The organism is Pseudomonas sp. W15Feb9B (genome assembly GCF_000828175.1).
GTDB lineage: Bacteria > Pseudomonadota > Gammaproteobacteria > Pseudomonadales > Pseudomonadaceae > Aquipseudomonas > Aquipseudomonas parakoreensis.
The window spans coordinates 1-57,671 of the sequence record NZ_JTKF01000046.1 but is presented as its reverse complement, the minus strand read 5'-3'; the positions used below and the strand labels follow the sequence as shown (position 1 = coordinate 57,671).

Sequence of the window (57,671 nt, the reverse complement as noted above, 5' to 3'; positions counted from 1 at the left end):
GCTAACGGACTGGGCGCCAGCATTGCACAGCTAAAGTGCGGATTGAAACAAAAGTGTCATGAAAACAGCTTTATCCACACCCCGCGCAATCACCCCAAATCCCTGTGGGAGCTGGCTCGCCAGCGATGACGGCAGCACTGGCGACATTGATGTTGCCTGACACGCCACTATCGCTGGCAAGCCAGCTCCCACAGGGTTTGTGTACGAGCTCAAAATCCGCTGGAAAAAAAACCTGTGGGCGTCTTGCAAGCCAGCTCCCACAGGTTTTGTATTGCTGTCGGACTACCGGGTTACTGCCCCGGCACGTCCTTGCGCAGCTTCACCGGGTCCTGTTGTTTTTTCTTTTTGGCGATCGCGGTGCGCATCTTGATGTTGATCGCTTCCACCGCCAGCGAGAACGCCATGGCGAAGTACACGTAGCCTTTTGGTACATGCACATCGAACGCCTCGGCGATCAGTACGGTACCGACCACCAGCAGGAACGACAGCGCCAGCATCTTCAGCGACGGGTGCTTGTCGATGAACTCGCTGATCTTGCCCGAGGCCGCCATCATCACCAGCACCGCGACGACGATTGCCGCGACCATCACCGGCACATGGGAGACCATGCCGACGGCGGTGATCACCGAATCCAGCGAGAACACGATGTCGATGATCGCGATCTGGATGATGGTGTAGAGGAAGTTGCCGCCCTTGCCCGAAGGCTCGTCGCCGCTTTCGTCTTCGCCTTCCAGCGCGTGGTACATCTCTTGCGAGCTCTTCCACAGCAGGAACAGGCCACCGAAGAACAGGATCAGGTCGCGCCCGGAAATGCCCTGGCCGAACACCACGAACAGGTCGGCGGTGAGGCGCATGACCCAGGTGATCGACAGCAGCAACAGGATCCGCGTGATCATCGCCAGACCCAGGCCGAAGATCCGCGTGCGCTGCTGCATGTGCTTGGGCATGCGGCTGACCAGGATCGAAATCATGATGATGTTATCGATGCCCAGAACGATTTCCAGGGCGGTCAGAGTAAAGAAGGCAACCCAGATTTCGGGGTTGGTCAGCCAATCCATGTGTATTCCTTTGAGCGAGTGTTAAACCATGACGCCAGCAAGCAGCTGGCGTCATGGTGAGTGAATGCCGTTACATCGTGCTGAACAGCGGGAATGTCCCCAGCAGCAAGGCGGCCACCAGTATGCACAGGCAGACCAGCACTGCCCACTTCAGGGTGAAACGCTGGTGGTCACCGAACTCGATACCGGCCAGCGCCACCAGCAGGTACGTCGACGGCACCAGCGGGCTGAGCAAGTGGACGGGCTGACCGACGATCGAGGCACGGGCCATTTCCACCGCGGTGATGCCGTAATGGCTGGCCGCTTCGGAGAGCACCGGCAACACGCCGTAGTAGAACGCGTCGTTCGACATGAAGAAGGTGAACGGCATGCTCACCAGCGCCGTGATCACCGCCAGGTACGGCCCGAGGAAGTCCGGAATCACTGCCAGCAGACTTTTCGACATGGCGTCGACCATGCCGGTTCCGGACAGGATACCGGTGAAGATACCCGCAGCGAAAATCAGACTGACCACCGACAGCACGCTGCCGGCGTGGGCCGCCACGCGGTCCTTCTGCATTTGCAGGCACGGGTAGTTGACGATCATCGCGATGCTGAACGCCACCATGAACAGCACCGGCAGCGGCAGCAGGCCGGCGATCAGGGTGCACATCAGCGCCAGGGTCAGCAGGCCGTTGAACCAGATCAGCTTCGGACGACGGGCATCGGGGAACTGCGAGACGCTGATTTCGCTGTGGTCGATCTCGTCGCCGATCAGGTGCAGCTCACCCAGACGCGCACGCTCACGTTTGCCGTAGAAGTAGGCAATGATCAGGATCGCCACCACACCGGCAGCCATCGCCGGGATCATCGGCACGAAGATGTCCGACGGGTCGACGTGCAGCGCACTGGCCGCGCGAGCGGTCGGGCCACCCCACGGGGTCATGTTCATCACGCCACCGGCGAGGATGATCAGACCGGCCATGATCCGCGGGCTCATGCCGATGCGGCTGTACAGCGGCAGCATGGCGGCCACGCAGATCATGTAAGTGGTCGCGCCGTCACCATCGAGGGAAACGACGAGCGCCAGCACGGCGGTACCGACCGAAACTTTCAGCGGGTCGCCCTTGACCAGTTTGAGGATCTTGCGCACGGCCGGGTCGAACAGGCCGGAGTCGATCATCAGGGCGAAATACAGAATGGCGAACATCAGCATCACGCCGGTCGGCGCAAGCTTGGTAATACCTTCGAGCATCATCGGGCCGATCTTCGGCGCGAAACCACCGAACAGGGCGAACAGGATCGGGATGATGATCAGGGCGATCAGCGCAGACAGGCGCTTGGTCATGATCAGGAACATGAACGTGATGACCATGGCGAAGCCAAGGAAAGTCAGCATGGGATTACTCCAGGCGTAGCGCGGCTAATTGAGTGAGCGGATCGGAGGGGATCAGCGCAGAACGGGAAGCACGAGACGTACGGGCGGAGTTTCAGCGAGAAGGCGGGCTACAGAGGACATCAGAATCACCATTGTTGTTGTTAATTGGGCCTGACGTGCGAGCGATCACACGCGTTGGCCAACCGGTCTGTTGCCGGTAGTGGCGGCGATCCTAATCGGGCAACCTTTCAGCTACCTTTCGTTGACCGGAAAACAGACAGGTCCAGCGGCCGCATCGCGCCCATCCAGATTGCGTGCTCGGTGTGATCGAGCAAATCGTCGCCGGTGTCGGGGTGAAGGAACACCACCAGGCCCTTGCGATTGAGCGCCAGCCACGGCAATACCTCGCCGATCATCTGCGGGCCGAAGGCCAGCTGGCAGCTCCAGTCAGGGTGCGGGCCGACCGGGCGTTCATGGACGCGGCCCATCTTCAATGGAAACAACTGCGCGGCTTGCTCACACAACGCGCGTGCCTGATCGATGGTATCGGCATCGAAATAGACGTGGGCGTGGTAGCCCTTGATCGCTGGCATCTGAAACCCTCGGAAATCGGTTCGAACCCTGGGCGGTGCCCATATGTCACACGCCATACAAGGGATTATAAAAAGGATCAGCCATGAAAAATGCCGAAACCCCGACGGTGAAAGTGGTGCTCTATGGTGCCATGGCCAGCCTGGGCGGTGCGTTGATGGCTGAGTTGCTGCGACGCCAGCACGAAGTCATCACGATTCTCGACGATTTGAACGTACTCGCGCCACGTCCCGGCCTGCGCACCAAAAGCGGCGATTTGTTCGATGCCGAGCGGGTCAAGCAAAGCGTAGCGGGCAGCTCGGCAGTGATCTGTCTGCTTGATGCACCGGGCTTGCCGTTCAGCAGCGACCATGTGGAACGGTCGGTGGTGCTTGGGCCGGTGGAACAAGTGCTGGCGGTCGATGCGCTGGTCGACGGCCTGCAGGCAGCCAATGTTTCACGGCTGTTTCTGGTGGGGAATTTTGCCGTGCTCGACGAGCCGGAACTGGACGACGGCCTGCAACGCCACGCCGCCGAAGAAATCCGCGAAGCCCTGCAAAGCAGTCCATTGCAGTGGACACTGGTGAACGCGCCTCACGGCGTGGCGGGGCTGACTATCGAGCATTTCAGCCAGGTCGGCGGCAATCTTGAGCCGGGGCTGGCGGAGCCGCTGGAACGGCTGAATCGGGTCGCGGTGGGGATTGCCGATGAGCTGCGGCTGAACCTGCATGTGGGGCAGCATGTGAATTTTGTCGCGACGTCGGATACGTAAAAGATCGCAGCCTGCGGCAGCTCCTACAGAGAGTTGTTTTTGATGTTCAAACCGCAATCGACGGCAGCGCCACCCCGGCAAGGGATTCGGCGCTACTGGCCTGTTCGGCCATCAACCAGTCGACAAATTGCTGAATCAACGCGCCCCGGCGTTTGCGTTGCGGCAGCACCACGTAATAACCCAGGCGCGACAACGTGGTCTCGGTGATCGGCCGACACAGCAAGCCCTGGGTCAGCAAGTTATCCACAAGGTGGCGCCAGCCGATGGCCACGCCTTGGCCGCCAATCGCCGCTTGAATCAACAGCGTGTAGTTGTCGAAGCGCAATTGCCCCGGCGCTGGCGGGGTAGTGATGCCCAGTTCGCGAAACAGCCCGCTCCAGTCAAACCAGTTGCTGCTGTTTTCCCCGCGCAAGTGCAGCAGCGGGAACTCCAGCAACGTCTGGGCAGGCAAGGGCAGGGCACGCTCCTTGAGCAGTTGCGGGCTGCACACCGGGAACACTTCTTCGCTGAACAGCCAATGGCTTTCGCCCTGTTTAAAGCGCCCGTCACCAAACAGGATCGCGACATCGATGTCAGTGCGCAGCATGTTGTGGTTGCGCTCGCTGGTGACCAGGCTGACATCGACGTTCGGGTTGGCTTCGTGGAAGCGGTGCAGACGTGGCATCAGCCAGTAGGCGGCGAAAGCGAAATCGGTGGCGACCTGCAATACCTCGTGTTGTTGCTGCGTACTGATCGCACTCAATCCTGCGTCGATATTCTGCAAACCGAGCTGAACCTGCTCGAACAGGATCGCGCCGCCCTCGGTCAGTTCGATGCCGCGATAGATCCGGTCAAACAGTCGTGCTCCCAGCTGTTCTTCCAGACGCTTGATCTGCTGGCTGATCGCTGGCTGCGTGGTGCCCAGCTCAACCGCCGCCGCAGTAAAACTGCGGTGACGGGCCGCCGCTTCGAAAGCGCGCAACAGGTCGAGAGACAGATTGCCGAGGGCTTCATACATAAGCTGTGCTTATCCTAGTCATTGTCCGGCGCGGGCTTTACCCGACAGAGCATGGACTCCATGCTCGATCGCAGCAATGTCGCATAACTATTCACTATGGAATGCCGCGATCACATGAAGCGCAAGAACATTCTTTTCATCATGGCCGATCAAATGGCCGCGCCAATGTTGCCGATCTACGGCCCGTCGCCGATCAAACTGCCGAATCTTTCGCGCCTCGCCGCCCAAGGCGTGGTGTTCGATGCCGCTTACTGCAACAGCCCGCTGTGCGCGCCGTCGCGTTTCACCCTGGTCAGCGGCCAGTTGCCGAGCAAGATCGGCGCCTATGACAACGCCGCTGATTTCCCTGCCGATATTCCGACCTACGCCCACTACCTGCGCCGCCTCGGCTACCGCACCGCGCTGTCAGGCAAGATGCATTTCTGCGGCCCGGACCAATTGCACGGCTACGAAGAGCGTCTGACCAGCGACATCTACCCGGCCGACTACGGCTGGGCGGTGAACTGGGACGAACCGGACGTGCGCCCGAGCTGGTATCACAACATGTCGTCGGTGTTGCAGGCCGGGCCGTGCGTGCGCACCAATCAGCTCGACTTCGACGAAGAGGTGGTGTTCAAGGCCCAGCAATACCTGTTCGACCACATTCGCGAGGACGGCGACCAACCGTTCTGCCTGACCGTGTCGATGACGCACCCACATGACCCGTACACCATCCCCAAGGCGTTCTGGGATTTGTACGACGATGCGGATATCCCGCTTCCGACGACACCGGATCCACATTCCCTCGATCCACACTCGCAACGCCTGCTCAAGGTCTATGACCTGTGGGACAAGCCACTGCCTGTGGATAAAATCCGCGACGCACGGCGAGCATACTTCGGTGCTTGCAGCTATATCGATGCCAACGTCGGCAAACTCCTGCAAACCCTCGAAGATTGTGGGCTGATGGAAGACACCGTCGTCGTCTTCTCCGGCGACCATGGCGACATGCTGGGAGAGAAGGGCCTCTGGTACAAAATGCATTGGTTCGAGATGGCCGCTCGCGTGCCCCTGTTGATAAGTGCACCCGGTCAGTTCAAATCGGGCCGTGTCAGCTCTGCCGTCTCCACTGCCGACCTGTTACCGACCTTCGTCGAACTGGCCGGCGGCAGCCTGGAACCGAATCTGCCGCTGGACGGCCGCTCCCTGCTGACGCACCTGCAAGGGCAGGGCGGGCATGACGAAGTGTTCGGCGAATACATGGCCGAAGGCACGGTCAGCCCGCTGATGATGATCCGCCGTGGCGCGTACAAATTTATCTACAGTGAAAGCGACCCGTGCCTACTCTTCGATGTGCACAACGACCCGCGTGAACTCGAAGAACTCAGCCAGTCGCCGCAACATCGCCAACTGTTCGACGATTTTCTCGCCGAAGCGCGGGCAAAATGGGACATGCCGGCCATTCACCGCGAGGTCCTCGCCAGCCAGCGCCGTCGTCGTTTTGTCGCCGATGCCCTGACCATCGGCAAGCTGAAGAGCTGGGATCACCAGCCGCTGGTGGACGCCAGTCAGCAGTACATGCGCAACCACATCGACCTCGACGATCTGGAACGCAAGGCCCGTTATCCACAACCCTGCCAAAACCAATAATGTAAGGGGAAGTCCATGCGCAAGTTATCCACAGCACTGACGATAGGCCTGCTGGCTCTGGGCAGCGCCTCGGCATTTGCCGAGCAAAGCTGCGACACCGTGAAAATGGCCGATCCGGGTTGGAGTGACATCGCCGCGACTAACGCCATCACCGGGTTTCTGCTGGACGGCATGGGCTACAAGGCCAAGGTCGACACCCTCGCGGTGCCGATCACCTTCGGCGGTTTGAAGGACGGCCAGGTGGATGTCTTTCTCGGTAACTGGATGCCGGCGCAGCAGGGCTTCTACGACAAGTTCGTCGCCACCGGCGACGTCACGCAACTGGCGAAGAACCTCGACGGCACCGAGTTCACCCTGGCCGTCCCGGATTATGTGTGGGATGCCGGTGTGCATAACTTTGCCGACCTGAACCAATACGCCGACAAGTTCGACAAGAAAATCTACGGCATCGGCTCCGGTGCACCCGCGAACATTTCGCTGCAGGAAATCATCAAGAAGAACGACTTCGACCTTGGTCAGTGGAAGCTGATCGAATCCAGCGAACAAGCGATGCTCGCCGAAGTCTCGCGGGCCGTGAAGAAGCAGAAATTCGTCACCTTCCTCGGCTGGACCCCCCACCCGATGAACGTGCAGCTGAAGATGCATTACCTCAAGGGCGGCGAGAAGTATTTCGGCGACACCGGCAGCGTCTACACCCTGACGCGCAAAGGCTACGCTGAGGCTTGCCCGAACGTGGGCAAGTTGCTGACCAACCTGTCGTTCACCCAGGACATGGAGAACAGCATCATGGCTGAGGTGGTGAACAAGAAAGTCAGCAATGCCGAAGCGGTAAAGGCATGGATCAAGGCCAATCCGGCGGTGCTGGATAAATGGCTGGATGGGGTGAAGACGCTGGATGGCAAGGATGCGTTGCCTGCGGTCAAAGCCAAACTCTGACGCACTTTTGTGGCGAGGGAGCTTGCTCCCGCTGGAGTGCGCAGCGCTCCCAACCGGGCTGACCAGGTTTTCGCAGACAAACCGAGTGGTCTGGTTTGCGACTGCTGCGCAGTCGAGCGGGAGCAAGCTCCCTCGCCACAGTGATTGACGCGTCCTGATAACCTTGCATTTAACCCACACACCAAGAGGCCCCATGGCCCTGCCCAGTCGCCACTCACTCTTCCCCTTCCTGACCTGGCTGCCCCGGCAAACCCGCGCCAGCGTCGGCCGGGATCTGGTCGTTGGCCTCAGCGGTGCCATTCTCGCGCTACCGCAGTCAATTGCCTACGCGCTGATCGCCGGCCTGCCCCCGGAATACGGCCTCTATGCGGCGATCATCCCGGTGCTGATCGCCTGTTTGTGGGGTTCGTCGTGGCATCTGATCTGCGGCCCGACGGCGGCGATTTCGATTGTGCTGTATGCCAGCGTCAGTCCCTTGGCCGTGCCCGCGTCACAGGACTACATCACGCTGATCCTGTTGCTGACCTTTCTTGCGGGAATTTTTCAGTGGCTGCTGGGGTTGCTGCGCTTCGGCGCTTTGGTGAATTTTGTCTCGCATTCAGTGGTGCTCGGTTTCACCCTCGGTGCGGCAGTCGTGATTGCCATCGGCCAGTTACCCAATCTGCTGGGGCTGGACCTGCCGGCCAAAGCCACGGCGCTGGCCAGTCTGATGGATTTGTTGAACCACCTCAGGGCTGTGGATAAACCCTCTTTGCTACTCGGCCTGGCCACCGTGGTGGTTGGCGTGGTGCTGAAACAACTGCTGCCGCGCTGGCCGACGTTGTTGATTACGTTGGTGTTGGCCAGCCTGCTGGTGTGGCTGTGGCCATCAATGTTCGGTCATGTACATCGGGTCAGCGCCTTTGTCGGGCGCTTGCCACCGTTCAGTGGCTTGCCACTGGATCTGGACCTGATCCTGCGCTTGCTACCGAGCGCCGTGGCGGTGGGCATGCTCGGGCTGGTCACCAGCCTGTCGATTGCCCGTTCGATTGCCGCGCGTTCGCAGCAGTTGCTCGATGCCAATCAGGAAGTCCGCGCGCAGGGTTTGTCGAACATTGTCGGGGCGTTCTTTTCCGGATCGTTGTCGGCCGGCTCGTTCACCCGCTCGGGCCTGAGTTACGAAGCGGGTGCCTGCTCGCCGCTGGCCGGGGTGTTTTCGGCGATCTGGGTCGCGCTGTTCGCGATTTTCGGCGCCGGGCTGATTTCGCACATTCCCATTCCGGCCATGGCCGGGAGCATTCTGCTGATTGCCTGGGGTTTGGTGGATCATCGCGGGATCCGCTCATTGCTGCGCGTCAGCCGCGCCGAGTTCGTGGTCATGGCGCTGACCTGCCTCGCCACGCTGCTGCTGGAATTGCAGACGGCAATCTACGCCGGGGTGCTGGCGTCGCTGTTCTTCTACCTCAAACGCACTTCACAACCGCGGGTGCAGCATTGGCGCGAGGGCGAAGAGGACGTGCTGCGGGTCGGTGGCTCGATCTTTTTCGGCGCCAGCCATTACCTGCAAGTGCGCCTGCAACGGCTGCATGGCGCGCGGGTGGTGATCGAAGCGCAGCAGATCAACTTCATCGATTATTCGGGAGTGGAGATGCTGCATCAGGAGGCGCGGCGCCTGCTGCGTCAGGATCGCAGCCTGACCCTGCGCCGGGCGCGGCCGCAGGTGGTGGAGGAGTTACGAAAGCTGGAAGGGCCGGAGAAATGCCCGATCCGGTTTGAGGACTGACCTGCTGGCCATACCAGACCTCTGTGGCGAGGGAGCTTGCTCCCGCTGGCTGCGCAGCAGCCCAAAGCCGGTTGCGGGCGCTTCGCACCCGAGCGGGAGCAAGCTCCCTCGCCACAAAGGTTCTGTTATTGCGCCAACTGGCGGCGCAGCTCGGCCAATACCGGCGCCGTATCCGGACGCACTCCGCGCCACAGGAAAAACGCCTCGGCAGCCTGTTCAGCCAGCATCCCCAGACCATCCATCGACACCGCCGCGCCATGCTCGCTGGCCCAACGGCAGAACGCGGTCGGTTCCTTGCCGTACATCATGTCGTAGCACAGGGTCTGGCCTGGCTCGATCAAACTTGCTGCAATCGGCGGCACGTCGCCGGAGAGGCTGGCGGAAGTGGCGTTGATGATCACGTCCACCGGCTCCTGCAACCAGTCGAAACCACTGGCCGATACCGGCCCCAGATCACAGAACAACTCCGCCAGCAGCTCGGCTTTGTCCACCGTACGATTGGCGATAATCACCGACGCCGGTTTTTCCGCCAGCAACGGCTCCAGAACGCCGCGCACCGCGCCACCAGCGCCGAGCAGCAGAATGCGCTTGCCGGTCAGGCTGAACCCGGCATTCACCGTCAGGTCACGCACCAGACCGGCGCCGTCGGTGTTGTCGCCCAACAGCGAACCGTCGGCCAGTTTGCTCAAGGTGTTCACCGCACCAGCGCGTTGTGCACGGGCGGTCAGGCTGTTCGCCAGACGATAGGCCTCTTCCTTGAACGGCACGGTGACGTTGGCGCCACGACCTTCCTGGAAGAACGCCGTGGCGCAGGCACTGAAGTCGTCCAGCGGCGCCATCAGGGTGTTGTAGTCCAGGCGCTGCCCGGTCTGTTCGGCGAACAGTTTGTGAATCATCGGCGACTTGCTGTGGCCGATCGGGTTACCGAAAACGACGTAACGATCCATCAACAGTCCTCAGGCCTGGGCCAGCCAGTCGCGGTCTTGCAGGAAGTAGTCGGTCAGGCGCGCTTCCTCGCTGCCGGGCTCGGCCTTGAAGTCATAGGCCCAGCGCACTTGCGGCGGCAGCGACATGAGAATCGACTCGGTGCGCCCGCCCGATTGCAGGCCGAACAGCGTGCCACGGTCGTACACCAGGTTGAACTCGACGTAACGGCCACGGCGGAATTCCTGGAATTCACGCTGTTTGGCGCTGAACGCCTCGTGCTTGCGGCGCTGCACGATCGGCAGGTAAGCGTCGATGTAGGCGTCACCGATGGCGCGCATGAAGGCGAAACTGGTGTCGAAGTCCCACTCGTTCAGGTCATCGAAAAACAGGCCGCCGATGCCCCGCGGTTCGTGGCGATGCTTGATGTGGAAGTAGGTGTCGCACCACGCCTTGTAACGCGGATAGACGTCCGCCCCGAACGGCGCGCAGGCTTGCTCGGCGACGCGGTGCCAGTGGATGCAGTCTTCTTCGTTGCCGTAATACGGGGTCAGATCGAAGCCGCCGCCGAACCACCAGACGGGTTCTTCACCTTCCTTCTCGGCGATGAAAAAGCGCACGTTAGCGTGGGACGTTGGCACATGTGGATTGTGCGGGTGAATCACCAGCGACACGCCGAGGGCTTCGAAACCGCGACCGGCCAGTTCCGGACGATGGGCGCTGGCCGACGGCGGTAGACCACTGCCGAACACGTGGGAAAAGTTGACGCCACCCTTTTCGATCACCGCACCGTTCTCGATCACGCGGGTACGACCGCCACCACCGGCAGGCCGGCTCCAGGCGTCTTCGACGAAGCGCGTGCCGCCGTCCTCGGTTTCCAGCGCGGCGCAGATGCGGTCTTGCAGGTCGAGCAGATAGGCCTTTACGGCGTCGGTGCGGGTCGTCATGGCTTCACCTTGAATCGGGCATAACTACGCGCACGCCCCGCAGGCAGGGGGCGGCGCAAATGGGCGCGTAGCATAACACCGCAGGCAAGCGTGCCGCAGTTGACGAAGATCAAGCAGGGGAGTTGGATAGGGGGCTTACAAACGACCCAAGGAGAGCAGGCAGATGGCAAAGCGTATCCAGTTCCGTGCCCATGGCGGTCCCGAAGTGCTCGAGTATGTTGACTACCAGCCCGCCGCGCCCGGCCCGAATCAGGTGCGGGTGGCCAACAAGGCGATCGGCCTGAACTTCATCGACACCTATTACCGCAGCGGTCTGTATGCCCCGCCAGCCTTGCCGTCCGGCCTGGGCGCGGAAGGTGCCGGCATCGTCGATGCGGTGGGCAGCGACGTCACCCGGTTCAAGGTCGGCGACCGCGTCGCCTACGGCAGCGGCCCGTTGGGTGCCTACAGCGATTTGCACACCCTGCCCGAAGCCAATCTGGTGAAGCTGCCGGACGAGATCAGCTTCGAGACCGCTGCCGGGGTCATGCTCAAGGGCCTCACCGTACAGTATCTGCTGCGCCAGACCTATGAACTCAAGGGCGGCGAAACCATTCTGTTCCACGCTGCTGCCGGGGGTGTCGGTTCGCTGGCCTGCCAATGGGCCAAGGCGCTGGGCGTGAAACTGATCGGTACGGTCAGCTCGAAGGAAAAAGCTGAACTGGCCAAGGCCAACGGCGCCTGGGCGACCATCGATTACAGCCACGAAAACGTGGCAGAGCGGGTGCTGGAGCTGACCGATGGCCAGAAAGTCCCGGTGGTGTACGACGGCGTCGGCAAGGACACCTGGCTGACCTCGCTCGATAGCGTCTCGCCGCGCGGACTGGTGGTGAGTTTCGGCAACGCCTCCGGTGCAGTGGACGGGGTCAATCTGGGGATTCTCGCGGCCAAGGGTTCGCTGTACGTGACCCGGCCAACCCTGGTGACCTACGCCAACAACGCCGAGAACCTGCAGCGCATGGCCGACGAGCTGTTCGAGATGATCATCAGCGGCAAGCTCAAGGTCGACATCAGCCAGCGCTATTCACTGGCTGATGCGGCGAAGGCGCAGACCGAACTGTCGGCGCGACGCACCACCGGCTCGACCATCCTGCTGCCCTGATCCACCTTCGGCGGCTTGCCAGTCAGGGTTGCAACTTCCTGGCTGGCAACACCGTTCGAACGCGTTCAACACCTCGGCAGATGACACTCCAGCGGTTTCTGCACCAAATGGCCAACCGTCGCATGATCCGGCGGTTGAACCGCCGCGAGGATTTGCCGCCATTCGGCTGACACCACCCAGTAATCGCCGCGTGCGCGCTGTTCGATGTGCAGCGCGTTGGAGGCGATCGGCGTCAGCCCGAAACGCTGGTAAAAGCGCAGCTGTTGCGATCTGCACAACGCGGTCACGCCCTTATAGCCGCGTTTGATGGCCCATTCGGTAGCGGCTGCCAACAGACCATTGACCGCGATGGGTAGCTGATTGGGTGTGTAGGAGATCAAGCGGCTGAATTCGACATGGCGCGACAGCGCCGCCGTGGGAGAAACGTGTTGCTGCGCCAGCGATACCCATTCGAACGGTGCCGGAGTCGCCCTCAGTACCGCCAGCAGTTGATCGTGGCGATACAGCAGAAAGTGAGTACTGCGCGACTTTATCGCCAGTCTGGTTTCAAGCATCCGCGCCCGTGAAGTCAGCATGTAATGCTGCAGCCGAAGCCGAAATTGTCGATCGATAAACCGGTCGAACTCCTGAGTATCCGCCCCCGCCTCAAGCATCACGATGCGACACCCGTCATGGTGACTCTTCAACGTCACCTGAAGCGCCCGCAGGTAATCCGTGAGTTGCAAATTCGTAGTGTCCATTCTTTCTCCGCAGACCTTAACTTATCGAAGTGTTTCAAGTGCAGGGAAAGGATGGTTGCTTTTGGCAATTCCGCCACGCCAGAAAGTCTGATAATCAAGTGGGAAATATCAATGAATACAGACACTTGGCGACTTTTCCGACATGGAAAACAGCGTCATTGCAGGATAAATCGCAGGCACGCGTAGTATTCCTCGCCATTCAGGCGAGGAAGACTCACGGTAAAGGTTTTCGACGCAGGATCAGTCGGGACGAATGACCTTGCCGGTTGCCAGATCGCGGATCACGCTGGGGTTCTTGCGCCCACCCAGTTGGCCGCCGAGGATCAGATCGATCTGCCCACGGAAATACTGCTCGACGCGCAACCGCGTGCGCGCCGCCGGCCGCCCCTGCGGGTTGGCCGAAGTCGAGATCAACGGCCCGACCATCGAGCACAGATCCCGCACCTGCGGATGATCGCTGACCCGCAAAGCCACGGTGTCGTGCACGCCCGTCACCCATTCCGGCAACAGGTTCTGATGCGGCACCAGCCAGGTGTTCGGCCCCGGCCAGGTGCTGGCCATGCGGTCGATCCATTCTTGCGGGAAATCTTCGAACAGGAAGTCGAACTGACGGATATTGTCGGCGACCAGGATCAGGCCCTTGTCCACCGAACGGTTCTTGATCGCCAGCAGTCGATCCACCGCCTCTTCATTCCACGGGTCGCAACCCAGCCCCCAGACGGCTTCGGTTGGATAGGCAATCACCGCCCCGGCGCGAATCTCTCGTGCGGCTTGTTGCACACGCCAACTGTTGACCATGAAAAAACTCTCCGCAAACAGGTTTTGCGCAGTTTACCGATCTTCCCTGTAAAACCTAGCGTGTCCTGGCCAGCCAGCGACCGTTTTCACACACCGCACGGCCGTCCATTTCCAGTTCGGTCAGCGCCGCCAGCACTTTGGGCAACGCCCAGCCACAGTTGTCGGCCAAAGCCTCACTGGTGTGCGGCGCTGCATGCAGCAAGGCAAGCAACGGGTGTCCGGTCTCCGGCATATCTGTGGATAACGGCAGCTGCTGCCAGCCGCGCAGGGCTTCGAGGATGTGTTCGATGGTTTCCACCAGCACCGCACCGTCGCGGATCAACTGGTGACAACCTCGCGCGCCGGGGTGGTGAATCGAGCCAGGAATCGCATAGACCTCGCGGCCCTGTTCCGCCGCCAGTCGTGCGGTGATCAGCGAACCGCTGGCGACACTGGCCTCTACCACCAGCACGCCCAGGGACAGACCACTGATGATCCGGTTGCGTCGGGGAAAATTGCTCGCCGTCGGGCCGGCGTCCAGGGGAAACTCTGAAAGCACCGCACTGCCGGAGGCGATCATTGCATCTGCAAGGCGTCGATTGCGCTGTGGATAAAATTTTTCCAGTCCCGTGCCAAGCACGCCGACGGTTTGTCCGCCGACGTCCAGCGCCGCTTGATGGGCCGCCGCATCGATACCCAGCGCCAAACCACTGGTGATGGCAAAACCGGCCCCGGCCAGGCTACGGGAAAACGCTGCGGCGGTGTCCATTCCCGGCCGTGAAGCACGGCGACTGCCAACCATCGCCAGTTGCGGTTTTTCCAGCATCAGCGGATTGCCGGCCACAAACAACAGCGGTGGCGGGTCGGGAATCTGCGCCAGCAACGCCGGATAATCCGCTTGATCCCACATCAGCACATGCTGCTGCGGCTGCTCTAGCCAGCGCAATGCATGGCTCGCGCCATCGCGCACTTCGCAACTGCGCCGAGCGTCACTGCACGCCGCCGGCAAACCCAGCGCACGCCAGGCACTGCCTGGCGCACTGATGGCTTTTGACGCCGAGCCGAAGGCTTCAAGCAGCTTGGCAAAACGTTTCGGGCCGATTTCCGGCAAGCGGTGCAGGCGCAAACGCGCTTCCAGTTCCGCAGGGGAAATGGAGGTACTGGCAGACAGCATCATGGATCATCCTTGATCGTTATAAGTCCCGAACCATTCGGAACAAGCTGTGGATAACTCTGTTGGTAACTTGTTAAGCCTGCTAAGGATTTCGCACCTTGTCGAGCACCGCCAACGAGCGTGATGCGTTGAGTACGAGGCCATAACTGAGCTTGTCGTAGGTGCGGAACACCATCAGCAGACCGGCCCGTTCGTCAGGAATTTTCAGCGGCTGGCCGGTGATCCGGTCACGCACGGTTTCCCCGGTTTTCATCACCACCAGCACATTGCCTTCGGCGAGGCCGTCGCGCCTGCCCTTGTTCAGGGTGACCACGTCCATTACGCCGATCTGCGTGACACCACGCGGCACGTCGATGATCAGTCCATTGATGTGGGTGCTCGGGGCGCTGGGCATGAAGGTCGAATTGACCGAGCGCTCTTCGCCGCTGAACAGGCGGTCGCCCAGACGCACTTCCTGAGTGGTGCGTTGCAGGGCGAGGGTGGCGACGTCGCCTTCGGTGGCGACGATTTCACCGCCACCGATATCGTCGGCGTTGATCCCCAGGAACTCCTTGGTCTGCGGGTCGGTATAGACCTTGCCCTGGCGGAAGATGCCGTACACCGGCTGATTCGGGTCGAAATGCCCGCGAGCGAAGATTCGGTCGCCGGTGCCGCTCAACACGCGCTCGGCATCGCCGGCGACGATGTACGGCGCCTTGTCGAAGTCCTCGACCTTGTCGACGATGCGGTTGCTCAGCAGAAAGCTGTTGATCGATTTCAGCGGAATGCTCGGAATCGCCTCGGCCACCGGGCTGGTGCGGATGCGTGGCGACAGCTTGATGGTGCCCCGTGACTCGCCGCGCTTGAGGGTCAGTTGCGGCTGGCCGTTGACGTAACTGAGCGTCAGCGTGTCGCCGGGGTAGATCAGGTTGGGGTTTTCAATTTGCGGATTGGCCCGCCACAGCTGTGGCCATTGCCAGGGCTCGCGCAGGTATTTGCCGGAAATGTCCCAGAGGGTGTCTCCCGAAACCACCGTGTATTGCTGTGGAAAACCATCCCTGAGTTGCACTTGCCCTTGCGCAGCCGCGGCCGAAGCCAGAAGCAGCAGGGCGAGTAGTGTTTTCCTCATGCAGCGAATCCCTTTATCATGTGCGTTCGCGTGAACCGTCAGAGCCCCCGTGGCTCGCTACTGCAAATTGCATTAGCTACGCTTCACAACGGTAGCCTGCATCTTCGGACCTGCCAGGCCATCGACCCGACTTTACTCAATACGTGCAGCAATCAGCCTATGGCCATTTTAAACATCCTCGAATTCCCGGACCCGCGTCTGCGTACTATCGCCAAGCCTGTGGCTGTAGTGGACGACGAAGTGCGTCAGTTGGTCGATGACATGTTTGAAACAATGTATGAAGCGCCGGGCATCGGCCTCGCCGCGACCCAGGTCAACGTGCACAAACGTATCGTCGTGATGGACCTCTCCGAAGACCGCACCGAACCCCGGGTGTTCATCAACCCCGAGTTCGAATCGCTGACCGACGAGATGGATCAATACCAGGAAGGCTGCCTGTCGGTGCCGGGTTTCTACGAAAACGTCGACCGCCCGCAGAAGGTCAAAATCAAGGCACTGGACCGCGATGGCCAGCCTTACGAACTGATCGCCGAAGGCCTTCTCGCGGTGTGCATCCAGCACGAATGCGACCACCTCAACGGCAAGTTGTTCGTCGATTACCTGTCCACGCTCAAACGCGACCGGATCAAGAAGAAACTGGAAAAGCTGCACCGCCAGAACGCTTGATGCCCCTCTTCAAAGGCTTGCTGCGGCAAGCCTTTTTCTTTTTATGAGACTCCTTTCATGACTGAGCCACTGCGCATCGTTTTTGCCGGCACCCCGGAATTCGCCGCCGAACATCTCAAGGCCCTGCTGAACAGCCCTTACGAGATCGTTGCGGTCTACACCCAACCGGATCGTCCGGCCGGTCGTGGGCAAAAACTGATGCCGAGCCCGGTTAAGCAGTTGGCGCAGGAAAATAATATCCAGGTGTTGCAGCCGCCGACCCTGCGCAACGCTGAGGCACAGGCTGAACTCGCCGCACTGAAGCCGGACTTGATGGTGGTGGTCGCCTACGGCCTGATCCTGCCGCAAGCGGTGCTGGATATTCCGCGCCTTGGCTGCATCAACAGCCACGCTTCGCTGCTGCCACGCTGGCGCGGTGCGGCGCCGATCCAGCGCGCCGTGGAACACGGTGATGCCGAAAGCGGCGTGACCGTGATGCGCATGGAAGCGGGCCTCGACACCGGACCGATGCTGCTCAAGGTCGTGACCCCGATCAGCGCCAACGACACCGGCGGCACGCTGCACGACCGCCTCGCCGAAATGGGTCCGCCCGCCGTGGTCCAGGCAATTGCCGGTCTGGCCGCCGGAACCCTCGAAGGCGAAGTGCAGAACGACGAGCTCGCCACCTACGCCCACAAACTGAACAAAGACGAAGCGCGCCTCGACTGGAGCCGTCCGGCGGTCGAACTGGAGCGTCTGGTCCGCGCTTTCAACCCATGGCCGATCACCCACAGCACCCTCAATGGTGAAGCGCTGAAAGTGCTGGCCGCAACGCTGGCTGACGGCAAAGGCGCACCGGGTGAAATCCTCAGCGCCAGCAAGGACGGTCTGATCGTCGCCTGCGGTGTGCAGGCGCTGTGCCTGACCCGCCTGCAACTGCCCGGCGGCAAGGCGCTGAACTTCGCCGATCTGTTCAACAGCCGCCGCGAGAAATTCGCCGTCGGCACCGTGCTCGGCGCCGTGGTGGACGCACAATGAACCCGCGTCTGGCCGCCGCCAAGGCACTCGCCGCCGTGCTCAGTGGCAAGGCATCGCTGAACAGCTCCCTGCCGACGCAACTGGACAAGGTCGAAGACCGTGATCGCGGTTTCACTCAGGATCTGGCGTTCGGTACTGCGCGCTGGCAGCCACGGCTGTCGGCACTGGCGGAAAAGCTTTTGCAGAAGCCGTTCAAGGCTGCCGACGCCGATGTCGAGGCGTTGCTGCTGGTCGGTCTCTATCAACTGCTCTACACCCGCGTGCCGCCGCACGCGGCCATCGGCGAAACCGTCGGTTGCGCCGATAAGCTGAAAAAGCCGTGGGCCAAGGGGTTGCTCAATGCCGTGCTGCGCAACGCCCAGCGCGAAAGCGAGACGATTTTCGCGGAACTTGAGCGCGACCCGGTGGTGCGCACCGCCCACCCGCGCTGGCTGCAAAAATCCCTGAAAGCCTTCTGGCCGGAACAATGGGAAGCGATCTGCGCGGCGAATAACGCGCATCCGCCGATGATCCTCCGGGTCAACCGCCGACATCATGGCCGCGACGCCTACCTTGGCTTGCTCAGCGACGCTGGCATCGCTGCCACGCCGTGTGTTTACAGCCGCGACGGCATCGTCCTCGAAGCCGCCACCGACGTGCGCAGCCTGCCGGGTTTTGCCGAAGGCTGGATCAGCGTGCAGGACGAAGCGGCGCAATTGGCCGCCGATCTGCTCGATCTCGCCCCCGGCCAGCGCGTACTCGACGCTTGCTGCGCTCCGGGTGGCAAGACCTGCCACATCCTCGAAGCCGAATCGGCGCTGGCCGGCGTGGTGGCCGTGGATCTGGAAGCCAAACGTCTGGTGCGGGTGAAGGAAAACCTTGAGCGACTGGGCCTGAGCGCCGAACTGATCGCCGCTGACGGACGCGACACCGCAGCGTGGTGGGACGGCAAGCCGTTCCAGCGCATCCTGCTCGACGCGCCATGCTCGGCCACCGGCGTGATCCGCCGCCACCCGGACATCAAGCTGACTCGTCAGGCCGACGACATCGCTGCCCTCGCACAGCTGCAAGGCGAGCTGCTCGACGCCCTGTGGAAAACCCTCGAAGTCGGCGGCATTTTGCTCTACGCCACTTGCTCGACCTTGCCAACCGAGAACACCGACGTCATCGCCGCGTTTCTCGAGCGCACGCCGGGTGCCCGCGAACTGGATCTGGCGACCACCGCCGGGATCAAACAGCCCCACGGTCGCCAATTGCTGGCCCAGCAGGGCGGGCATGACGGGTTCTACTACGCCAAGCTGATCAAGATCGCTGCCGCGCGCGGCTAAACGGATTCAACGGAGTGACTGGATGAAAATCATCATCCTCGGTGCGGGGCAGGTCGGCGGTTCGCTGGCCGAACACCTGGCGAGCGAAGCCAACGACATCACCGTGGTCGACACCGACGGCGAGCGCCTGCGCGACCTCGGCGACCGTCTCGACATCCGCACCATTCAGGGCCGCGGCTCGCTGCCGTCGGTATTGCGTCAGGCCGGCGCCGACGATGCCGATATGCTCGTGGCGGTGACCAACAGCGACGAAACCAACATGGTCGCCTGCCAGGTCGCGCACACGCTGTTCCACACCCCGACCAAGATCGCCCGGGTGCGCGAAGCGTCCTACCTCAATCGCGAAGAACAGCTGTTCCAGAATGAAGCGATTCCGGTCGACGTGCTGATCAGCCCCGAGCAAGTGGTGACCAACTACATCAAGCGTCTGATCCAGCATCCGGGCGCGCTGCAAGTGATCGATTTCGCCGAAGGCCAGGCGCAACTGGTGGCGGTGCGCGCCTATTACGGCGGACCGCTGGTGGGCCAGCAACTGCGCCAGTTGCGCGAGCACATGCCGAATGTCGAGACGCGTGTCGCGGCGATTTTCCGCCGGGACCGACCGATCCTGCCGCAGGGCGATACGGTGATCGAGGCCGATGACGAAGTTTTCTTCATCGCCGCCCGTGAGAATATTCGCGCGGTGATGAGCGAAATGCGCCGTCTCGACGAAACCTACAAGCGCATCGTGATTGCCGGTGGCGGGCAGATCGGCGAGCGTCTGGCCGAGGCCATCGAAAGCCGTTATCAAGTAAAGATCATCGAAATGAACCCGGCACGCTGCCGTTATCTCTCCGACACCCTCGACAGCACCGTGGTGTTGCAGGGCAGCGCGTCGGACCGTGATCTGCTGCTGGAAGAGAACATTGCCGACGCCGACATCTTCCTCGCGCTGACCAACGATGACGAAGCCAACATCATGTCGTCGCTGCTGGCCAAACGGCTGGGGGCGAAGAAGGTGATGACGATTATCAACAACCCGGCGTACGTCGACCTGATTCAGGGGGGCGACATCGACATCGCCATCAGTCCGCAACTGGCGACCATCGGCACTTTGCTCGCTCACGTACGGCGTGGCGATATCGTCAGTGTGCATTCACTGCGTCGGGGTGCGGCGGAAGCCATTGAGGCGATTGCCCACGGCGATGCGAAGTCGAGCAAGGTCATCGGCCGGCCGATCGAGAAAATCGGCCTGCCGCCGGGCAGCACGATTGGCGCGATCATCCGCAACGAAGAAGTGATCATCGCCCACGACGATACGGTGATCGAAACGGGTGACCATGTGATTCTGTTCCTTGTGGATAAAAAGCATATCCGCGATGTGGAGAAGCTGTTTCATGTGGGTCTGAGCTTCTTCTGATCCTGAATGAGCGGTGCCTTCATTGGCCCCATCGCTGGCAAGCCAGCTCCCACAGGTTTTTCGGTTGTTCACAAATGTGATGTGCACCCGAGATCCTTGTGGGAGCTGGCTTGCCAACGATGGCGGCACCGCAGATCTTTCTGAAGCACTAGAAAAGGACTCCACCGATGCTCGAATCCCTGGAAAAAATGCTCGCCAAGGGTGTGGATAACTCATTGCTGCGCTTTGGCCTGGGCAAGGGTTATCTGGATTTGGGAGAGAACGCCAAGGCAGCCGAGCATTTCCAGCGCTGTGTCGGTTTCGACCCGAAGTACTCGGCGGCGTGGAAACTATTGGGCAAGGCTCAGCTTGCACTGGGCGAGCACGCCGCCGCGCGGCAGGCGTGGGAGCAAGGTCTGGAAGCCGCCCGCGCCCATGGCGACAAGCAGGCCGAAAAGGAAATGACCGTGTTTCTGAAGAAGCTCGACCGCCAGGCGCAATAAGCTAGAGATAGCGCAGGCCAATGCCCTCGGCATCCACCGTGACCACTTCCATTCGCACCCGTGGCGCGCCTGTGGGTAAACCCTGCACCTGACCATAAACCACCGCGCCTTTGGGCAACGAAGCCAGGCCTGGATGCTGGACATACACGCCGGTGGCCGACAGATTGCGCGTCTGCCCCAGGCACTCACCGAAGCTGTCGTGGGTGATCTTGATGCGGAAGGATTTGCGTTGTTCGGACATCTTTATGCGCCCTTGTATGAACGAGGCTGTGGATAAGCCGCAGAAGCTGGATCAAAAGATCGCAGCCTGCGGCAGCTCCTGCAGGTTATCCACAGAGTGTGCCAACTTGCTCAGTACCAGCGCGCTTCGCCCGGCGGGCGTTTCTTGAAGCGCTTCATGCTCCACATGTACTGGCTCGGATACGCCGCGACATAGCGCTCGACCACTTTGCTCATGGCCGCACAGGACTCCTCGGTATCGGTGCTGTACATGGCTTCGGGCGCCGCCTCGAGGATCACTTTGTAGCCGGAACCGTCCGGCAGACGCAGGGCATGCAGAAACACGCCGACCGCTTTGCCGCCGGCGAGCATGTTCGGCACGAATTTGCTGGTCAGTGCCTGGGTGGCGAAGAACGGCACGAAGATCCCTGCGGACTCGGCCGGTTCCGGGTCAGCCGGAATGCCCACTGCACCACCTTTGCGCACTTCCTTGATCACGCTGAGGATGCCTTCCTTGGTGGAAGCAGCGACTTTGTTGCCCAGTTGCACGCGTTGCTTGCGCAGCAATTCATCCACCGCCTTGAGCTTTGGCGGGCGGTAGAAAATGATCGGTTTGCACTGGCTGCAATAGAAGTGGTTGAGCACTTCCCAGTTGCCCAGATGGCTGGTGATGCCGACCACCCCTTTGCCCGAGGCCAGCGCCTCCTTGAGGATGTCGAGGCCCTCAACTTCGCGCACCAGATCGATCGAACGCTGGGCCGGCCAGATCCAGGCGCAGGCGCTTTCGGTCAGGGACTTGCCGATGTCTTTCAGGCTCTGGCCGACCAGGCGCTCGCGTTCGGCCGGATCCATCTGTGGAAAACATTTGGAAAGGTTGATCCGCACCACGTCGCGGGAACGGTTGGGGGTTTTCCACATGATCCAGCCGATCGCCGAACCCACGGCCTGCACGGCCCGCCATGGCAGCAGGGCAAACAGCCGCAGAGCGCCTACCAGCAAGGCGCCTTTAAACTTTTCCACAGGTCACTCCTGATTTTGTGCTGTGCGCGAGGCGGCCATTCTAACCGCCGTTGACCAGCTGCGCGTAGCGGTCACAGTCCTGAGTGTGATCCATGACCATGCCCGAAGCCTGCATCAGTGCGTAGCAAATGGTTGGGCCAACGAAGGTGAAGCCGGCCTTTTTCAGGGCCTTGCTCATGGCCAGCGCTTCGGGCGTGATCGCCGGGACTTCGCTGCGATCCTTGAAATGATTGATGATCGGGCGGTCGCCGACAAACGACCAGAGGAAGGCCACCGGGTCTTCCAGCGCCAGCCAGGCCTGGGCATTGCGCCGGGCGGCATTGAGTTTGAGGCGGTTGCGGATGATCCCCGGATCGAGCATCAGTTCATAGATCTCGGCGTCGCTCATCTGCGCCACGCGCTGCACGTCGAAGCCGTACAACACCTCGCGGTAGCGCTCGCGTTTACGCAGCACGGTGATCCACGACAGCCCGGCCTGGAACCCTTCGAGCAAAAGCAACTCGAACAAACCCTGCGCATCGCGTAGCGGCGTGCCCCACTCCTGATCGTGATAAGCCATGTACAGCGGATCTTCGGTACACCAAAAGCAGCGTGGCATAAGGCTCCAGGGGGTGGAGGTGCGACTGAATCGGGTATACTCCCGCTCTTTAAATCGCAGCCCAAGAAACAGGTGAATTTCGTGAGCCAGCCTACGCCAGCCGTGCGTACCTTCCAAGACTTGATCCTCGCGCTCCAGCAATACTGGGCCGAGCAAGGTTGTGTGGTACTTCAGCCCTACGATATGGAAGTAGGCGCCGGCACTTTCCACACCGCGACCTTCCTGCGCGCCATCGGCCCGGAAACCTGGAACGCCGCGTACGTGCAGCCAAGCCGCCGTCCGACTGACGGCCGCTACGGGGAAAACCCGAACCGTCTGCAGCACTACTATCAGTTCCAGGTGGTCCTGAAGCCGAACCCGGACAATTTCCAGGAACTGTACCTGGGCTCGCTCAAGCATGTCGGCCTGGACCCGCTGGTCCACGACATTCGCTTCGTCGAAGACAACTGGGAATCGCCGACCCTCGGCGCCTGGGGTCTGGGCTGGGAAGTCTGGCTCAACGGCATGGAAGTGACTCAGTTCACTTACTTCCAGCAGGCTGGCGGCATCGAGTGCTACCCGGTGACCGGCGAGATCACTTACGGTCTGGAACGTCTGGCCATGTACCTGCAGGGCGTGGATTCGGTCTACGACCTGGTCTGGGCTGACGGTCCGTTCGGCAAAGTGACCTACGGCGACGTGTTCCACCAGAACGAAGTGGAGCAGTCCACCTACAACTTCGAACACGCCAACGTCGACAAACTGTTCGAACTTTTCGACTTCTATGAAAGCGAAGCCAAGCGCCTGATCGAACTCGACCAGCCGCTGCCGTTGCCAAGCTACGAAATGGTCCTGAAGGCCTCGCACACCTTCAACCTGCTGGATGCGCGCCGGGCGATCTCGGTGACCGCGCGTCAGCAATATATTCTGCGCGTTCGCACCCTGGCGCGTTCCGTTGCGCAAGCCTACCTGCTGGCGCGCGCCAAGCTGGGCTTCCCGATGGCGACCCCGGACCTGCGTGACGAAGTACTGGCCAAGCTGGAGGCTGCACAATGAGTGCTCAAGATTTTCTGGTTGAACTGGGCACCGAAGAACTGCCGCCAAAAGCCCTCAACACCCTGGCTGAAGCGTTCCTCGCCGGTATCGACAAGGGCCTGCAAGCTGCCGGCCTGAGCTACGAAAGCAAAACCGTCTACGCCGCACCACGGCGTCTGGCCGTGCTGATCACGGCGCTGGCCACCCAGCAGCCGGATCGCAGCATCAACCTCGACGGCCCGCCACGTCAGGCCGCTTTCGACGCTGAAGGCAACCCGACTCAGGCCGCCCTGGGCTTCGCCAAGAAGTGCGGCGTCGAGCTGAGCGAAATCGACCAGAGCGGTCCGAAACTGCGCTACAGCCAGAACATCGCCGGCAAGCCGACCGCGAGCCTGCTGCCGACCATCGTCGAAGATTCGCTGAACGACCTGCCGATCCCGAAACGCATGCGTTGGGGGGCGCGCAAGGAAGAGTTCGTGCGTCCGACCCAGTGGCTGGTGATGCTGCTCGGTGACCAGGTCATCGACTGCACCATCCTCGCGCAGAAGGCTGGCCGCGACTCCCGTGGTCACCGTTTCCATCACCCGGAAAGCGTGCGCATCGGTTCGCCGTCGAGCTACCTGGCCGACCTGCGTGCTGCTTATGTATTGGCCGACGCCAACGAGCGTCGCGAGATCATCAGCAAGCGCACCGAAGAGCTGGCGACCCGTCAGGAAGGCACTGCAATCGTGCCTCCGGCGCTGCTCGACGAAGTGACCGCGCTGGTTGAATGGCCGGTGCCGCTGGTGTGCTCGTTCGAGGAACGTTTCCTCGACGTGCCGCAGGAAGCGCTGATCACCACCATGCAGGACAATCAGAAGTACTTCTGCCTGCTGGATGCCGAGGGCAAGTTGCTGCCGCGTTTCATCACCGTGGCGAACATCGAATCCAAAGACCCGCAGCAGATCATCGCCGGTAACGAGAAAGTGGTTCGCCCACGTCTGACCGACGCCGAGTTCTTCTTCAAGCAAGACAAGAAGCAGAAACTCGAAGATTTCAACCTGCGCCTGCAGAACGTGGTGTTCCAGGAAAAACTCGGCAGCGTCTACGACAAAGCCGAGCGCGTTTCGAAACTGGCGGCATACATTGCCGCGCGCATCGGCGGCAACGCTTCGTGGGCGGCCCGTGCCGGCTTGCTGTCGAAGTGCGACCTGGCCACCGAAATGGTCGGCGAGTTCCCGGAGATGCAAGGTGTCGCCGGTTACTACTACGCGCTCAATGACGGCGAGCCGGAAGATGTCGCGCTGGCGCTGAACGAGCAGTACATGCCACGCGGTGCCGGTGCTGAACTGCCGGCGACCCTGACCGGTGCCGCTGTCGCGATCGCCGACAAACTCGACACTCTGGTCGGTATCTTCGGTATCGGCATGCTGCCAACCGGCAGCAAAGACCCGTATGCCCTGCGCCGTGCGGCGCTGGGTGTGCTGCGCATCCTGATCGAGAAACAACTGGATCTGGACTTGAACGACGCCGTGGCCTTCGCCGTGACTGCGTTCGGCGCCAAGGTCAAGGCTGCCGGTCTGGCCGATTCGGTGCTGGAATTCATCTTCGACCGTCTGCGGGCGCGTTACGAAGACGAAGGCGTGGATGTTGCCACTTACCTGTCGGTCCGTGCCCTGAAGCCGGGTTCGGCGCTGGACTTCGACCAGCGTGTACAAGCGGTACAGGCCTTCCGCAAACTGCCGGAAGCGGCGGCGCTGGCGGCGGTCAACAAGCGTGTATCGAACCTGTTGAGCAAAGTCGAAGGCTCGGTGCCGACCGTGGTCGAGGCCAAATACTTCGACAACGCCAACGAGTTCTCGCTGTATTCGGCGATCCAGCAAGCGGATCAAGCGGTGCAGCCAATGGCCGCAGCGCGTCAGTACAACGAATCGCTGGCGCGTCTGGCGGCATTGCGCGAACCGGTAGATGCGTTCTTCGACGCCGTCATGGTCAATGCCGAAGACGCCAAGGTCCGGGCCAACCGCTACGCGCTGCTGGCGCGCCTGCGTGGTCTGTTCCTCGGGGTTGCCGACATTTCGCTGCTGGGTTGAGGGACTGCTGTTGAAACTGCTGATTCTCGATCGGGACGGAGTGATCAATTACGACTCCGATGCTTACATCAAGTCGGTGGAAGAGTGGATTCCGCTGCCCGGCTCGATCGCAGCGATTGCGCAGTTGAGCAAGGCCGGCTGGACGGTGGCGGTGGCCACCAACCAGTCGGGTATTGCTCGCGGCTATTACGACCTCGCCACCCTCGACGCCATGCACGCGCGCTTGCGCGCGCTGGTGGCGGAGCAGGGCGGTGAAGTCGGGCTGATCGTGTATTGCCCGCACGGGCCGGATGAAGGTTGCGACTGTCGCAAGCCGAAACCGGGGATGTTGCAAACCATCGCGGCGCATTACAACGTGGCGCTGACGAATGTCTGGTTCGTCGGCGACAGCCTTGGTGACCTGGAGGCCGCCAAAGCCGTCGATTCACAGCCCGTTTTGGTAAAGACCGGGAAAGGCGAAAAAACTCTGGGCAAGACCCTTCCGGTCGGCACCCTGATTTTTGACGATCTGGCGGCGATTGCCGCAGAACTTATCCACAACTAGAGTGCTTCTGAAGTTCCTGACCAGGGATTGATCGGGAGTGCGCTTGAACAGTCGGGCAGTGCCCGTAACGGTAAACGTCGCCATGTCGATACTGCAGGCCATCAGAATTTTTCTCTTTTACCTGCTGCTGGGCACCACTGCCTTGCTGTGGTGCAGCCTGAGCTTTTTTATCGCGCCCTTTCTGCCGTTCAAGGCGCGTTATCGTTTTATCAACGTGTACTGGTGCCGTTGCGCCTTGTGGTTGACCAAGGTGTTTCTCGGCATTCGTTACGAAATCAAAGGCGCGGAAAACGTGCCGGACCGGCCCTGTGTGATTCAGTCGAACCACCAGAGCACCTGGGAGACGTTCTTTCTCTCCGCTTATTTCTCGCCCTTGAGCCAGGTGCTCAAGCGTGAATTGCTGTACGTGCCGTTCTTCGGCTGGGCCATGGCCATGCTGCGGCCGATCGCGATTGACCGCGACAACCCGAAAGCCGCACTCAAGCAAGTCGCAGCCAAAGGTGATGAACTGCTCAAGGACAACGTCTGGGTATTGATCTTCCCGGAAGGCACCCGCGTTCCCCACGGCACTATTGGCAAGTTCTCGCGCAGTGGCAGCGCCTTGGCGGTGAATGCGGCGCTTCCGGTCCTGCCGATTGCACACAATGCCGGCAAGTTCTGGCCGAAAATCGGCTGGGGCAAGACGCCGGGTGTGATCACCGTGGTCATCGGTCAGCCGATGTACGCCGAAGGCACTGGACCTCGCGCCATCGCCGATCTGAACGACCGGGTACAGGCCTGGAACGAACAGACTCAGCGCGAAATGGGTTCGCTGCCACCGGCGCCGCAGGCACCTGCCGCGAATGATCAGCTGGCTGTCTGAGATTTTGTGGATAACCTGTGTACGGTTTTGTAGAAAAAGCCTGAATATTGAAAGTAACTTATTGATTTACTTATATATTTCTCAAGCTCATAAAATACCGTAAAAGGTGCATAAGTTTTTTTCGGAAGTAAAGAAACCGGCTGATATAGCCGGTTTTTTGTGCCTGTTCACTCGGCCATCAACGGTAGCTGCAGCCGGAACGTAGTGCCTTGATCGACGATGCTGTGGCACTCGATGCGACCGCCATGATGATCAATCACTGCCTTGACCATCGACAGCCCCAGCCCGATACCATCAATTCCCTGCGCCGATGAAAATCGTCGGTATTGAGTGAACAGATCCGGCAGTTCCTCGGCGGCAATGCCTTTGCCCTGATCGGTCAATTCACAGCACAGCCACTCGCCTTGGCAACTGACGCTCAACTGAATCGTGGTGCCTGCCGGGCTGTACTTGATGGCGTTTTCCAACAGGTTGAACAAGGCCCGGGTCAACAGGCCTTGATCCGCGCTGATCAGGCGTTCCTGGGATTGCTCATCCATCGCGTGCAACAGTTTGATGCTTTTCTGCTGAGCAATGGGCAGCGCCTGATCCAGCACGTCCAGCACCAGCATCGCGAACAGACTGGGTTGAAACTGGTAAGCCTCGGATTCCGCACGGGCCAGCAACACGAAACCATCGGTCAATTCCAACGCGCGGCGTACCTGGCGCTCGATCTGTTCGAACAGCGGTGAGTCCGCTCCGGCTTGATGGCGATGCACATCGAGCAGGGCCAAAATCGCTGAATGTGGGGCGCGCAGGTCGTGGGAAAGAAACCGCAACAAGACCCCACGCTGTTCTTCGGCGGCGCGTTCGGCACTCAGGTCTGTGAGGCTCAGCAGCCAGCCGATGGGGGTATCGCCATCCACCGGCAGCAAAGCCGCCCGTTCCAGACGCAAGCTGCGTTCCTTGTGATCGCGAAACTCCAGCAGCGCCAGGGTGGAAAGCGCCGGACGTGGTTCTGTGGACAACTCCGGATAACCGAGGCGGGCCAGATGCTCGAGGACGTCGTCGCCAACCAGCGGGTGATCAAACAATACCCGCGCCTTGCGATTGCCGAGCAGTATCTGCCCCTTGGGATCGCTGATCAGTGTCGCCACCGGCAGGTATTCCAGACCGTCGGCAATGAAGCGCCGGGTATCGCGCGTGCGGCTCATGGCTTGCTCCAGTGCCATGATTTGGCCCTGCAGCTGGTCAGCGCTGGTGAATTGCGCGCGGCGCCGTTCCGGGAATACTTTCGGCTCGCGATCCAGCCGTGCCAGCTCCCAGCCAAAGTACGTCAGCACCACGCTCAGGCGCCGCCAGTTCCAGACCAGGTAGCCGAACAATATGCCAAGCGCTGCCGGCGTCGGTGACCACCAGTGACGAACTTCCGCTAGTGCGGCGCTGGTGAGCAACACACCCGCCACCCCACCCAGCGTTACCCAGATCGCCCAGCGCGGACGCCACGGCAGCAAACCGAGGACAACCGCCACCCATCCCGCCGAAAGCAACGCGCTCCAAACCGGTGACGCATCGTGCAGATTAATCTGCGCGCGATACGACAACAGGGCAGTCAGCGGCAACAGCACTAGACTTATCCACAACCACTCACGCACCAATCGCCGAAACAGGCGCTGAACCTGACTCGGCTCGCGGCTTTCACGCCGACGCGGGCTAATCATGACAAACAGGGCAGGGGACAGTGAATGGTTTCATGGGCCACAGGTCTGAGGATGTAGATCCGAAGAATCATAGCGGACGTCGACCGATGGTGAACGGCTTACTTTTATTGCTCAGGCCGAGCCGTTAACGTGGCCGGCCACTGCCCAAGCAACAAGGAACCCACGCGTATGCGCGTTGCGATACTGGATGATGAACCCGCCGAACTGCGTCGGGTCGAGCAAACCCTGCAGCAGATGGCTGCAGTGGGAGAGCAGCCTTGGTCGCTGCACAGCTTTGAACGGGGTGAGGACCTGTTGCGCCAGTTGCGTCGGGACACCTTCGACTTGCTGATCCTCGACTGGCAACTGCCCGACATCACTGGCCTGGCGCTGCTGCGCTGGACCCGCGAACACATGGAGTCGCCACCCGCCGCGATCATGCTGACCAGCCGCGACGGCGAAAGCGATATCGTCCAGGCGCTGAACGCCGGCGCCGACGATTACGTCAGCAAGCCTTTCCGCCCCAACGAGCTGAAAGCCCGAGTCGCCGCCGTCCTGCGCCGGCACAGCCAGCCACGCAGCAGTGCTGCCGAAGTCCTGACCTTCTATGACCTGACCTTCGACGATGCTGAACTGAGTGTCACCCGCGAGGGAAAGTCAGTCGTCATGACCGAACGTGAGTACCGCCTGGCGCGGTGCCTGTTCAGTAACCTGGGTCGGCCGTTATCGCGGGAGTATCTGTACGAACGCTTCTGGCCGCATGAAGAAGTCGCGTCATCACGGCCGCTGGATACGCACATCTATCGCCTGCGCAACAAACTGGGGCTGACGGCAGATCGAGGTTGGCAGTTGCTGACGATTTATGGGTATGGGTATCGGTTGGAGAGTGTGGCGGTTGCATCCGAGTAAAAATCAAAAGATCGCAGCCTGCGGCAGCTCCTACCGGTAATCCATGTAGGAGCTGCCGCAGGCTGCGATCTTTTGATCTGCCAACAAAAAGGCCAACGCTTGAGCGTTGGCCTTTTTGTTTGACGCCGACCGGGATCAGAAATCCAGGTTGGATACCGCCAACGCATTGCTCTCGATGAAGTCACGGCGAGGTTCGACCGCATCACCCATCAGGGTGTTGAAGATCTGGTCTGCGCCAATGGCGTCTTCGATGGTGACTTTCAGCATGCGGCGCACGCTTGGGTCCATGGTGGTTTCCCACAGCTGATCCGGGTTCATTTCGCCCAGACCTTTGTAGCGCTGGATGGTGTGGCGCTTGGTGCTTTCAGCCATCAGCCAGTCGAGGGCTTCCTTGAACTCGGTGACGGCTTTCTTGCGCTCGCCGCGCTGGATGTAAGCGCCTTCGTCGAGCAGGGTGCTCAGTTGAGCGCCGAGGGTGACGACGGTCTTGTAGTCGTTGCTGCCGAAGAAGTCGCGGTTGAAGGTGACGTAGTTCGACAGACCGTGGGAAATCAGCTCGACCTCCGGCAGCCACACGCCACGTTCACGGTCTTCACGCAGGCTGGCCTTGTACACCAGGCCCGACTTCTCGACGGTGCGCAGACGCACTTCGTACTGGGCCAGCCAGTCTTGCATCTTGGCGTGGTCGCCGAGCATTTCCAGGCTCACGGCTGGCAGGTAGATGAAGTGCTCGGTCAGTTCCTGCGGGTACAGGCGCGACAGACGCTTGAGGGTCTTCATCACCATGCGGAAGTCGTTCACCAGACGCTCGAGCGCCTCACCGGAAATGCCCGGGGCCTCTTCGTTCAGGTGCAGGCTTGCATCTTCCAGGGCCGACTGCGTCATGTACTCTTCCATGGCGTCGTCGTCTTTGATGTATTGCTCTTGCTTGCCTTTCTTGACCTTGTACAGCGGCGGCTGGGCGATGTAGATGTAACCGCGCTCGATCAGCTCCGGCAACTGACGGAAGAAGAAAGTCAGCAGCAGGGTACGGATGTGCGAACCGTCGACGTCAGCATCGGTCATGATGATGATGTTGTGATAGCGCAGCTTGTCGATGTTGTACTCTTCGCGACCGATGCCGCAGCCCAGTGCGGTGATCAGGGTGCCCACTTCCTGGGACGAGATCATCTTGTCGAAGCGTGCTTTCTCGACGTTGAGGATCTTGCCCTTCAGCGGCAGGATCGCCTGGGTCTTGCGGTTACGTCCCTGCTTGGCAGAGCCGCCCGCGGAGTCACCTTCCACGAGGTACAGTTCGGACAGCGCCGGGTCTTTTTCCTGGCAGTCAGCGAGCTTGCCCGGCAGGCCGGCGATGTCCAGCGCGCCTTTGCGGCGGGTCATCTCACGGGCCTTGCGCGCCGCTTCACGGGCACGCGCCGCGTCGATCATCTTGCCGACGACCAGCTTGGCTTCGTTAGGGTTTTCCAGCAGGAAGTCGGAGAAGTACTTACCCATCTCCTGCTCGACCGCGGTCTTCACTTCGGAAGACACCAGCTTGTCTTTGGTTTGCGAGCTGAACTTCGGATCCGGCACTTTCACCGAGATGATCGCGGTCAGGCCTTCACGGGCATCGTCACCGGTGGTGGCGACTTTGTGCTTCTTCGCCAGACCTTCCTGCTCGATGTAGTTGTTCAGGTTACGCGTCAGTGCGGAACGGAAACCCACCAGGTGAGTACCGCCATCGCGCTGTGGAATATTGTTGGTGAAGCACAACAGGTTCTCGTTGAAGCTGTCGTTCCACTGCAGAGCGATTTCCACGCCAATGCCGTCTTCACGCTGGATGTTGAAGTGGAACACCTGATTGACCGCAGTCTTGTTGGTGTTCAGGTATTCAACGAACGCACGCAGGCCGCCTTCGTACTTGAACAGCTCTTCCTTGCCGCTGCGCTCATCCTTGAGGACGATGCCGACACCGGAGTTGAGGAAGGACAGTTCACGAATGCGCTTGGCCAGGATGTCCCAGCTGAAGTGAATGTTCTTGAAGGTTTCGCTGGACGCCTTGAAGTGGATCTGGGTGCCGGTGGTTTCGCTGTCGCCAACGATCGCCATCGGTGCCTGAGGCACGCCGTGAACGTAGGTCTGTTCCCAGATCTTGCCGCTGCGGCGTACGGTCAGTACCAGCTCTTCGGAAAGGGCGTTCACGACCGACACACCTACACCGTGCAGACCGCCGGAGACCTTGTAGGAGTTATCGTCGAACTTACCGCCAGCGTGGAGGACGGTCATGATGACCTCGGCGGCGGAAACGCCTTCCTCTTTGTGCACGTCTACCGGGATGCCACGGCCGTTGTCTTTGACGGTGATGGACTCATCCGGGTGGATGATGATGCTGATGTCGTCGCAGTGGCCGGCGAGGGCTTCGTCGATCGAGTTGTCGACCACCTCGAACACCATGTGGTGCAGACCGCTGCCATCGTCGGTGTCACCAATGTACATACCGGGACGTTTGCGTACGGCATCCAGGCCTTTCAGCACTTTAATGCTCGTTGAGTCGTACGTATTTTCTTCGCTCAATGCCTTCACTCCCGATGGTCGTGGGTCTGGGTGATACGGCCCTGTTCCACGTGGAACAGAGCGACTGGCGTTTCCGTCTGCCAGCCTTCCCTCAATAATTCGTGATCTACACAGGTGATGAAAACCTGGCAGCGTAAGTCTTCCAGCAAGCGGCACAGCGCGCGACGGTGGCTCTCGTCCAGCTCGGACGGCAAGTCATCCACCAGATAAATACACTGGCCGCGTCGGGCCTGGCTCACCAGATGCCCCTGGGCAATTCGCAAGGCACAAACCACCAGCTTCTGCTGACCCCGGGACAAGATGTCCGCGGCATTGTGTGCGCCCAATCTAAGACGCAAATCAGCCCGTTGCGGTCCGGCCTGGGTATGACCCATTTGCTGGTCCCGTTGCACGGAGCCAGCCAGTACGGCACTCAATTCCCGGTCCTTGTCCCAGCCTCGGTAATAGCTGAGCGTCAAACCTTCAAGCTCAACCAGTTCGCTCAAGGTTTGTTCAAAGACTGGTTTCAAGGCTTTGATGTAAGCGCGGCGGTATTCATCGATTTCAGCGCTGGCCTGGCACAGTTCCCTGTCCCAAACCGCTTGCGAAACGGCGTCAAGTGTACCATGCCGCAGCCAGGAGTTTCTCTGGCGCAAGGCCTTCTGCAAACGCTGCCAGGTCGCCATGAAACGCGGTTCGACGTGGAACACGCCCCAATCGAGAAACTGCCGGCGAATCTTCGGCGCACCTTCGAGCAAGCGGAAGCTATCGGGGTTGATCAACTGCAGTGGCAGGATCTCGGCCAATTGCGCAGCGCTGCGGGCGTTCTGCCCGTCGATGCGAATCTGAAACTCACCCTGACGGTCGCGAGATATGCCCAACGCACTGTGGCCACCCTCGGCCAATTCGACCTGACCGAACACCGTGCAGGCGAGTTGCTCGTACTGGATGACCGGCAACAGCCGCGTGCTACGAAACGAACGGGCAAGCCCCAGCAGATGAATGGCTTCCAGAACACTGGTTTTGCCGCTGCCGTTGGCGCCGTAAAGAATGTTGATGCGGGGGGAGGGGGAGAAGGTCACCGGGTGCAGATTGCGCACCGCGGTGACCGAAACACGACTTAACGACATCCAGGATCAGCTGATTACAGACGCATCGGCATGACAACATAAGCCGAGTCGTCATTGTCGGACTCTTGCACCAGCGCACTGCTGTTGGAGTCGGACAGGATCAGGCGAACCTGTTCGGTGGTCATCACGCCCAGCACGTCGAGCAGGTAGCTCACGTTGAAGCCGATTTCCAGCGAACCGCCGTTGTATTCAACGCCCACTTCTTCTTCGGCTTCTTCCTGCTCCGGGTTGTTGGCCTGGATCTTCAACTGACCGTTGGCCAGTTGCAGACGGATACCACGGTATTTCTCGTTGGACAGAATTGCGGTACGGCTGAAGGCTTCACGCAGTGCCTGACGATCGCCCAATACCAGCTTGTCGCCGCCCTTAGGCAGAACGCGCTCGTAATCCGGGAACTTGCCGTCGACCAGCTTCGAAGTGAAGGTGAATTCGCCGGTGGTGGCGCGGATGTGGTGCTGACCCAGAACGATGCTGACGTTGCCGTCCGGCTCGGTAAGCAGACGCGCCAGTTCGAGGATACCTTTGCGCGGCACGATCACCTGGTGGCGATCCGGCTGACCGATATCCGCCTGCATCGAGCACATCGCCAGACGGTGACCGTCGGTGGCCACGGCACGGATCACACCAGCCGAGACTTCCAGCAGCATGCCGTTGAGGTAGTAGCGCACGTCCTGCTGAGCCATGGCGAAGCTGGTGCGTTCGATCAAACGACGCAGTTTGCTCTGCTCCAGGCTGCAGGTCAGCGAACCCGGGCCTTCTTCAACCGTCGGGAAATCGTTGGCCGGCAAGGTCGACAGGGTGAAACGGCTACGACCGGCCTTCACCACCAGTTTCTGCTCGTCGACCTTGATGTCGATCAGTGCGTCGTTGGGCAGGCTCTTGCAGATGTCCATCAGCTTGCGCGCAGGCACGGTGATGGACCCGGTTTCGGCCGGTTCTTCGAGTTGCACGCGCCCCACCAGCTCGACTTCCAGGTCGGTACCGGTCAGCGACAGCTGCTGGCCGTCGACGACCAACAGCACGTTGGACAGTACCGGCAAGGTCTGTCGGCGCTCGACGACGCCTGCGACCAGTTGCAGGGGTTTCAACAGGGCTTCGCGTTGAATGGTGAAATGCATGGTCTAGTCCCTTGCCTTAATAAGCTGCGCTGGTGTTCATCAAGTGGTCAGTGTACGCAGCAGGTTCTTGTAGTCCTCGCGGATGTCCGCGTCGGATTCCTTAAGTTCGTTGATCTTGCGGCAGGCGTGCAACACCGTCGTGTGGTCGCGACCACCAAACACATCGCCGATTTCCGGCAGGCTGTGGTTGGTCAGCTCCTTGGACAATGCCATGGCCACCTGACGCGGACGTGCCACCGAGCGCGAACGACGCTTGGACAGCAGGTCGGAAATCTTGATCTTGTAGTACTCGGCGACGGTGCGCTGAATGTTATCCACAGAGACCAGTTTGTCCTGCAGTGCCAACAAGTCCTTCAGGGATTCGCGGATCAACTCGATGGTGATGTCGCGGCCCATGAAGTGCGAGTGGGCGATCACGCGTTTCAGCGCGCCTTCCAGCTCACGGACGTTGGAACGAATTCGTTGGGCGATGAAAAAAGCCGCATCGTGAGGCAACTCGACTTTGGCCTGATCAGCCTTCTTCATCAAGATCGCCACGCGGGTTTCCAGCTCCGGCGGCTCGACGGCAACCGTCAGGCCCCAGCCGAAGCGGGACTTGAGGCGCTCTTCAAGGCCTTCGATTTCTTTCGGGTAGCGGTCACTGGTGAGAATGACCTGCTGGCCACCTTCAAGCAGGGCGTTGAAGGTGTGGAAAAACTCTTCCTGGGAACGCTCTTTACGGGCGAAGAACTGAATGTCGTCGATCAGCAGGGCGTCCACCGAACGGTAAAAACGCTTGAACTCGTTGATCGCGTTCAGTTGCAGCGCCTTGACCATGTCGGCCACGAAACGCTCGGAATGCAGGTACACGACCTTGGCATTCGGGTTCTTCTTTAATAGATGGTTACCCACCGCGTGCATCAAGTGGGTTTTACCCAGGCCGACGCCGCCATACAGGAACAGCGGGTTGTAACCGTGCTTGGGATTGTCCGCCACCTGCCAGGCCGCCGCGCGGGCGAGCTGGTTGGACTTGCCTTCGACGAAATTCTCGAAAGTGAAGGTGCGGTTCAGGTAACTGGTGTGCTTGAGCGCGCCTTCGACCTGCACTGTGCGCTGTTCGGCGCGAACCGGGGCCTGTTGCGAAGCCGCACCGGCCATCGGGTCAAAGCTGTCGCGGGACGGCTCTTCACTGACTTCCTCGGTTTTCTGCGTCGAGCGCTTGGCCGGAGCTGCACTTGGAGCCGGGGCTGGCGCGCTGGCCGGCGCGGTATTGGCCTGCGCCTGGGACACCTGCGCAGCGGCCAACGGCGCATTCGGCGCGGCACGCGGTGCCGAGCTGCGTTTGCTGCCTATTAATAAGGAAAGCGCTGGCGCCATGCCGTTGCCGTGCTCATCCAGCAGTTCAAGGACGCGACCGAGGTACTTTTCGTTGACCCAGTCCAGCACAAAACGGTTCGGTGCGTAGACGCGCAACTCGTCGCCTTCGGCTTCGACCTGTAGTGGACGGATCCAGGTGTTGAATTGTTGGGCAGGCAGCTCTTCGCGCAAAAGCTCCACGCACTGCTGCCAAAGTTCCACTGACACGGATATCCCCTAAGTTGAAAGCCGGTGAGGCAAAAACAAGCGGCCATTGTAGCGGCGAGCCGTCCAGTTATCCACATGCAGGTTGTGTGGTGAACATGATTAATCAACGTGTTAACCGGTAAAAAGGCGACCAACGGTGTGTGCATAAGCTCTGTGGATAACCGCGTCTGAAGACACTGGACAACTGGGGGTGGAACTCGGTGGATAACCAGCCTGTGGATAAAAGGCCATTCCACACACAGGTTATCCGACAGCGCAGCACAGGCTGAACACGGTTTTCCACCGTAGTTGTCATTCTCTGTACATCACGCTTTATAAGGGCTGAGCAGGGTTATCCACAGAAGAGGGCCGTCCTAGCTTTTACAAGCTTTACAGAAAAGCTTTAAATAATTCCCTTCTTTATTTTTATGTCTGGCAAACAGGAATTCGGTTCCTTGAGCTCCAGAGATCTATTTATAAGGAAACGCTGGTTGGAAATTGACCTGAAGGCTTGCTTTCTCTAGAATCCCCGGTCTCTTAAAACGGGGGCCATTCCGGCCCGTTGTGGACGAACCAGGTAACACGACATGAAACGTACTTTCCAACCAAGCACTATCAAACGCGCTCGTACCCACGGTTTCCGTGCTCGCATGGCTACCAAGAACGGTCGTGCCGTCCTGTCGCGTCGCCGCGCCAAAGGTCGTGCGCGTCTGGCAGTTTGATAATCCGGCACTGGAGGTGAGTCAGGACTTCAGTCGGGAAAAGCGTCTGCTTACCCCCCGGCATTTCAAGGCAGTCTTTGACTCCCCTACCGGCAAGGTTCCGGGGAAAAATCTCCTGCTCCTTGCGCGCAACAACGATCTTGATCATCCTCGTCTCGGGCTGGTTATCGGGAAAAAGAGCGTAAAGCTCTCCGTTGAGCGCAATCGCCTCAAACGTCTGATGCGCGAATCGTTCCGTCTGCACCAGGATTCTCTGGTCGGCTGGGACATCGTTATCGTCGCGCGCAAAGGTTTGGGCGACGTAGAAAACCCCGAATTGATTCAGCATTTCGGCAAACTCTGGAAGCGCCTGGCCCGTAACAAGCCAGTTCCAGCAGTCAAAACCGAAACTGTAGGGGTAGACAGTCCAGATGCGTAAACTGGCCCTCGTTCCGATCCAGTTTTATCGCTACGCCATTAGTCCTTTGATGGCCAATCACTGTCGTTTCTACCCCAGTTGTTCTTGCTACGCGTATGAAGCCATCGAAAATCATGGCCTTCTGCGCGGTGGCTGGCTGACCTTTCGTCGTTTAGGTCGCTGTCATCCGTGGAATCCCGGTGGTTATGACCCGGTTCCACCTATCCCTACCTCCCGTTCTTCTTCGATGGCCGAGTAATCATGGATATCAAACGCACGATCCTGATCGTCGCCCTGGCAATCGTGTCCTACGTCATGGTTCTTAAATGGAACCAGGATTATGGCCAGGCTGCCCTGCCGACTCAGAATGTTGCTTCCAGTACGACTGCATCCGGTTTGCCGGACACCGTTCCTGGCAATAACGCTTCCGCCAGTGACGATATTCCGCGTGCCGCCAGCGATACCAGCGCACCTGTGGAAACGCCAGTCGCTGCCAGCAAGGATCTGATCCAGGTCAAAACCGACGTACTCGATCTGGCGATCGATCCACAGGGCGGTGACGTTGCTCAACTGACTTTGCCATTGTATCCACGTCGTCAGGACCGTCCTGATGTGCCGTTTCAACTGTTCGACAACGGCGGCGAGCGTACTTATCTGGCTCAAAGCGGCCTGATCGGCACCAATGGTCCGGACGCAAGCCCGGCCGGTCGTCCGGTTTACGCTTCGGAGAAGAAAAGTTATCAACTGGCTGACGGTCAGGACCAACTGGTTGTCGACCTGAAGTTCAGCAAGGACGGCGTCAATTACATCAAGCGTTTCACTCTGAAACGCGGCCTGTATGACGTGACCGTGACCTACCTTGTGGATAACCAGAGCGCTCAGCCTTGGTCGGGTTCGATGTTCGCCCAGCTGAAGCGCGATGCCAGTGCCGACCCTTCGTCGACCACTGCCACCGGCACCGCAACTTACCTGGGCGCCGCCCTGTGGACAAGTTCCGAGCCGTACAAGAAAGTGTCCATGAAAGACATGGACAAAGGTCAGCTCAAGGAAACCGTCACCGGTGGCTGGGTAGCCTGGCTGCAGCACTACTTCGTGACTGCGTGGGTTGCGCCGAAAGGCGAAAACAACATCGTTCAGACGCGTAAAGACAGCAAAGGCAACTACATCATCGGTTACACCGGTCCTTCGCTGACCGCTGCACCGGGTGCGAAAGTTGAAACCAGCGCCATTCTGTACGCCGGGCCGAAAAGCCAGGCCGTGCTGAAACAGTTGTCCCCAGGTCTGGAACTGACGGTCGACTACGGCATTCTGTGGTTCATCGCTCAACCGATCTTCTGGCTGCTGCAACACATTCACGCGATTGTGGGTAACTGGGGCTGGTCGATTATCTTCCTGACCATGCTGATCAAAGGGATCTTCTTCCCATTGTCGGCCGCCAGCTACAAATCCATGGCGCGCATGCGTGCCGTTGCGCCGAAACTGGCTGCATTGAAAGAGCAACATGGCGATGACCGGCAGAAAATGTCGCAAGCCATGATGGAGCTGTACAAGAAAGAGAAGATCAATCCGCTGGGCGGCTGCTTGCCGATCCTCGTGCAGATGCCGGTTTTCCTTTCGTTGTACTGGGTTCTGCTGGAAAGCGTGGAAATGCGCCAGGCGCCATTCATGCTGTGGATCACTGACCTGTCGATCAAGGATCCATTCTTCATCCTGCCGATCATCATGGGCGCGACCATGTTCATTCAGCAGCGTCTGAACCCGACTCCACCGGATCCGATGCAGGCGAAGGTCATGAAAATGATGCCAATCATCTTCACCTTCTTCTTCCTGTGGTTCCCGGCTGGTCTGGTGCTGTACTGGGTTGTGAACAACTGCCTGTCGATTGCCCAACAGTGGTACATCACGCGTAAGATCGAAGCGGCGACGAAAAAAGCCGAGGCGTAACTTACTCTGTGGATAACACCACTCAAAACGCCCCCTAGTGGGGCGTTTTGCTATCTGCCACTTTTGTCTGGATTCCGGTTTATGAGCGCACCTCGTGAAACCATCGCCGCTGTCGCCACCGCTCAAGGTCGCGGCGGTGTCGGCATCGTCCGTATTTCCGGGCCGTTGGCCAGCGTCGCAGCCAAAGCCATCAGCGGCCGTGAACTGAAACCGCGTTACGCGCATTACGGTCCGTTTTTCAGTGATGATCAGCAAGTGCTGGACGAAGGACTGGCCCTGTATTTCCCGGGGCCGAACTCGTTCACCGGCGAAGACGTGCTGGAACTGCAGGGCCACGGCGGCCCGATTGTTCTGGATATGTTGCTCAAGCGTTGCCTGGAACTGGGTTGCCGTCTGGCCCGCCCCGGCGAATTCAGCGAGCGCGCGTTCCTCAACGACAAACTCGACCTGGCTCAGGCCGAGGCGATTGCCGATCTGATCGAAGCCAGTTCTGCACAGGCTGCACGCAATGCCTTGCGCTCGCTGCAGGGAGCGTTTTCCCAGCGTGTGCATAACCTTACTGAACAACTGATCGGCCTGCGCATCTACGTGGAAGCTGCCATCGACTTTCCGGAAGAGGAAATCGACTTTCTTGCCGATGGCCATGTGTTAAGCATGCTCGACAAGGTACGTGAAGAGTTATCCACTGTGCTGCGAGAAGCCGGACAGGGTGCCTTGTTGCGCGACGGTATGACCGTGGTGATTGCCGGTCGTCCGAATGCCGGCAAGTCCAGCCTGTTGAATGCCCTGGCTGGCCGCGAAGCCGCGATCGTGACTGAGATCGCCGGTACCACGCGGGACATTCTGCGCGAACATATCCACATTGATGGCATGCCGTTACACGTGGTGGACACCGCCGGTCTGCGCGATACCGATGATCAAGTGGAAAAGATTGGTGTTGAACGAGCGCTGAAGGCGATCACAGAAGCTGACCGGGTGTTGCTGGTGGTCGATGCCACTGCGCCGGAAGCGGCGGATCCGTTTGCCCTGTGGCCGGAATTCCTCGAAACCCGGCCAGATCCGGCCAAAGTCACCTTGATCCGCAACAAGGCTGACCTGACGGGTGAGACGATTGCCCTGGAAGTCAGTGACGATGGCCACGTGACCATCAGCCTCAGCGCCAAATCCGCCGGCGAAGGTCTGGAATTGCTGCGCGACCACCTCAAGGCCTGCATGGGCTATGAGCAAACCTCGGAAAGCAGCTTCAGTGCCCGTCGCCGCCATCTGGAGGCCCTCCGCCACGCCAGTGCAGCGCTGGAACATGGTCGTGCACAGCTGACGCTGGCAGGTGCCGGTGAACTGCTGGCCGAAGATTTGCGTCAGGCACAGCACACACTGGGCGAAATCACCGGGGCATTCAGCTCCGATGACCTGCTCGGCCGGATCTTTTCCAGCTTCTGTATCGGTAAATAAGCCCTCTGCTGTAAGCAGACAGGCCCATTCGTGGCCTGTCTGCACCCTCATTTCCAATTCCTTTCTCCAGTGCCGGGCAGATTCCCTCTCCCTCAGCGGATTTCCCTCGGCCGTCGTACAGTCACTCAGCGGATTTCTGTGGATTAAGCCCTGTGAATAACTGCCACTGAGGGCAGTTGATAACAGGGCTCCAAAACTGAATATAACTGCCTCTGTGGATAACCACCTCATTCATCCACAGGCTTAAACCGGTTATCCAAGGGCCTCATTGGCACCTGGTCACAGGGTTTTGAAACGCTGTACATATTGAAATATATAGCCTGTAGCGATCTATCCACAGAAAGGATGGTCAGTAAGAATAAACATAAAAACAAAGGTTTTATAAATTTCTCTCTTTTTTATTCTTTTGATCTCGAGTTCTCCACAGCTGGTTAAATTTTGTGCAAAGGGTTCTTTAGGAAGGGCGAAGTCCCTATACTTGTCGACCAGGTTCAGAAACCTGATCTCAAACTATTCCTGAATGACCTACTTAAGCAGGCACGAGGTGCGTGGTGGATTTCCCTTCCCGTTTTGAAGTGATCGTCATCGGCGGCGGTCATGCCGGTACCGAGGCAGCACTGGCCTCAGCACGTATGGGGGCAAAAACCCTGTTGCTGACGCATAACGTGGAAACCCTCGGTGCCATGAGCTGCAACCCGGCCATCGGTGGCATTGGCAAAAGCCATCTGGTCAAGGAAATCGATGCCCTCGGCGGCGCGATGGCCGTGGCAACCGACCTGGGCGGTATCCAGTTTCGTGTGTTGAACAGCCGTAAAGGCCCGGCCGTGCGTGCAACCCGTGCCCAGGCGGACCGGATTCTGTACAAGGCCGCTGTCCGCGAAATCCTGGAAAACCAGCCGAACCTGTGGATATTTCAGCAGGCTGCTGACGACTTGATCGTCGAGCAGGAACAGGTGCGTGGTGTGGTCACACAAATGGGTCTGCGCTTCTTCGCCGATTCCGTGGTACTGACCACCGGAACGTTCCTCGGTGGACTTATCCACATCGGTTTGCAGAACTTCTCCGGCGGTCGTGCCGGTGATCCGCCATCGATTGCCCTCGCACATCGTCTGCGTGAACTGCCGCTGCGTGTCGGTCGCCTGAAAACCGGTACCCCACCGCGTATCGATGGCAAGTCTGTGGATTTCTCGGTGATGACCGAGCAACCAGGCGATACGCCGATCCCGGTGATGTCGTTCATGGGCAACAAGGAACAGCATCCACGCCAGGTCAGTTGCTGGATTACTCACACCAACGCCCGCACCCACGAAATCATTGCGGCGAACCTCGACCGTTCGCCGATGTATTCCGCTGTCGGCGAGATCGAGGGCATCGGCCCGCGTTACTGCCCATCGATCGAAGACAAGATTCATCGCTTTGCCGACAAGGAAAGCCATCAGGTGTTCATCGAGCCGGAAGGCCTGACCACCCACGAGCTGTATCCGAACGGGATATCCACAAGCCTGCCGTTCGACGTGCAATTGCAGATCGTGCAATCGATTCGCGGCATGGAAAACGCGCACATCGTGCGTCCGGGTTATGCGATCGAGTACGACTACTTCGATCCGCGCGACCTGAAGTACAGCCTGGAAACCAAAGTCATCGGCGGTCTGTTCTTCGCCGGGCAAATCAACGGCACCACCGGTTACGAAGAAGCCGGTGCCCAAGGTTTGCTTGCCGGGGCCAACGCTGCGCTGCGCGCCAAGGGCAAAGAAGCCTGGTGCCCGCGCCGCGATGAGGCGTACATCGGCGTACTGGTCGACGACCTGATCACCCTCGGTACCCAAGAGCCGTACCGCATGTTCACTTCCCGTGCCGAGTACCGCCTGATCCTGCGTGAAGACAACGCCGACCTGCGTCTGACCGAAAAAGGCCGCGAACTGGGTCTGGTCGATGACGCGCGTTGGGCGGCGTTCTGCAAGAAGCGCGAAAACATCGAACTGGAAGAGCAGCGCCTGAAAAGCACCTGGGTTCGCCCGGGCACGCAGCAGGGTGATGCGATTGCGGAAAAATTCGGCACACCGCTGACTCACGAATACAACTTGCTCAACCTCTTGAGCCGTCCGGAAATCGACTACGCTGGTCTGGTCGAAGTGACCGGGCAGGGCGCCGAAGATCCACAGGTCGCCGAACAGGTTGAGATCAAGACCAAATACGCCGGTTACATCGACCGTCAACAGGACGAAATCGCCCGTCTGCGCGCCAGTGAAGACACGAAACTGCCTGTGGATATCGATTACACCAACATTTCCGGTCTCTCCAAGGAGATCCAGAGCAAGCTCGGTGCCACGCGTCCGGAGACGCTCGGCCAGGCTTCGCGGATTCCGGGCGTGACCCCGGCAGCGATTTCGCTGTTGATGATTCATTTGAAAAAACGCGGCGCGGGCCGTCAGTTGGAGCAAAGCGCTTGAGTTCTAAGGTCACTTCGCAACACGCCGAAGAGTTATCCACAGGAGCCCGCGCGCTCGGTGTCAATCTCAGCGCAGCCCAGCACGAATTGCTGCTGGGTTACCTGGCCCTGTTGATCAAATGGAACCAGGCCTACAACCTGACTGCAGTGCGCGACCCGGACGAGATGGTCTCGCGGCATCTGCTCGACAGTCTGAGCGTGATGTCGTTTATCGAAAACGGTCGCTGGCTCGACGTCGGCAGTGGCGGCGGCATGCCGGGGATCCCGTTGGCGATCCTGTATCCGGACTCGCAAGTGACTTGTCTGGACAGCAACGGCAAGAAAACCCGCTTCCTGACTCAGGTCAAACTCGAACTCAAACTGGATAACCTGCAAGTTATCCACAGTCGTGTCGAAGCTTTCCAGCCTGCTCAGCCATTTAACGGGATCATCTCCCGAGCGTTCAGCAGCATGGAGAACTTCACCAACTGGACTCGCCATCTGGGCGATGCCGACACGCGCTGGCTGGCAATGAAGGGCGTTCATCCGGCCGATGAGCTGGTAGCATTGCCGGCAGACTTCAAACTCGATAGCGAACACGCCCTGGCCGTCCCCGGTTGCCAAGGCCAACGCCATCTGCTGATACTGCGCCGCACGGCATGATTGGGAACACAAGCAAGAATGGCTAAGGTATTCGCGATAGCGAACCAGAAGGGTGGTGTGGGCAAAACCACCACCTGTATCAACCTCGCAGCATCCCTGGTCGCGACCAAGCGCCGGGTGCTGTTGATCGATCTCGATCCACAGGGCAACGCCACCATGGGTAGCGGTGTGGATAAACACGGCTTGGAAAACTCGGTCTACGACCTGCTGATCGGCGAATGCGATCTGGCCCAGGCCATGCACTTCTCGGAACATGGCGGTTATCAACTGCTGCCGGCCAACCGGGATCTGACGGCGGCCGAAGTGGTGCTGCTGGAAATGCAGATGAAGGAAAGCCGTCTGCGCAGCGCGCTGGCGCCGATCCGTGAAAACTACGATTACATTTTGATCGACTGCCCGCCGTCGCTGTCGATGCTCACGTTGAACGCTCTGGTTGCCGCCGATGGGGTCATTATCCCCATGCAATGCGAATACTTTGCGCTCGAAGGCTTGAGCGACCTTGTGGATAACATCAAGCGCATCGCCGAACTGCTGAACCCCAACCTCAAGGTCGAAGGTTTGCTGCGCACCATGTACGACCCGCGGCTGAGTCTGATGAACGACGTCTCGGCCCAGCTCAAGGAACACTTTGGCGAACAGCTGTACGACACAGTGATCCCGCGCAACATCCGTCTGGCCGAAGCGCCGAGCTACGGTATGCCGGCACTGGCCTACGACAAGCAATCGCGCGGCGCGCTGGCCTATCTGGCCCTGGCGGGCGAAATGGTTCGCCGTCAGCGCAAAAATTCACGCATCGCCGCTGCCCAGCCAACTTAAGGAATCCCCATGGCCGTCAAGAAACGAGGTCTCGGACGTGGACTGGATGCACTGCTGAGTGGTCCGACCGTCAGCGCGCTGGAAGAACAGGCGGCGCAGGCCGATACCCGTGAACTGCAACACTTGCCGCTGGACCTGCTGCAGCGCGGCAAATACCAGCCACGCCGCGACATGGACCCGCAGGCCCTGGAAGAGCTGGCGTCGTCGATCAAGGCGCAAGGCGTAATGCAGCCGATCGTGGTGCGCCCGATTGGCGGCGGCCGCTTCGAAATCATCGCCGGTGAACGCCGCTGGCGCGCCAGCCAGCAGGCCGGCCAGGAAACCATCCCGGCGATGGTCCGTGATGTGCCGGATGAAACCGCGATCGCCATTGCGCTGATCGAGAACATCCAGCGTGAAGACCTGAACCCGATTGAGGAAGCCGTCGCCTTGCAGCGTCTGCAGCAGGAATTCCAGCTCACTCAACAGCAGGTGGCCGAGGCTGTGGGTAAGTCCCGCGTGACTGTGGCTAACCTGTTGCGACTTATTGCACTGCCGGAAGTCATCAAGACCATGCTGTCCCACGGTGACCTGGAAATGGGTCATGCCCGTGCTTTGCTCGGTCTGCCGGACAATCAGCAGGTGGAAGGGGCGCGACATGTTGTCGCACGCGGCCTGACTGTGCGCCAAACCGAGGCACTGGTTCGTCAGTGGTTGAGTGGCAAACCGGAGCCTGTGGAAGCGGCCAAACCCGACCCGGATATCGCCCGGCTCGAACAGCGTCTGGCCGAGCGCCTAGGCTCTGCGGTGCAGATTCGCCACGGCAAGAAGGGAAAAGGTCAGCTGGTGATCGGTTACAACTCCCTCGATGAGCTTCAAGGTGTGCTCGCACACATCCGCTGAAACATTTCCTCATGTAGCGCGCAGTCGGAAATCACTACCTGACAGTTGAATAGGGGCAGAACCGCCCCTATACTCTGCGCGCATTTTGTCGGCACAAATTATGCCAAGTTATTGAATTCTGGCAGCCGACCATTGGAGAGCAAACGTGATGGAAACCCGCAAGCCAAACCGCCTGCCGTTCCATCGCCTGGCGGTTTTTCCGGTGTTGATGGCTCAATTTGTCATTTTGCTCATTGCCGCTTTGGCGCTCTGGCAATGGCACGGAGTCGTTGCCGGATACTCGGGACTTTGCGGAGGCCTGATAGCCTTGCTGCCCAATGTTTATTTCGCTCACAAGGCATTTCGGTTTTCCGGCGCCCGAGCAGCCCAGTCCATCGTCCGGTCATTTTATGCCGGCGAGGCAGGCAAACTGATTTTGACGGCAGTGCTGTTTGCACTGGTGTTTGCAGGTGTGAAGCCATTGGCGCCGATCGCAGTATTCGGCGCTTTCGTGCTGACTCAGTCGGTCAGCTGGTTCGCTCCCCTGCTGATGAGAACAAGACTTTCGAGACCTTAGGGCGTTTGAGGCAACCATGGCAGAAACAACCGCTTCGGGCTATATCCAGCACCACTTGCAGAACCTGACCTTCGGTCAGCTACCTAACGGCGGCTGGGGCTTTGCCCATACCGCAGCAGAAGCCAAGGAAATGGGCTTCTGGGCTTTCCACGTCGATACCCTCGGCTGGTCGGTCGCGCTGGGTCTGATCTTCGTTTTCCTTTTCCGCATGGCGGCAAAGAAAGCAACATCGGGTCAGCCAGGTGCTTTGCAGAACTTCGTTGAAGTATTGGTCGAATTCGTCGATGGCAGCGTGAAAGACAGCTTCCATGGCCGTAGCCCGGTGATCGCACCGTTGGCACTGACCATCTTCGTCTGGGTGTTCCTGATGAACGCCGTCGACCTGGTACCGGTCGACTGGATTCCTCAGCTGGCCATCCTGATCACCGGCGACCACCACATCCCGTTCCGTGCCGTGTCGACCACCGACCCGAACGCGACCCTGGGCATGGCGTTCTCGGTTTTCGCACTGATCATTTTCTATAGCATCAAGGTCAAGGGCATCGGCGGCTTCATCGGCGAACTGACCCTGCACCCGTTCGGCAGCAAGAACATCTTCGTTCAGGCCCTGCTGATCCCGGTGAACTTCCTGCTGGAATTCGTGACCCTGATCGCCAAGCCGATCTCTCTGGCCCTGCGTCTGTTCGGCAACATGTATGCCGGCGAGCTGGTGTTCATTCTGATCGCTGTGATGTTCGGCAGCGGCCTGCTCTGGCTGAGTGGCCTGGGCGTTGTTCTGCAGTGGGCGTGGGCTGTGTTCCACATCCTGATCATCACCCTGCAGGCGTTCATCTTCATGATGCTGACCATCGTCTACCTGTCGATGGCGCACGAAGAAAACCATTAAGAGCAGCCTCGGCTGATCTGATGTCCCTCCCGGTCAAACGGGAGGGGGCTCTTAACCGGGCCTCTGAAACGATTTGTTTTACCGCTTTAATCTAAAAAACCTAAACCATACGACGTAAAAGTCGGGAGGAAAGATGGAAACTGTAGTTGGTCTAACCGCTATCGCTGTTGCACTGTTGATCGGCCTGGGCGCACTGGGTACCGCAATTGGTTTCGGCCTGCTGGGCGGCAAGTTCCTGGAAGGCGCAGCGCGTCAGCCAGAAATGGTTCCAATGCTGCAAGTTAAAATGTTCATCGTTGCCGGTCTGCTCGACGCCGTAACCATGATCGGTGTTGGTATCGCTCTGTTCTTCACCTTTGCGAACCCGTTCGTTGGTCAGATCGCTGGCTAATTACCCGGATTCTTCCGAGTAATTTGGTGTGATGGACAACGTAACTGCGAGGTGTTGGCGTGAACATTAATGCGACCCTGATTGGCCAGTCCGTTGCGTTCCTGATTTTTGTACTGTTCTGCATGAAGTTCGTATGGCCTCCGGTCATCGCTGCTCTGCACGAACGTCAAAAGAAGATCGCTGATGGTCTGGACGCTGCCAGCCGTGCAGCTCGCGACCTGGAGTTGGCCCAAGAGAAAGCGGGTCAGCAACTGCGCGAAGCGAAAGCTCAGGCAGCTGAAATCATCGAGCAAGCCAAGAAACGCGGTAACCAGATCGTTGAAGAGGCTGTTGAAAAAGCCCGTATCGACGCTGACCGTGTGAAGGTTCAGGCTCAAGCCGAGATCGAACAGGAACTGAACAGTGTCAAAGACAAGCTGCGCGCCCAAGTGGGCTTGCTGGCTGTCGGCGGCGCCGAGAAGATCCTGGGTGCCACAATCGATCAAAACGCGCACGCAGAGCTGGTTAACCAACTGGCTGCTGAAATCTAAGCGAGGGCGATCATGGCAGAACTGACCACGTTGGCCCGACCTTACGCTAAGGCGGCCTTCGAGCACGCTCAGGCCCACCAGCAACTGGCCAATTGGTCAGCCATGCTCGGCCTGGCAGCAGCGGTGTCGCAAGACGACACCATGCAGCGCGTGCTCAAGGCCCCGCGACTGACGAGCGCAGAAAAGGCCGCCACGTTCATTGACGTGTGCGGCGACAAGTTCGATGCCAAGGCACAGAATTTCATCAATGTCGTTGCCGAAAACGACCGTCTCCCGCTTCTGCCGGAGATCGCCGCTCTTTTCGACCTGTACAAGGCCGAGCAAGAGAAATCGGTAGACGTTGAAGTGACCAGTGCTTTTGCATTGAACCAAGAACAGCAAGACAAACTCGCCAAGGTTCTCAGTGCACGACTCAACCGGGAAGTGCGCCTGCAAGTTGCGGAGGATGCTGCCCTAATAGGTGGTGTCGTTATCCGCGCCGGCGACCTGGTTATCGATGGCTCGATTCGCGGCAAAATCGCGAAACTTGCCGAAGCATTGAAATCTTGAGTTTGAAGGGGCAGCAGAGCAATGCAGCAACTCAATCCTTCCGAAATAAGTGAAATTATCAAGGGCCGCATCGAAAAGCTCGATGTGACCTCCCAAGCCCGTAACGAAGGCACTGTCGTCAGCGTATCTGACGGCATCGTGCGGATTCACGGTCTGGCCGACGTCATGTACGGCGAGATGATCGAGTTTCCGGGCGGCGTCTACGGTATGGCCCTCAACCTGGAGCAAGACTCCGTAGGTGCCGTTGTACTGGGCGCATACACCAGTCTGGCTGAAGGCATGAGCGCCAAGTGCACCGGCCGCATCCTCGAAGTTCCGGTAGGTAAGGAACTGCTGGGTCGCGTAGTCGACGCACTGGGTAACCCTGTTGACGGCAAAGGTCCACTGGGCAACACCGAGACCGACGCGGTCGAGAAAGTTGCACCGGGCGTGATCTGGCGTAAGTCGGTAGACCAGCCTGTACAGACTGGCTACAAGGCTGTCGATGCCATGATCCCTGTCGGCCGTGGCCAGCGTGAGCTGATCATCGGTGACCGTCAGATCGGTAAAACCGCTCTGGCGATCGACGCGATCATCAACCAGAAAGACAGCGGCATTTTCTGCGTCTACGTGGCAATCGGTCAGAAGCAGTCGACCATCGCCAACGTGGTTCGCAAGCTGGAAGAAAACGGTGCACTGGCTAACACCATCATCGTTGCAGCGAGCGCTTCGGAATCTGCAGCACTGCAATTCCTGGCTCCGTACTCCGGTTGCACCATGGGTGAATTCTTCCGCGACCGCGGTGAAGACGCGCTGATCGTTTATGACGATCTGTCCAAGCAAGCAGTGGCTTACCGCCAGATTTCCCTGCTGCTGCGCCGTCCACCAGGCCGTGAAGCTTACCCAGGCGACGTGTTCTATCTCCACTCCCGTCTGCTGGAGCGCGCATCCCGCGTTTCGGAAGAGTACGTAGAGAAGTTCACCAACGGCGCAGTGACCGGCAAAACCGGTTCCCTGACCGCACTGCCGATCATCGAAACCCAAGCTGGCGACGTTTCCGCGTTCGTTCCGACCAACGTGATTTCCATCACCGACGGTCAGATCTTCCTGGAATCGGCCATGTTCAACTCGGGCATCCGCCCTGCAGTGAACGCCGGTGTTTCGGTATCCCGTGTGGGTGGTGCCGCTCAGACCAAGATCATCAAGAAGCTGTCCGGTGGTATCCGTACCGCTCTGGCTCAGTACCGTGAACTGGCAGCATTCGCCCAGTTCGCTTCTGACCTGGACGAAGCGACCCGCAAGCAACTTGAGCATGGTCAGCGCGTTACCGAGCTGATGAAGCAGAAGCAATACGCACCGATGTCGATCGCTGACATGGCGCTGTCGCTGTATGCCGCTGAGCGTGGGTTCCTGACTGACATTGAAATCGCCAAGATCGGCAGCTTCGAACAAGCGCTGATTGCTTTCTTCAACCGCGATCACGCCGATTTGATGGCCAAGATCAACGTTAAAGGTGACTTCAATGACGAAATCGACGCTGGCCTCAAAGCCGGTATCGAGAAGTTCAAGGCCACCCAAACCTGGTAAGCCGCAGCGGGAGCCGCAAGGCTCCCGCTTGCTAACCTGATAGGTGTTACATGGCAGGCGCAAAAGAGATTCGCAGTAAGATTGCGAGCATCAAAAGCACGCAAAAAATTACCAGCGCCATGGAAAAAGTGGCGGTCAGCAAAATGCGCAAGGCACAAATGCGCATGGCTGCTAGCCGTCCTTATGCGGAACGTATCCGCCAGGTAATTGGGCATCTGGCCAACGCCAACCCGGAATACCGCCACCCGTTCATGATCGACCGTGAAGTAAAGCGCGTCGGTTATGTCGTAGTGAGCAGTGACCGTGGTCTGTGCGGCGGCTTGAACACCAACCTGTTCAAGGCCCTGGTCAAGGACATGGCGGTAAACCGCGAAAACGGCGTCGAGATTGATCTGTGTGTTGTTGGTAGCAAGGGTGCGGCCTTTTTCCGCAACTTCGGCGGTAACGTCGTTGCAGCTATCAGCCACCTGGGTGAAGAGCCGTCGATCAATGATCTGATCGGCAGCGTCAAGGTGATGCTGGATGCCTACCTGGACGGCCGTATTGACCGCCTGTCCGTGGTATCCAACAAGTTCATCAACACCATGACGCAACAGCCTACCGTGGAGCAGTTGATTCCACTGGTGGCGACCCCGGATCAAGAACTCAAGCACCACTGGGACTACCTCTACGAACCAGACGCCAAAGAGCTGCTAGACGGCTTGATGGTGCGCTACGTGGAGTCGCAGGTGTACCAGGCGGTGGTCGAGAACAACGCGGCCGAACAAGCTGCGCGGATGATCGCGATGAAGAACGCTACCGACAACGCCGGTGATTTGATCAGCGATTTGCAGCTGATCTACAACAAGGCGCGTCAGGCTGCGATCACCCAAGAGATCTCGGAAATCGTCGGCGGCGCTGCCGCGGTTTAACGGTTCAAATATTCAGAGGATCCAGCTATGAGTAGCGGACGTATCGTTCAAATCATCGGCGCCGTTATCGACGTGGAATTCCCACGCGACAGCGTACCGAGCATCTACGACGCCTTGAAGGTTCAAGGCGCCGAAACCACTCTGGAAGTTCAGCAGCAGCTGGGCGACGGCGTGGTACGTACCATTGCGATGGGCTCGACCGAAGGCTTGAAGCGCGGTCTGGACGTCAACAACACTGGCGCAGCCATCTCCGTACCGGTCGGTAAAGCGACTCTGGGCCGGATCATGGACGTACTGGGCAACCCGATCGACGAAGCTGGCCCGATCGGCGAAGAAGAGCGCTGGGGTATTCACCGCGCCGCTCCTTCCTTCGCTGAACAAGCTGGCGGCAACGAGCTGCTGGAAACCGGCATCAAGGTTATCGACCTGGTTTGCCCGTTCGCCAAGGGCGGTAAAGTCGGTCTGTTCGGTGGTGCCGGTGTAGGCAAAACCGTAAACATGATGGAACTGATCCGTAACATCGCCATCGAGCACAGCGGTTATTCCGTGTTCGCCGGTGTGGGCGAGCGTACTCGTGAGGGTAACGACTTCTACCACGAGATGAAGGACTCCAACGTTCTGGACAAAGTGGCCCTGGTTTACGGTCAGATGAACGAGCCGCCGGGAAACCGTCTGCGCGTAGCACTGACCGGCCTGACCATGGCCGAGAAGTTCCGTGACGAAGGTAACGACGTTCTGCTGTTCGTCGACAACATCTATCGTTACACCCTGGCCGGTACTGAAGTATCCGCACTGCTGGGCCGTATGCCTTCGGCAGTAGGTTACCAGCCGACTCTGGCTGAAGAGATGGGCGTGCTGCAAGAGCGCATCACTTCGACCAAGCAAGGTTCGATTACTTCGATCCAGGCGGTATACGTACCTGCGGACGACTTGACTGACCCGTCGCCAGCGACCACCTTCGCCCACTTGGACGCCACCGTCGTTCTGTCCCGTGACATCGCTTCCCTGGGTATCTACCCAGCGGTAGACCCACTGGACTCGACTTCGCGTCAGCTGGATCCGAACGTGATCGGCAACGACCACTACGAAACCGCTCGCGGTGTTCAGTACGTGCTGCAGCGCTACAAAGAGCTGAAGGACATCATTGCGATCCTGGGTATGGACGAGCTGTCGGAAGCCGACAAGCAGTTGGTAAACCGTGCTCGTAAGATCCAGCGCTTCTTGTCGCAGCCGTTCTTCGTGGCTGAAGTCTTCACCGGTGCTTCGGGTAAATACGTTTCCCTGAAAGACACCATTGCTGGCTTCAAAGGCATCCTCAACGGTGACTACGACCACCTGCCAGAACAAGCGTTCTACATGGTTGGCGGCATCGAAGAAGCGATCGAGAAAGCCAAGAAACTGTAATCCCGGCGCCCGGCAACGGGCGCTAATTTAGGTTGAGGCAATCAGATGGCTATGACAGTCCATTGCGATATCGTCAGCGCGGAAGGGGAAATCTTTTCCGGCCTGGTCGAGATGGTGATTGCGCACGGTGCACTGGGTGATCTTGGTATCGCTCTGGGTCACGCGCCGCTGATCACTAATCTGAAGCCAGGTCCGATCCGCCTGATCAAGCAAGGCGGGGAAGCCGAGGTGTTCTACATCTCCGGTGGTTTCCTCGAGGTTCAGCCGAACATGGTCAAGGTGCTTGCCGATACCGTGCAACGTGCCGCCGACCTGGATGAAGCTCAGGCTCAAGCAGCCCTCAAGGCTGCCGAAGCTGCTCTGCACGAGAAGAGCGCAGATTTCGATTACGGAGCTGCGTCCGCACGTCTGGCCGAGGCTGCAGCTCAGCTGCGCACCGTCCAGCAGATCCGCAAGAAGTTTGGCGGTTAATCCGTCAGCCAATTGTTGTGCGATTGATAAAAAAGGGTAGCCTCGGCTACCCTTTTTTCTTTTCCGATTTTTACAACCCGGTCGCAGTTGCTGACCGCCCAGGATTGGTAGCCAGTCATGTCTCTCGAAATCGTTATTCTCGCGGCCGGTCAAGGCACCCGTATGCGATCGGCGTTGCCGAAAGTGCTGCACCCGGTTGCCGGCAACTCCATGCTTGGGCATGTTATCCACAGTGCACGGCAGCTCGATCCACAGCGCATTCATGTGGTGATCGGCCACGGTGCCGACGTGGTGCGCGAACGTCTGGCGGCTGACGACCTGAATTTCGTCCTGCAGGACAAGCAATTGGGCACAGGACATGCCACGGCTCAGGCGGTCCCGTTCATCAGTGCTGATACCGTACTGATCCTTTACGGTGACGTGCCTTTGATCGAAGTCGAAACCCTGCAGCGTCTGCTCAAGCACGTCGTACCGGGGCAGATGGGCCTTCTGACCGTTGAGCTGGAAGACCCGACCGGTTACGGCCGCATCGTGCGCGGCGCTGACGGCAAGGTTGCTGCCATCGTCGAACACAAAGATGCCAGCGAAGCCCAGCGCGCGATCACCGAAGGTAATACCGGCATCCTGGCTGTCCCGGCCAATCGTTTGGCCGACTGGATGAGCCGCCTGTCAAACAACAACGCACAAGGTGAGTACTACCTGACCGACGTGATCGAAATGGCGGTCAACGATGGTCTGGTGGTGGCCACTGAGCAGCCACACGACCCGATGGAAGTGCAAGGCGCCAATGATCGCAAGCAACTGTCGGAACTGGAGCGTCATTACCAGCTGCGCGCCGGCCGCCGCCTGATGGCGCAAGGTGTGACCCTGCGTGACCCGGCGCGTTTCGATGTGCGTGGCGAAGTCACCGTCGGTCGCGATGTGCTGATCGACGTCAACGTGATTCTCGAAGGCAATGTTGTCATCGAGGACGACGTGGTGATCGGCCCGAACTGCGTGATCAAGGACAGCACCCTGCGTAAAGGCGTGGTGATCAAGGCCAACAGCCACATCGAAGGTGCGGTGTTGGGTGAAGGCAGCGATGCCGGTCCTTTCGCCCGTTTGCGTCCCGGCACGGTTCTGGAAGCGCGCGCGCATGTGGGTAACTTTGTCGAACTGAAAAACGCGCGCATGGGCGAGGGCGCCAAGGCCGGGCATCTGACCTACCTGGGCGACGCGGAAATCGGTGCACGCACCAACATTGGCGCCGGCACCATCACCTGTAACTACGATGGCGCCAACAAATGGAAAACCGTGTTGGGCGAAGATGTATTCATCGGCTCCAACAACTCGCTGGTCGCGCCTGTGGATATCTCGTCCGGTGCAACCACGGCGGCTGGCTCGACCATTACCCAGAATGTGGATAACGCGCAATTGGCCGTTGGTCGGGCGCGGCAGAAAAATATCGATGGCTGGAAGCGGCCGGAGAAGATCAAGAAGAGCTGAGTTTTCCACAGCAGTTTTAACATCAAAAGATCGCAGCCTTCGGCAGCTCCTATAGAGGAGGGTGCCGGGGGTTGCGATTTTTTTATGGCCTGAGCTTGACGATTGAAGGGCAATAGGTTTTGATTGCTTACGTTATCTTTCGAAACGAAACTTAAGCCGCCATGTCGAAACGCAATACACCCCAGCGCCGCCACAACATTCTCGCCTTGCTCAACGAGCAGGGCGAAGTCAGTGTGGATGAACTGGCCAAGCGCTTCGAAACCTCGGAAGTTACGATCCGCAAGGATCTGGCTGCGCTGGAAAGCCATGGTCTATTGCTGCGCCGTTACGGCGGGGCAATCACGATGCCGCAGGAGCTGGTGGCGGAACCCGGCCAAAGCGTTTCGAAGTACAAACAGGCGATTGCCCGCGCTGCCGTCAAACGTATCCGCGAGCACGCCCGCATCATCATCGACAGCGGCAGTACCACCGCCGCCATGATTCCCGAGCTGGGCCAGCAGCCGGGTCTGGTCGTCATGACCAACTCGCTGCATGTCGCCAACGCCTTGAGCGAACTCGAGCACGAGCCGGTGCTGCTGATGACTGGCGGCACCTGGGATCCGCATTCGGAGTCCTTCCAGGGCCAGGTGGCGGAGCAGGTACTACGCTCTTACGACTTCGACCAGTTGTTTATCGGCGCCGATGGCATCGATCTGGTGCGCGGTACCACCACATTCAACGAGTTGCTCGGTTTGAGCCGGGTGATGGCGGAAGTGGCGCGGGAAGTGATCGTGATGGTCGAGGCCGACAAGATCGGCCGCAAGATCCCCAACCTGGAGCTGCCGTGGAGCAGCGTCCATACCCTCATTACCGATGATCGCCTGCCACAAGAGGCCCGCGATCAGATTCAGGCCCGCGGTATCACATTGATTTGCGCGGCTGTCAGTCAGGAGAAATAAGCATGTGTGGAATTGTCGGCGCAGTTGCTGAACGTAACATCACCGCCATCCTGCTTGAAGGCCTCAAGCGCCTTGAATACCGCGGCTATGACAGCGCCGGTGTGGCAGTTTTCACCAACGACGAAAAGCTCGAGCGCATGCGCCGCCCGGGCAAGGTCAGCGAGCTGGAAGCAGCATTGGCCGCACAGCCGCTGGTTGGCCGTCTCGGTATCGCCCACACCCGTTGGGCGACCCACGGTGCACCATGCGAGCGTAACGCGCACCCGCATTTCTCCGGTGATATCGCCGTGGTGCACAACGGCATCATCGAGAACCACGAAGCCCTGCGTGAGCAACTGAAAGCGCTGGGTTACGTGTTCTCTTCGGACACCGATACCGAAGTCATCGCGCACCTGCTGAGCCACAAACTCAAGGATCAGCCTGACCTGACCGTTGCGCTGAAAGCCACCGTCAAAGAGCTGCACGGCGCCTACGGTCTGGCCGTGATCAACGCACAACAGCCGGATCGTCTGGTTGCCGCGCGCAGTGGCAGCCCGTTGGTAATCGGTCTGGGCCTGGGTGAGAACTTCCTCGCGTCCGACCAGTTGGCCCTGCGCCAGGTCACTGACCGCTTCATGTACCTGGAAGAAGGCGATATCGCCGAAATTCGCCGCGATAACGTGCAGATCTGGGACGTCAATGGCAACGCCGTCGAACGCCAGACCGTGCAGTACAGCGATGGCGCCGAAGCCGCCGACAAGGGCGAATTCCGCCATTACATGCTCAAGGAAATCCACGAACAGCCCATCGTGGTGCAGCGTACCCTCGAAGGCCGCCTGAGCAACAATCAAGTGCTGGTGCAGGCCTTCGGCCCACAGGCTGCCGAATTGTTCGCCAAAGTGCGCAATGTGCAGATCGTCGCCTGCGGTACCAGTTACCACGCCGGCATGGTTGCGCGTTACTGGCTCGAAGAACTGGCCGGCATTCCGTGCCAGGTCGAAGTCGCCAGCGAATTCCGCTACCGCAAGGTGGTGGTGCAGCCTGACACCCTGTTCGTCACCATCTCGCAGTCCGGCGAAACCGCCGACACTCTGGCCGCGCTGCGCAACGCCAAAGAGCTGGGCTTCCTCGCCAGCCTGGCAATCTGCAATGTGGGCATCAGTTCGCTGGTGCGTGAGTCCGACCTGACCCTGCTGACTCAGGCCGGTCGCGAAATCGGTGTGGCTTCGACCAAGGCGTTCACCACGCAACTGGTCGGCCTGCTGTTGCTGACCCTGTCTCTGGGTCAGGTACGCGGCACCCTCGGTAAAGACGTCGAAGTCACGCTGGTGGAAGAGTTGCGTCGCCTGCCGACCCGTCTGGGTGAGGCACTGGCCATGGACAGCACCGTGGAAAAAATCGCCGAGCTGTTCGCCGAGAAGAACCACACCCTGTTCCTCGGCCGTGGTGCGCAGTTCCCGGTGGCGATGGAAGGTGCCTTGAAGCTCAAGGAAATCTCCTACATCCACGCCGAAGCCTACCCGGCCGGTGAACTGAAGCACGGCCCGCTGGCACTTGTGGATAACGACATGCCGGTGGTCACCGTGGCGCCGAATAACGAACTGCTGGAGAAGCTCAAGTCCAACCTGCAGGAAGTCCGTGCCCGTGGCGGTGAACTGATCGTATTCGCTGACGAGAAGGCCGGGATGACCAACGGCGAAGGCACCCACGTGGTGCAGATGCCGCACATCCACGACATCCTCTCGCCGATCCTCTACACCGTCCCGCTGCAGTTGCTGTCGTATTACGTCGCCGTGCTCAAGGGCACCGACGTCGACCAGCCGCGTAACCTGGCGAAGTCGGTGACGGTGGAATAAGTTATCCACAGCTGACATTGACCTGTCTGCAATAAATAAAGGTTGTCACAAGCAAATAAACGTTGTCACAGAAAAATAAAGGTTGTCACGGTTGCCTCCCTACGTCGGGGAAGCGACCGCAACCTCCAAACCGGTTCACAATCAGTAGTGAGGGTTGTGACGCCATGAGCTATGCGCCACAACTCGGCGGCATGGTTTCCTCCCTCTGCCCGTAATGCTCCTTTTAGGGCATTTTTACGTCACTTTAGGTAGTCCGGTTAGCCAGATGAGCCAGGTTAAATCGTCACGTCGCTACGCAACGTCCTCGCGGATCGTCACTCAGGAGAAGATAGAAAAAAGGATAGTTGCGGGCGACGGCCAGGGCGTCAGAGAGCGGTACGTTCCTTGGATAAAGGTACGGGCGTTCGCATCACGTGGGACTTCACACATCGTGCCAGGGGTTACAGTCCATCGGGCTCATCACTTACTGTCGAATGCCGAATACCACGACCTAGTCCTTCTTGAGCATGACCGCTCCATCATTGATATTCGCGAGCAATTCCCTCTGCTACCCACCGCGGAAACCCACGCACTCGCCTCGGGCCTGAATACTCGTCCCCCCAGTTTACCCGGGTACTTCAGTGCAACTGGTTTGCGCTTGAGCTCGGATGTAAAGAACGACGTTTGGAAATTTGGAAAGCACCAGTGCGCAAGAAGTTGCGCAGTTGTCCGTAATAAACCCCACCCAAAACTGCTACAGGCCCTGCCTATCAAGGCCTCCAGCCAAGTGCGCAAGAAGTTGCGCAGTACTGCGCAACTTCTTGCGCACTTTTCGACGAATTCAGTGGGAATTTTCGCCGTATC

Annotated in this window: 54 protein-coding genes; 36 read left to right on the top strand and 18 right to left on the bottom strand. The window is 59.4% G+C overall.

All coding sequences use genetic code 11. From position 1 onward, the window contains the following. Positions 1-290: 290 nt before the first annotated feature. The 3 genes from OC71_RS22800 to OC71_RS22790 form a co-directional block, all read right to left on the bottom strand. Positions 291-1,058, bottom strand: coding sequence for a TerC family protein (locus OC71_RS22800; protein WP_041073648.1), 768 nt, complete (start codon positions 1,056-1,058; stop codon positions 291-293). A 70-nt stretch (positions 1,059-1,128) separates the two neighbouring features. After that, positions 1,129-2,436 (bottom strand): CitMHS family transporter, encoded by a 1,308-nt coding sequence (locus OC71_RS22795; RefSeq protein WP_041073646.1) that lies wholly within the window; start codon positions 2,434-2,436, stop codon positions 1,129-1,131. Positions 2,437-2,663: 227 nt separating this feature from the next. Further along, on the bottom strand, positions 2,664-3,008 hold the full coding sequence (locus OC71_RS22790) for a DOPA 4,5-dioxygenase family protein (RefSeq protein ID WP_041073644.1): 345 nt from the start codon (positions 3,006-3,008) through the stop codon (positions 2,664-2,666). 83 nt (positions 3,009-3,091) lie between these two features. Between OC71_RS22790 and OC71_RS22785 the strand changes: the two genes are divergently transcribed. Next, a complete protein-coding gene (locus OC71_RS22785) occupies positions 3,092-3,757 on the top strand; it encodes an NAD(P)-dependent oxidoreductase (RefSeq protein WP_041073642.1) in 666 nt (221 codons plus the stop codon). Positions 3,758-3,803: 46 nt separating this feature from the next. On the opposite strand, the gene OC71_RS22780 is transcribed toward OC71_RS22785, so the two are convergent. Beyond that, a complete protein-coding gene (locus OC71_RS22780; RefSeq protein ID WP_041073640.1) occupies positions 3,804-4,754 on the bottom strand; it encodes a LysR family transcriptional regulator in 951 nt (316 codons plus the stop codon). 114 nt (positions 4,755-4,868) lie between these two features. On the opposite strand from OC71_RS22780, the gene betC reads away from it, so the two are divergent. The 3 genes from betC (at position 4,869) to OC71_RS22765 (ending at position 9,081) form a co-directional block, all read left to right on the top strand. Next, complete coding sequence (betC, locus tag OC71_RS22775) at positions 4,869-6,383, top strand: choline-sulfatase (RefSeq protein WP_041073638.1); 1,515 nt, start codon at positions 4,869-4,871, stop codon at positions 6,381-6,383. Positions 6,384-6,398: 15 nt separating this feature from the next. After that, positions 6,399-7,319 (top strand): choline ABC transporter substrate-binding protein, encoded by a 921-nt coding sequence (gene choX, locus OC71_RS22770; protein WP_041073636.1) that lies wholly within the window; start codon positions 6,399-6,401, stop codon positions 7,317-7,319. 193 nt (positions 7,320-7,512) lie between these two features. After that, positions 7,513-9,081, top strand: coding sequence for a SulP family inorganic anion transporter (locus OC71_RS22765; RefSeq protein WP_041073634.1), 1,569 nt, complete (start codon positions 7,513-7,515; stop codon positions 9,079-9,081). A gap of 125 nt (positions 9,082-9,206) precedes the next feature. Here the strand turns inward: OC71_RS22765 and aroE are convergent, their stop codons facing one another. Together aroE and hemF are read right to left on the bottom strand one after the other, a co-directional pair. Beyond that, positions 9,207-10,028, bottom strand: coding sequence for a shikimate dehydrogenase (gene aroE, locus OC71_RS22760; protein ID WP_041073632.1), 822 nt, complete (start codon positions 10,026-10,028; stop codon positions 9,207-9,209). A gap of 9 nt (positions 10,029-10,037) precedes the next feature. Next, positions 10,038-10,952 carry an oxygen-dependent coproporphyrinogen oxidase gene (gene hemF / locus OC71_RS22755; protein WP_041073630.1) on the bottom strand — a complete coding sequence of 305 codons (915 nt, stop codon included), beginning with the start codon at positions 10,950-10,952 and terminating at the stop codon, positions 10,038-10,040. Between the two features lie 163 nt (positions 10,953-11,115). Here hemF and OC71_RS22750 point away from each other — a divergent pair, with 163 nt between their 5' ends. Further along, on the top strand, positions 11,116-12,093 hold the full coding sequence (locus tag OC71_RS22750; protein ID WP_041073628.1) for an NADPH:quinone reductase: 978 nt from the start codon (positions 11,116-11,118) through the stop codon (positions 12,091-12,093). Positions 12,094-12,158: 65 nt separating this feature from the next. Here the strand turns inward: OC71_RS22750 and OC71_RS22745 are convergent, their stop codons facing one another. The 4 genes from OC71_RS22745 to OC71_RS22730 form a co-directional block, all read right to left on the bottom strand. Beyond that, on the bottom strand, positions 12,159-12,833 hold the full coding sequence (locus OC71_RS22745; protein ID WP_041073626.1) for a hypothetical protein: 675 nt from the start codon (positions 12,831-12,833) through the stop codon (positions 12,159-12,161). 240 nt (positions 12,834-13,073) lie between these two features. Continuing rightward, entirely contained in the window at positions 13,074-13,631 is a 558-nt protein-coding gene (locus tag OC71_RS22740) for an L-threonylcarbamoyladenylate synthase (protein WP_007962683.1), read from the bottom strand. Positions 13,632-13,686: 55 nt separating this feature from the next. Further along, positions 13,687-14,787, bottom strand: a complete 1,101-nt coding sequence (gene dprA, locus OC71_RS22735; protein ID WP_041073624.1) for a DNA-processing protein DprA — start codon at positions 14,785-14,787, stop codon at positions 13,687-13,689. A 79-nt stretch (positions 14,788-14,866) separates the two neighbouring features. Continuing rightward, positions 14,867-15,892 carry a LysM peptidoglycan-binding domain-containing protein gene (locus OC71_RS22730; RefSeq protein ID WP_041073622.1) on the bottom strand — a complete coding sequence of 342 codons (1,026 nt, stop codon included), beginning with the start codon at positions 15,890-15,892 and terminating at the stop codon, positions 14,867-14,869. 159 nt (positions 15,893-16,051) lie between these two features. Between OC71_RS22730 and def the strand changes: the two genes are divergently transcribed. From def to OC71_RS22705, 5 genes are all read left to right on the top strand, one after another. Then, positions 16,052-16,558 (top strand): peptide deformylase, encoded by a 507-nt coding sequence (def, locus tag OC71_RS22725; protein ID WP_027610272.1) that lies wholly within the window; start codon positions 16,052-16,054, stop codon positions 16,556-16,558. Between the two features lie 57 nt (positions 16,559-16,615). After that, positions 16,616-17,575 carry a methionyl-tRNA formyltransferase gene (gene fmt / locus OC71_RS22720; RefSeq protein ID WP_041073620.1) on the top strand — a complete coding sequence of 320 codons (960 nt, stop codon included), beginning with the start codon at positions 16,616-16,618 and terminating at the stop codon, positions 17,573-17,575. Then, entirely contained in the window at positions 17,572-18,882 is a 1,311-nt protein-coding gene (gene rsmB / locus OC71_RS22715; protein ID WP_041073618.1) for a 16S rRNA (cytosine(967)-C(5))-methyltransferase RsmB, read from the top strand. The genes fmt and rsmB overlap by 4 nt, the downstream gene beginning before the upstream one ends. A 22-nt stretch (positions 18,883-18,904) precedes the next feature. Next, entirely contained in the window at positions 18,905-20,281 is a 1,377-nt protein-coding gene (gene trkA, locus OC71_RS22710) for a Trk system potassium transporter TrkA (protein WP_003220233.1), read from the top strand. A 167-nt stretch (positions 20,282-20,448) separates the two neighbouring features. Continuing rightward, a complete protein-coding gene (locus tag OC71_RS22705) occupies positions 20,449-20,763 on the top strand; it encodes a tetratricopeptide repeat protein (RefSeq protein WP_007960748.1) in 315 nt (104 codons plus the stop codon). Position 20,764: 1 nt separating this feature from the next. Here the strand turns inward: OC71_RS22705 and OC71_RS22700 are convergent, their stop codons facing one another. The 3 genes from OC71_RS22700 to OC71_RS22690 form a co-directional block, all read right to left on the bottom strand. Beyond that, positions 20,765-21,004, bottom strand: coding sequence for a PilZ domain-containing protein (locus OC71_RS22700; RefSeq protein ID WP_041073615.1), 240 nt, complete (start codon positions 21,002-21,004; stop codon positions 20,765-20,767). Positions 21,005-21,114: 110 nt separating this feature from the next. Next, positions 21,115-22,002: a lysophospholipid acyltransferase gene (locus OC71_RS22695; protein WP_041073613.1), complete on the bottom strand. Its 888-nt coding sequence runs from the start codon at positions 22,000-22,002 to the stop codon at positions 21,115-21,117. A 40-nt stretch (positions 22,003-22,042) separates the two neighbouring features. Further along, positions 22,043-22,600, bottom strand: a complete 558-nt coding sequence (locus tag OC71_RS22690; RefSeq protein WP_041073611.1) for a DNA-3-methyladenine glycosylase I — start codon at positions 22,598-22,600, stop codon at positions 22,043-22,045. A gap of 81 nt (positions 22,601-22,681) precedes the next feature. Here OC71_RS22690 and glyQ point away from each other — a divergent pair, with 81 nt between their 5' ends. The 4 genes from glyQ to OC71_RS22670 all read left to right on the top strand — a co-directional run bounded on the left by glyQ (position 22,682) and on the right by OC71_RS22670 (position 27,092). After that, positions 22,682-23,635, top strand: a complete 954-nt coding sequence (gene glyQ, locus OC71_RS22685; protein WP_003187265.1) for a glycine--tRNA ligase subunit alpha — start codon at positions 22,682-22,684, stop codon at positions 23,633-23,635. Further along, positions 23,632-25,686, top strand: coding sequence for a glycine--tRNA ligase subunit beta (gene glyS / locus OC71_RS22680; protein WP_041073609.1), 2,055 nt, complete (start codon positions 23,632-23,634; stop codon positions 25,684-25,686). Before glyQ ends, glyS begins: the two co-directional genes overlap by 4 nt. Before the next feature lie 4 nt (positions 25,687-25,690). Further along, on the top strand, positions 25,691-26,230 hold the full coding sequence (gmhB, locus tag OC71_RS22675; RefSeq protein ID WP_174377011.1) for a D-glycero-beta-D-manno-heptose 1,7-bisphosphate 7-phosphatase: 540 nt from the start codon (positions 25,691-25,693) through the stop codon (positions 26,228-26,230). Between the two features lie 82 nt (positions 26,231-26,312). Beyond that, entirely contained in the window at positions 26,313-27,092 is a 780-nt protein-coding gene (locus OC71_RS22670) for a 1-acyl-sn-glycerol-3-phosphate acyltransferase (protein WP_041073604.1), read from the top strand. Between the two features lie 167 nt (positions 27,093-27,259). Here the strand turns inward: OC71_RS22670 and OC71_RS22665 are convergent, their stop codons facing one another. Beyond that, the gene (locus OC71_RS22665; RefSeq protein WP_041073602.1) at positions 27,260-28,792 is read right to left on the bottom strand and encodes a HAMP domain-containing sensor histidine kinase; all 1,533 of its coding nucleotides are present in this window, start codon (positions 28,790-28,792) and stop codon (positions 27,260-27,262) included. A gap of 168 nt (positions 28,793-28,960) precedes the next feature. On the opposite strand from OC71_RS22665, the gene OC71_RS22660 reads away from it, so the two are divergent. Continuing rightward, positions 28,961-29,680 carry a response regulator transcription factor gene (locus OC71_RS22660; RefSeq protein WP_041073600.1) on the top strand — a complete coding sequence of 240 codons (720 nt, stop codon included), beginning with the start codon at positions 28,961-28,963 and terminating at the stop codon, positions 29,678-29,680. A gap of 135 nt (positions 29,681-29,815) precedes the next feature. Here the strand turns inward: OC71_RS22660 and gyrB are convergent, their stop codons facing one another. Genes gyrB through dnaA form a run of 4 tightly spaced genes read right to left on the bottom strand, consistent with a single transcriptional unit; the run spans position 29,816 to position 36,023 of the window. Continuing rightward, positions 29,816-32,233, bottom strand: a complete 2,418-nt coding sequence (gyrB, locus tag OC71_RS22655) for a DNA topoisomerase (ATP-hydrolyzing) subunit B (protein WP_007960764.1) — start codon at positions 32,231-32,233, stop codon at positions 29,816-29,818. Between the two features lie 5 nt (positions 32,234-32,238). Next, entirely contained in the window at positions 32,239-33,342 is a 1,104-nt protein-coding gene (gene recF, locus OC71_RS22650) for a DNA replication/repair protein RecF (RefSeq protein WP_003220208.1), read from the bottom strand. Between the two features lie 14 nt (positions 33,343-33,356). After that, complete coding sequence (gene dnaN / locus OC71_RS22645; RefSeq protein ID WP_003220202.1) at positions 33,357-34,460, bottom strand: DNA polymerase III subunit beta; 1,104 nt, start codon at positions 34,458-34,460, stop codon at positions 33,357-33,359. A 39-nt stretch (positions 34,461-34,499) separates the two neighbouring features. Next, positions 34,500-36,023 (bottom strand): chromosomal replication initiator protein DnaA, encoded by a 1,524-nt coding sequence (dnaA, locus tag OC71_RS22640; RefSeq protein WP_041073598.1) that lies wholly within the window; start codon positions 36,021-36,023, stop codon positions 34,500-34,502. Between the two features lie 566 nt (positions 36,024-36,589). On the opposite strand from dnaA, the gene rpmH reads away from it, so the two are divergent. The 21 genes from rpmH to glmS all read left to right on the top strand — a co-directional run bounded on the left by rpmH (position 36,590) and on the right by glmS (position 56,828). Next, positions 36,590-36,724 (top strand): 50S ribosomal protein L34, encoded by a 135-nt coding sequence (gene rpmH / locus OC71_RS27235; RefSeq protein WP_003213577.1) that lies wholly within the window; start codon positions 36,590-36,592, stop codon positions 36,722-36,724. Between the two features lie 16 nt (positions 36,725-36,740). Next, positions 36,741-37,142, top strand: a complete 402-nt coding sequence (gene rnpA, locus OC71_RS27230) for a ribonuclease P protein component (RefSeq protein ID WP_011336726.1) — start codon at positions 36,741-36,743, stop codon at positions 37,140-37,142. After that, positions 37,135-37,380 carry a membrane protein insertion efficiency factor YidD gene (gene yidD, locus OC71_RS27225; protein WP_080921994.1) on the top strand — a complete coding sequence of 82 codons (246 nt, stop codon included), beginning with the start codon at positions 37,135-37,137 and terminating at the stop codon, positions 37,378-37,380. Before rnpA ends, yidD begins: the two co-directional genes overlap by 8 nt. Before the next feature lie 2 nt (positions 37,381-37,382). Continuing rightward, positions 37,383-39,065: a membrane protein insertase YidC gene (gene yidC / locus OC71_RS22630; RefSeq protein ID WP_027610285.1), complete on the top strand. Its 1,683-nt coding sequence runs from the start codon at positions 37,383-37,385 to the stop codon at positions 39,063-39,065. An 81-nt stretch (positions 39,066-39,146) separates the two neighbouring features. Then, positions 39,147-40,517 (top strand): tRNA uridine-5-carboxymethylaminomethyl(34) synthesis GTPase MnmE, encoded by a 1,371-nt coding sequence (gene mnmE / locus OC71_RS22625; RefSeq protein WP_041073594.1) that lies wholly within the window; start codon positions 39,147-39,149, stop codon positions 40,515-40,517. 551 nt (positions 40,518-41,068) lie between these two features. Continuing rightward, the gene (gene mnmG, locus OC71_RS22620; RefSeq protein ID WP_041073592.1) at positions 41,069-42,967 is read left to right on the top strand and encodes a tRNA uridine-5-carboxymethylaminomethyl(34) synthesis enzyme MnmG; all 1,899 of its coding nucleotides are present in this window, start codon (positions 41,069-41,071) and stop codon (positions 42,965-42,967) included. Beyond that, on the top strand, positions 42,964-43,608 hold the full coding sequence (gene rsmG, locus OC71_RS22615) for a 16S rRNA (guanine(527)-N(7))-methyltransferase RsmG (protein WP_041073590.1): 645 nt from the start codon (positions 42,964-42,966) through the stop codon (positions 43,606-43,608). Before mnmG ends, rsmG begins: the two co-directional genes overlap by 4 nt. 18 nt (positions 43,609-43,626) lie before the next feature. Further along, a complete protein-coding gene (locus OC71_RS22610; protein ID WP_041073588.1) occupies positions 43,627-44,424 on the top strand; it encodes a ParA family protein in 798 nt (265 codons plus the stop codon). A 9-nt stretch (positions 44,425-44,433) separates the two neighbouring features. Then, positions 44,434-45,306 (top strand): ParB/RepB/Spo0J family partition protein, encoded by an 873-nt coding sequence (locus OC71_RS22605; protein ID WP_041073587.1) that lies wholly within the window; start codon positions 44,434-44,436, stop codon positions 45,304-45,306. A gap of 148 nt (positions 45,307-45,454) precedes the next feature. Continuing rightward, positions 45,455-45,862: a F0F1 ATP synthase subunit I gene (locus OC71_RS22600; protein ID WP_003229783.1), complete on the top strand. Its 408-nt coding sequence runs from the start codon at positions 45,455-45,457 to the stop codon at positions 45,860-45,862. A 16-nt stretch (positions 45,863-45,878) separates the two neighbouring features. Next, entirely contained in the window at positions 45,879-46,748 is an 870-nt protein-coding gene (gene atpB / locus OC71_RS22595; RefSeq protein WP_007960779.1) for a F0F1 ATP synthase subunit A, read from the top strand. Between the two features lie 133 nt (positions 46,749-46,881). After that, positions 46,882-47,139, top strand: coding sequence for a F0F1 ATP synthase subunit C (atpE, locus tag OC71_RS22590; protein ID WP_003097235.1), 258 nt, complete (start codon positions 46,882-46,884; stop codon positions 47,137-47,139). A gap of 59 nt (positions 47,140-47,198) precedes the next feature. After that, complete coding sequence (locus OC71_RS22585; RefSeq protein ID WP_011336718.1) at positions 47,199-47,669, top strand: F0F1 ATP synthase subunit B; 471 nt, start codon at positions 47,199-47,201, stop codon at positions 47,667-47,669. A 12-nt stretch (positions 47,670-47,681) separates the two neighbouring features. After that, positions 47,682-48,218, top strand: coding sequence for a F0F1 ATP synthase subunit delta (locus tag OC71_RS22580; RefSeq protein ID WP_007911956.1), 537 nt, complete (start codon positions 47,682-47,684; stop codon positions 48,216-48,218). A gap of 21 nt (positions 48,219-48,239) precedes the next feature. Next, entirely contained in the window at positions 48,240-49,784 is a 1,545-nt protein-coding gene (gene atpA, locus OC71_RS22575; RefSeq protein ID WP_041073579.1) for a F0F1 ATP synthase subunit alpha, read from the top strand. Positions 49,785-49,834: 50 nt separating this feature from the next. Continuing rightward, positions 49,835-50,695: a F0F1 ATP synthase subunit gamma gene (atpG, locus tag OC71_RS22570; RefSeq protein ID WP_007954161.1), complete on the top strand. Its 861-nt coding sequence runs from the start codon at positions 49,835-49,837 to the stop codon at positions 50,693-50,695. A gap of 27 nt (positions 50,696-50,722) precedes the next feature. After that, a complete protein-coding gene (gene atpD / locus OC71_RS22565) occupies positions 50,723-52,099 on the top strand; it encodes a F0F1 ATP synthase subunit beta (RefSeq protein ID WP_007954162.1) in 1,377 nt (458 codons plus the stop codon). A 45-nt stretch (positions 52,100-52,144) separates the two neighbouring features. Further along, positions 52,145-52,570 (top strand): F0F1 ATP synthase subunit epsilon, encoded by a 426-nt coding sequence (locus tag OC71_RS22560; RefSeq protein WP_007954164.1) that lies wholly within the window; start codon positions 52,145-52,147, stop codon positions 52,568-52,570. Between the two features lie 117 nt (positions 52,571-52,687). After that, positions 52,688-54,055, top strand: a complete 1,368-nt coding sequence (gene glmU / locus OC71_RS22555; protein WP_041073575.1) for a bifunctional UDP-N-acetylglucosamine diphosphorylase/glucosamine-1-phosphate N-acetyltransferase GlmU — start codon at positions 52,688-52,690, stop codon at positions 54,053-54,055. A gap of 161 nt (positions 54,056-54,216) precedes the next feature. Continuing rightward, the gene (locus tag OC71_RS22550) at positions 54,217-54,993 is read left to right on the top strand and encodes a DeoR/GlpR family DNA-binding transcription regulator (protein WP_041073573.1); all 777 of its coding nucleotides are present in this window, start codon (positions 54,217-54,219) and stop codon (positions 54,991-54,993) included. 2 nt (positions 54,994-54,995) lie between these two features. Next, positions 54,996-56,828: a glutamine--fructose-6-phosphate transaminase (isomerizing) gene (gene glmS / locus OC71_RS22545; protein ID WP_041073571.1), complete on the top strand. Its 1,833-nt coding sequence runs from the start codon at positions 54,996-54,998 to the stop codon at positions 56,826-56,828. Positions 56,829-57,671 lie beyond the last annotated feature (843 nt).

Bases quoted from the DNA above. Each gene is read 5' to 3' on its own strand.
- OC71_RS22800 (WP_041073648.1), bottom strand. From the start codon at position 1,058: ATGGATTGGCTGACCAACCCCGAAATCTGGGTTGCCTTCTTTACTCTG.
- OC71_RS22795 (WP_041073646.1), bottom strand. From the start codon at position 2,436: ATGCTGACTTTCCTTGGCTTCGCCATGGTCATCACGTTCATGTTCCTG.
- OC71_RS22790 (WP_041073644.1), bottom strand. From the start codon at position 3,008: ATGCCAGCGATCAAGGGCTACCACGCCCACGTCTATTTCGATGCCGAT.
- OC71_RS22785 (WP_041073642.1), top strand. From the start codon at position 3,092: ATGAAAAATGCCGAAACCCCGACGGTGAAAGTGGTGCTCTATGGTGCC.
- OC71_RS22780 (WP_041073640.1), bottom strand. From the start codon at position 4,754: ATGTATGAAGCCCTCGGCAATCTGTCTCTCGACCTGTTGCGCGCTTTC.
- betC (WP_041073638.1), top strand. From the start codon at position 4,869: ATGAAGCGCAAGAACATTCTTTTCATCATGGCCGATCAAATGGCCGCG.
- choX (WP_041073636.1), top strand. From the start codon at position 6,399: ATGCGCAAGTTATCCACAGCACTGACGATAGGCCTGCTGGCTCTGGGC.
- OC71_RS22765 (WP_041073634.1), top strand. From the start codon at position 7,513: ATGGCCCTGCCCAGTCGCCACTCACTCTTCCCCTTCCTGACCTGGCTG.
- aroE (WP_041073632.1), bottom strand. From the start codon at position 10,028: ATGGATCGTTACGTCGTTTTCGGTAACCCGATCGGCCACAGCAAGTCG.
- hemF (WP_041073630.1), bottom strand. From the start codon at position 10,952: ATGACGACCCGCACCGACGCCGTAAAGGCCTATCTGCTCGACCTGCAA.
- OC71_RS22750 (WP_041073628.1), top strand. From the start codon at position 11,116: ATGGCAAAGCGTATCCAGTTCCGTGCCCATGGCGGTCCCGAAGTGCTC.
- OC71_RS22745 (WP_041073626.1), bottom strand. From the start codon at position 12,833: ATGGACACTACGAATTTGCAACTCACGGATTACCTGCGGGCGCTTCAG.
- OC71_RS22740 (WP_007962683.1), bottom strand. From the start codon at position 13,631: ATGGTCAACAGTTGGCGTGTGCAACAAGCCGCACGAGAGATTCGCGCC.
- dprA (WP_041073624.1), bottom strand. From the start codon at position 14,787: ATGATGCTGTCTGCCAGTACCTCCATTTCCCCTGCGGAACTGGAAGCG.
- OC71_RS22730 (WP_041073622.1), bottom strand. From the start codon at position 15,892: ATGAGGAAAACACTACTCGCCCTGCTGCTTCTGGCTTCGGCCGCGGCT.
- def (WP_027610272.1), top strand. From the start codon at position 16,052: ATGGCCATTTTAAACATCCTCGAATTCCCGGACCCGCGTCTGCGTACT.
- fmt (WP_041073620.1), top strand. From the start codon at position 16,616: ATGACTGAGCCACTGCGCATCGTTTTTGCCGGCACCCCGGAATTCGCC.
- rsmB (WP_041073618.1), top strand. From the start codon at position 17,572: ATGAACCCGCGTCTGGCCGCCGCCAAGGCACTCGCCGCCGTGCTCAGT.
- trkA (WP_003220233.1), top strand. From the start codon at position 18,905: ATGAAAATCATCATCCTCGGTGCGGGGCAGGTCGGCGGTTCGCTGGCC.
- OC71_RS22705 (WP_007960748.1), top strand. From the start codon at position 20,449: ATGCTCGAATCCCTGGAAAAAATGCTCGCCAAGGGTGTGGATAACTCA.
- OC71_RS22700 (WP_041073615.1), bottom strand. From the start codon at position 21,004: ATGTCCGAACAACGCAAATCCTTCCGCATCAAGATCACCCACGACAGC.
- OC71_RS22690 (WP_041073611.1), bottom strand. From the start codon at position 22,600: ATGCCACGCTGCTTTTGGTGTACCGAAGATCCGCTGTACATGGCTTAT.
- glyS (WP_041073609.1), top strand. From the start codon at position 23,632: ATGAGTGCTCAAGATTTTCTGGTTGAACTGGGCACCGAAGAACTGCCG.
- OC71_RS22670 (WP_041073604.1), top strand. From the start codon at position 26,313: ATGTCGATACTGCAGGCCATCAGAATTTTTCTCTTTTACCTGCTGCTG.
- OC71_RS22665 (WP_041073602.1), bottom strand. From the start codon at position 28,792: ATGATTAGCCCGCGTCGGCGTGAAAGCCGCGAGCCGAGTCAGGTTCAG.
- OC71_RS22660 (WP_041073600.1), top strand. From the start codon at position 28,961: ATGCGCGTTGCGATACTGGATGATGAACCCGCCGAACTGCGTCGGGTC.
- recF (WP_003220208.1), bottom strand. From the start codon at position 33,342: ATGTCGTTAAGTCGTGTTTCGGTCACCGCGGTGCGCAATCTGCACCCG.
- dnaN (WP_003220202.1), bottom strand. From the start codon at position 34,460: ATGCATTTCACCATTCAACGCGAAGCCCTGTTGAAACCCCTGCAACTG.
- rpmH (WP_003213577.1), top strand. From the start codon at position 36,590: ATGAAACGTACTTTCCAACCAAGCACTATCAAACGCGCTCGTACCCAC.
- yidD (WP_080921994.1), top strand. From the start codon at position 37,135: ATGCGTAAACTGGCCCTCGTTCCGATCCAGTTTTATCGCTACGCCATT.
- yidC (WP_027610285.1), top strand. From the start codon at position 37,383: ATGGATATCAAACGCACGATCCTGATCGTCGCCCTGGCAATCGTGTCC.
- mnmE (WP_041073594.1), top strand. From the start codon at position 39,147: ATGAGCGCACCTCGTGAAACCATCGCCGCTGTCGCCACCGCTCAAGGT.
- OC71_RS22610 (WP_041073588.1), top strand. From the start codon at position 43,627: ATGGCTAAGGTATTCGCGATAGCGAACCAGAAGGGTGGTGTGGGCAAA.
- OC71_RS22605 (WP_041073587.1), top strand. From the start codon at position 44,434: ATGGCCGTCAAGAAACGAGGTCTCGGACGTGGACTGGATGCACTGCTG.
- OC71_RS22600 (WP_003229783.1), top strand. From the start codon at position 45,455: ATGGAAACCCGCAAGCCAAACCGCCTGCCGTTCCATCGCCTGGCGGTT.
- atpB (WP_007960779.1), top strand. From the start codon at position 45,879: ATGGCAGAAACAACCGCTTCGGGCTATATCCAGCACCACTTGCAGAAC.
- atpE (WP_003097235.1), top strand. From the start codon at position 46,882: ATGGAAACTGTAGTTGGTCTAACCGCTATCGCTGTTGCACTGTTGATC.
- OC71_RS22580 (WP_007911956.1), top strand. From the start codon at position 47,682: ATGGCAGAACTGACCACGTTGGCCCGACCTTACGCTAAGGCGGCCTTC.
- atpA (WP_041073579.1), top strand. From the start codon at position 48,240: ATGCAGCAACTCAATCCTTCCGAAATAAGTGAAATTATCAAGGGCCGC.
- atpG (WP_007954161.1), top strand. From the start codon at position 49,835: ATGGCAGGCGCAAAAGAGATTCGCAGTAAGATTGCGAGCATCAAAAGC.
- atpD (WP_007954162.1), top strand. From the start codon at position 50,723: ATGAGTAGCGGACGTATCGTTCAAATCATCGGCGCCGTTATCGACGTG.
- OC71_RS22560 (WP_007954164.1), top strand. From the start codon at position 52,145: ATGGCTATGACAGTCCATTGCGATATCGTCAGCGCGGAAGGGGAAATC.
- glmU (WP_041073575.1), top strand. From the start codon at position 52,688: ATGTCTCTCGAAATCGTTATTCTCGCGGCCGGTCAAGGCACCCGTATG.
- OC71_RS22550 (WP_041073573.1), top strand. From the start codon at position 54,217: ATGTCGAAACGCAATACACCCCAGCGCCGCCACAACATTCTCGCCTTG.
- glmS (WP_041073571.1), top strand. From the start codon at position 54,996: ATGTGTGGAATTGTCGGCGCAGTTGCTGAACGTAACATCACCGCCATC.